The following is a 54,286-nucleotide window of genomic DNA, read 5'->3' on the forward strand; positions in this document are numbered from 1 at the left end:
CCCACGAAGACCCTGGGGGGTGAGTGTTCCTTCCCCCTCTCCGTGTGGCTCACATCACCCCCTCCCCCCCCCCCCCGATCCCGGCCCTTCCCGCCGATCGGAGGCGCGCAACCACCGTGTTCGATTTGATCTCGGATTACGACACCCAGCTGCTCGACGCATTCTGGATGACCATCAAGCTGACCGTCCTGTCCGCGGTCGGTTCGCTGGTACTGGGCACCCTCATAGCCGGTATGCGGGTCTCGCCCGTCCCGGTGGCCCGCTGGGTCGGCACGGCCTACGTCACCATTTTCCGTAACACCCCGCTCACCCTCATCCTGGTGTTCTGTTCGCTGGGCCTGTATTCCACGCTCGGGATGAACCTGGCTGCCGACGGCCCGACCTCGCTGGCCGACAACAACTTCCGCTGGGCCGTTATCGGCTTGAGCGTGTACACCGCCGCCTTCGTCTGCGAATCGCTGCGCGCCGGAATCAATACGGTGCCGCTGGGCCAATCGGAGGCCGGGCGTTCCCTCGGTCTGAGCTTTCTGCAGAACCTGCGGATCATCGTGCTGCCACAGGCCTTCCGGTCGGTGATCGCACCGCTGGGCAGTGTGTTCATCGCCCTCACCAAGAACACGACGGTTGCCTCCGCGATCAGCGTGGCCGAGGCCTCGTTCCTGATGAAGAACATGATCGAAACCGAGGCGGCGCTGATCACCATCGGCCTCATCTTCACCCTCGGTTTCGTGATCCTGACGCTGCCGGCCGGCCTGCTGTTCGGGCATCTGGCCAAACGATTCGAGGTGGCCCGATGAGTGGCAAGGCATCCGTTCTCTACGACGCACCGGGCCCCGCCGCCCGCGTCCGCAATATCCTCTACTCGCTCGTCGTCCTGGCGGCGGTACTGGTCGCGGGCTGGTACGTCTACCGCGGTTTCGCGGATCAAGGCCAGTTCACGGCCGATAAATGGGAGCCGTTCCTCGACGGGGCGGTTTGGACCACCTACATCCTGCCGGGCCTGGAGGGCACCGTGGTCGCCGCGGCGCTGTCGATTGTGTTCGCCCTGGTACTCGGCATGATCTTCGGGATCGCCCGGCTCTCCGATCACCGGTGGCTGCGCTGGACCGCGGGCACCGTCGTCGAGATCGCCCGCGCCATCCCGGTGCTGATCCTGATGATCTTCCTCTTCGCCCTGTACTCCGAGTACGACCTCTTCGATTCCGAGTACCTGGCGCTGGGCGCCGTGGTGACCGCGCTGACCGTCTACAACGGGTCGGTGATCGCCGAGATCGTGCGCGCGGGAATTCTGTCCCTGCCCAAAGGCCAGACCGAGGCCGGTGTCGCGCTGGGGCTGCGCAAGGGCCAGCTGATGCGCCTGATCCTGCTACCGCAGGCGATCACCGCCATGCTGCCCGCGCTGGTATCGCAGATGGTGGTGGCACTGAAGGATTCCGCACTGGGTTATGTGATCACCTACGAGGAAGTCGTCCGCAGCGCCCAGCAACTCGGCGCCGCGGAATCGAACACCATCCCCGCGCTGATCGTTGTCGCGATCATCATGATCCTGCTGAACGTCCTGCTCTCCACCCTCGCCACCCGGCTGGAGAAGCGACTCCGTTCCGGCCGCCGCAAACGGGGCGGCGCGGTGGTCGCCGCCGATACCGTGATCACCGATGCCGCTCCCGGAGTGGACATCACCAAGTAGGGCATATCGATACCGGGCGGCGGGTGAGCGCGAAGGCGCTTTCCCGCCGCCAGACAGGTGGGTCGCGCCCCCGCGCGAGGCCCGGCGCGGATTCAGCGCCCTAGGCGACGCCCTGTTCGCCGGGGGCGTCGTAGACGAGGGTGTATCGCCAGAACAGGCGCCGCCGAATCCGGGCCCCCGGAAGTTCCCGGCCGGCCGCAGCCCGGATCTGCGCCAGACTTTCCCGGGGCTCGGCGGTGGGTGCCCGCATATGCGCGGGCAGCGCCGTAGCGGGCGCCGGATGCTTGATCATTCCGATGATCGGATTGAGAACAGCGGCAGGTAAGGCAACGAGCAGGTCGCCGGGGCCGGCCGTGCGGTAGCAGCCGACGATCACGAGTCGCCCGCCCGGACACAGACAATCGCGTAGTTCACGCATGGCCGGGACCAAGGGCAGGTGATGCAGGACGGCGACAAGGGTGACAGCCTCCCAGCGCCGCTGCGGCTCGCGCCCGGCGAAATCGGCCTGCACGATTCGCACAGCAGAGTCGCCGGCGAAGCGCTCCTCGGCCGCACGGGCAGAGGTGGTGTCCGGTTCGAGTCCGGTGATCCGAGGAATCCGGCGGCGGAGCCGGGCGATGAGATTACCCGTCCCGCACCCGATATCGAGCACTTCCCGGGCACCGGCGGCCACGACCCGGCGCTCGACCCACCGGCTGTAATGATCGTTGTGACTCCACGGATGGCGGCGGTTGAACCGGTCGAGTCGAGTCAGCAGCATCACCGCATTCTCCGTGTTGTCGCCGGTCCCCGCCATCGCGGACACCGACCCGCACGTCCCGGCGCCGTGATTCGCCGCAGCCGCTGTGAACCGGCCGATCAGCCGAGTGGCGCATCGGGTTCGCCGAGGTCGGAATCTGCTCGGCTCGCCTCCCATTCGGCCTTGACCACCGTATAGGCCACGGAGTGGCCGTAACCGCGGCGGGCGAGCATTCCGACCAGCCGCCGGATGGCCTTCTCGCGATCCAGGTCCGCGGGCAGCGTGCGCAGTTTGCGGCGCACCAGTTCGGTGGCCCGTTCGTGTTCGTCGTCAGCGGTGATGTCGTCGAGCGCGGCCGTTGCCTCCTCGGGTGCCACGCCCTTGCGGCGTAACTCCTGGGCCAGCGCTTGCCGGCCTTTTCCGGAGAAACTGTGGCGCTGCCGCACCCACTGCCGCGCGAATTCGGCATCGTCGACCAGTCCCACCTCGGCCAGCCGGTCGAGTGACTGCTCGATCACCGCGGAGGCGAACCCCTTGGCGGACAGCCGCTGTGCGAGTTCGGCACGGCTGCGGGCCCGCACCGCGAGCAGCCGCAGGCATGCTTCTTTCGCCTGTTCCAGCGATCCACCCGGCGGGCTGCCATCAGCATCGCCGGCACCCTGTTTCCCCCGCGCGGAGCCGGAACCGGGCGAACGCGTCCGCTGCGGATCGGACTCGTCCGCCCGGTATCCCCGGCCGGAACCGGCGGGCCTACCGCCGGCCGCGAGTATCTCGTCCAACTGCCGGCGGACCTCCGCCACCGGATCGGTCAGGCCCGGGCCCTCGGATACGGAGCGCTGATTCATCGGATCAGAAATCGGCCGGGGTCTCCTCCGTAGCGGTCACATCCGCGCCGATACCCAGCTTTTCCTTGATCTTCTTCTCGACCTCGTCGCGGATATCGATATTGTCCAGCAGGAACTTGCGGGCGTTCTCTTTACCCTGCCCGAGCTGATCGCCCTCGTAGGTGTACCAGGAGCCGGATTTACGAATGAACCCGTGCTCCACTCCCATATCGATCAGCGATCCCTCTTTCGAAATCCCGTGACCGTACAGGATATCGAATTCGGCCTGTTTGAACGGCGGGCTCACCTTGTTCTTCACGACCTTCACCCGGGTCCGGTTGCCCACCGCATCGCTACCGTCCTTCAGCGTTTCGATACGCCGGACATCCAGGCGCACCGACGCGTAGAACTTCAATGCCTTACCACCGGTCGTGGTTTCGGGAGAACCGAACATGACGCCGATTTTCTCGCGCAGCTGGTTGATGAAAATCGCGGTGGTGCCGGAATTGTTCAGGGCGCTGGTCATCTTGCGCAGGGCCTGGCTCATCAGGCGGGCCTGCAGGCCGACATGGCTGTCGCCCATTTCGCCCTCGATTTCGGCGCGCGGTACCAGCGCGGCGACCGAGTCGATGACGATGATATCGATGGCGCCTGAGCGAACCAGCATATCGGCGATTTCCAGGGCCTGTTCACCGGTATCGGGCTGGGATACCAGCAGGGCATCGGTATCGACGCCGAGCTTGGCGGCGTAATCGGGATCGAGGGCGTGCTCGGCGTCGATGAAGGCGGCGACTCCACCGAGTGCCTGCGCGTTGGCGACGGCGTGCAGCGCGACGGTGGTCTTACCGGAGGATTCCGGACCGTAGACCTCCACGATCCGGCCGCGTGGCAGCCCCCCGATACCCAGCGCGACATCCAGTGCGATGGAACCGGTCGGGATGACCGAGACCGGTTGCCGGGCCTCCTCCCCGAGGCGCATCACCGCGCCCTTGCCGAAACTCTTCTCGACCTGTGCGAGTGCGAGCTCCAGCGCCTTGTCGCGGTCGTAGGCCTGTGGCGCCATCGTGACTCCCCTTTTCACCGGTTGGTTGGTAGTTGGGTGGTGTGGTTGGTGCCCACGGTAGAGGGCGGCACCGACAAGTTCCGGAGCTCAGCCTAGACGAACAGATGTTCGAGTCAAGCTCCGGTTCCGCGAGTCGCCGGCCTACGGGACAGGGGCCGGTAACGGACCCGATTCACCGGTTCACCACTTGGAGCGTGGAACGTCGAATTCGGCGCACAGCGCGCGCCACACCTCCCGGGGATCCACACCGGCTTCGATGGCGGCCGAGCCGGTCCGGCCACCCAGGGCGAGGATGACGTGATCGTTGAGCAAGGTGTCACCCCGGGTCTCGCCGAATTCGGTGTGCAAGAGTTCTTGGAATTCCGTCAACCGCACGTGCCCGAACATACCTGTCCGCACCCCCGGTGCGACCCGCGGATCAACCCGCCCGGACGCCGCCCGCCACCCGGCGACAGATATCCACCGGGTCCGCGACGTCACCGGCTCCCGCAGCAGCGGTACGGGCCGCGGCGGCGAAACCGGGGTCGTCCAGGATCCGGCGGACCGCCTCGCGCACCGAATCCGCGGCCAGGGGGCGGATCAGCAACGAACTCCCCTGCCGCACGGCGCGGTTCGCCAGTTCCCACTGGTCGCCGCCACCCGGAACCGTGACTACGGGGACCCCCGCGGACAAGGCTTTGGCCAGCAGCCCGTGACCGCCGCCGCCGATCACCACCGACGCGTGGGACAGCAGTTCGTCCTGCCGTCCCAGCCCGGCCCGCGCCCAGGACGGTAGATCGGCCCGGGGCTCGTCCAGTGTGGAGATCACCACCCGCACCCCGGCCCCGTCGAGCGCCGTCAGGACGGTATCGACCATTCCGTCCACACCGGTGTGCGCGGTGGAAGGAGCCACCATCACCAGCGGCTCGTCACCGGGCGGCGGTTCGAGGATCCGATCGGTGGGCTCCCAGAACAGCGGTCCGGCGAGATGCGCGTTCTCCGGCCAATCCGGTCGCGGCACTTCGAGCGCGGGCAGGGTGGCGATCAACCGGGCGGCCGGACCGGGGTCGGCGGCCGGTAGCCCCACTCCGGCACGTGCCAGTTCACGTTGGCGCGTACCGGTGCGCACGGCGCGATCGGTGAGTTTCCGCAGTACCGCGTCGCGGGCGCGACCACGCACCCCGGTACCGGGCGCAAGACCGCTGCCGATGGGCGGCAGCCCCTTCGACGGGAGATAGAGGGGGTGTGGGGAGAGTTCCACCCACGGGACCCGCAGCCGTTCGGCCGCCATCCCGCCACCGGCCGTCAGCACATCCGATACGACCAGTTCGGGCAGCATGGCGCTGAGCTCGGGCAGGATCTCGGTCGAGATATAGGCCGCCCGTTGATGAATCCGCGCGCCGGCATCGGCGTCGTCGTCACCCGGGCGTGGCGCCAGCCCCTTCAGCCGGCGCACCCCGATCCCGGCTTCGCGGGCGGCGTCGAACCACCGCGGACCGGTGAAGAGCACGGGTTCGTCACCCGCTTCCCGGAAACGCAGGCATAGTGCGATAGCGGGAAACGCATGGCCCGGATCGGGACCGGCGACAACAGCTACTCGCATCCGCCCAGCCTGCCATGACCCGTCAGGCGGGCGTGCGCGGGGTTCGAGGTCGCGCAACGTTGTTCGGCCGGCACGGCTCAGAAAGTGAACAGTTCGAAACCGACCGCGCGGGTGGCCGGGAAACCCGCGATAGGGCCCGTCGTCATGGTCACCACGGCCCGGGCCTGTTCGGCCACGGGCTGCTCCGGATTCAGGACTTCGAGATAGCGCCGGTGTTCGGCCAGGGAGGCCTCGGCCGCATCGACGGTGGCGGTGACGTCCACCGCGTGGGTGGCACCGCTGGGGACCGCGACGGCCGCCCAGCGCGCGTTCCACGGCGCGAGATCGGCGATTTCGGGGAAGATCCATTCGTTCCCCGCATCCGATACCGCGTCGAGGCCGGCCCGTCCCACCGCCCGGTGATCGGCACTGTTGACGACCCCCGGCGCCCAGGTCGGACCGAAATGCCCGAGGACCACGAGTTCCGGACGATGCCGCCGGATCGCGGCGGCCAGATCTCGACGTAGTGCCAGGTTCGCCTCGACGCGGCCGTCGGGATGGCCGAGGAATTCGACCTCCTGCACTCCGACCACAGCCGCCGAGGCGCGCTCCTCGGCTTCGCGGAGCGGGCCGGACTGCGCGGGCGGCAGACCGGCGATTCCGGCCTCTCCGGAGGTGACCAGCAGATATCGGACATCCTTGCCCTGGCCGGTCCAGCGGGCCACGGCCGCAGCGACCCCGTACTCGATATCGTCGGGGTGCGCGACGATCACCAGTGCACGCTGCCAGTCTTCGGGAAGCGGGGGAACGGTTGTCATACGCCCATCCTGGCCGATCCGCCTCTCGCACGCGACGGAAACCGTCCTGCTACGGACCTCCTCGCGTTACGGCCGTTCAGATCTTGGTTACGGTATTGTCGTCCGACCCCGAGATCGCCTTGTAGAGCAGATACAGACCGAACACCACGGCGCTGATCACCAGGATCGGGAACAGGCCTTTGATCAGCGCGCCGATCACTGCCAGCGCGATCCAGACGACGGCAACCACGCCGATGATCTTCCACAACATTTTGCCTCCCAGCGATTGTTCCTACGTCGAGCATGGCACCGCGGGAACGGGAAATCACCAGGTGAGAGGCAATATAGGGGGAAGATCAGGGTTGTCCCTGAGTGGAATTTCAGCGACGGCCGGTATTCCGTACGGGCTCCGCGGCGGGCGCGGGCACAGCCGGCGCGGGCGGGAGCAGCGGATCGGGGGCTCGGTCGGCGAGCTCGGTGAGCGCCTGGGCCCAGCCGTCCATCCGGTCGGCGGCCTGGCGGAGGTCGGCGACGATACCGTCGAATTCATAGCGCAGTGCGCCCGTTTCGTCCACGGCCAGGATCCGGGTGGCCGCGGCCACGACCTGCTCGTATTCGGTGACGCCGGTATCGAGCCGGGCGACGATCGAGTGCACGTTCTCGTTCAGGCGCTGAATATCGGCCGTATCAGCGAGGGCGGCCGCGCCGCCACTGAGGGTGCGGACAGCGCCCTCCATGGTGGCGATATCGGTGGCGAGCGCGGTCAGGGCCGCGGCACCGGAGGCCGCGGTGGCCACCAGATCGTCCAGTTCGTCGGCGGGGAGCCGACGGGTGCGTGCGATCTGGCCGGCCACATCGTGCAGAACGCGTTCGGCGCGGGCCAGCCGCGATATCGCGGGCCGGGCCGCGGAGCGCGCGGACGGGAGTTTGCGCGGGACGTAACCCGCGAGCGGCAGCGGTGCACGGCGCAACTGCAGGTAGCGCCGGGTACTCAGCGCCGCGCCGGTGACCAGGGCGATAGCGCCACCGCCCAGGACGAGCACGGCCCAGGCGGGAGCGGACAGGATGACGAGGCCGACCGTTCCGGCGGTGGTGAGACCGGATGCGGTGCTCAGGCCGATACTGCGGCGCCGGGCGCGCCGCCGGCGCCGGAGTTCGCGTTCGCGCGGGTCCGCCCAGCGCCGGACGGCGACGAGGGCATTTTCCCCGGCCGTCCGGAGCGACTCGGCTACGGCGACGGCCTGCTGCGGGAGGTCCGGGCGGGCAGGGTCGAACGCCGGGGCCCCGGCGGGGTACCGGGCTCGATCAGACTTCATATGCTGTCCTCGCCGAACTCTTGTCCCGCTACTGCTGAGCGGTCTGGCCTTTGTTCATCTGTGGCTGGGACTGGGCCGGCTCGGCGGCGGATTTACCCGGATCGATGGCGGCGTTGGCGTCACCGGCGGGCAGGGCGTCACCGCGCATGGATGCCCGGATCTGTTCCAGGCGGCTGTGGCCCGCCATCTGGATGCTGGCCTGCTGGACCTCGACCATCCGGCCCTGGACGGTGTTCTGGGCGAGTTCGGCGGACCCGAGGGCGTTGGCGTACCGCCGTTCGATCTTGTCGCGTACCGCGTCGAGGCTGGGCACGCTGCCGGGAGCGGACAGGGTGCTGTCCATCTGCTGCAGGGAGGCGCTGACCTGCTCCTGCATTTTCGCCTGTTCGAGCTGGCTGAGCAGTTTGGTGCGTTCGGCGACCTTCTGCTGCAGCAGCATGGCGTTCTGCTCGACCGCCTTCTTGGCCTGCGCGGCGGCCTGCAGCGACTGGTCGTGCAGCACCTTGAGGTCTTCGACCGACTGTTCCGCGGTGACCAACTGGGCGGCGAACGCCTCGGCCGCGTTGGTGTACTGGATTGCCTTCTCGGTATCCCCGGCGGCGTTGGCCTGATCGGCCAGCGAAACCGCCTGCCGGGCGTTGGCGTTGAGCTTCTCCACCTCGTCGAGCTGGCGGTTCAGCTTCATCTCGAGTTGCCGCTGGTTCCCGATCACCGAGGCGGCCTGCTGGGACAGGGCCTGGTGCTGGCGTTGTGCTTCTTCGATAGCCTGCTGAATCTGGACCTTCGGATCCGCGTGCTCCTCGATCTTGGAGTCGAAGAGGGCCATCAGATACTTCCAGGCCTTCGTGAACGGATTAGCCATCGGTTGATCCCGCCTCCATCTACTGTGCCGCCTGGGCGACTCGCCAGTGCGCGACCGTCACGCACTCATCGGTACCTATCCTCCACCATGCGGCGTCCGGTACCGGCTACCGAAAAGCCGCGTCACGCCGCGGGCGGCCCGCGGACGCCTTCTACGAATCTATCTGCTCCGGTGCGTTACGCGCATTGTCACGATCGGATATACCGGGGCTATGACCGATTCAGGCCGCTTCGACCAGTACCAGCGGACCGTTGTTGGGTGCCGGGATGACGATCCGGGTATCACCGTCGACCTGCGGCCGGGCGGATCCGGCGGACATGGACGCGGCGGCACCGGCCGGAGCGGGTTCGGACGTGGCCGGTTCGGCAGCCGGCTCGACGGTGGCCGGTTCGGCGGCCCCGCGCCCGGGCGCGGCGGCCACGGGGAGCTCTTCACCGGCGATGGTGGTGCTCACATCCCACAGCACCCGGGCCAGCGGTACGTCGAGGGCTTCGCAGATCGCCGCCAGCAGTTCGCTGGACGCCTCCTTACGCCCCCGCTCCACTTCGGACAGGTAGCCGAGGCTCACCCGCGCCGAGGTGGATACTTCACGTAGGGTCCGGCTCTGGGCGAGGCGCGCACGCCGCAGACTGTCCCCGATCGCTTCTCGCAGCAGCGTCATCGAGTTCTCCTTCTCCCGGTAGGCTCGTCGCCTCTGATGCCGCAGCCCACGGCACGCACGCGGTTCTCTCCTGGCACAACGTCGGAACCGGCCCCGGAGGTTCCCGGACCGGACGCGGAACCGCTCACCGGGTGGGTGGGGCGCCCCGCACGCACCGCAGCAGTTCCTGTACCGCGGCGCGTGTCGCTGTGAACCTGATATTCCACCGGTCGCCGGTCAGTTTCAACCGCATCACCTCGGTATGCCCGGGTCCGGCGAGACCGAGATAGACGGTGCCGACCCCGATTCCGTTCTGCGGGTCGGGTCCGGCGACCCCGGTCAACGCTATTCCCCAGTCGGCGGCGCATCTGGTCCTCGCGCCGACCGCGAGCTGTTCGGCGGTGCTCGCGGCCACCGGACCCTCACCGGCCAGTACCTGTTCGTCGACCCCGGCGAGGTGATGTTTCAGATCGGTGGCGTACACCACCAGCCCGCCGCGCAGCACGGCGCTGGCACCGGGCACTCCGGCGATCGTGGCGGCGACGAGGCCCGCGGTGAGCGATTCCGCGGTGGCGACCGTCTGGTTGCTGTCCCGCAACGCGGCGACGAGCTCCGCGGCCGGGGTCTCCCCGGCGAGCGGGTCGGCCGTGGTCATCGGCGGCTGCGGTGGGGTCCGGCCAGCCACAGGCGGACGGCCTGTCCGACGTAATCCAGTCCCGTCACCACCGTCAGCAACAACGCGATCCACATCAACGCCATTCCCGCGGTCGCGAACCCGCCGGCCAGCGGCAACAGCAGGACACCGATCGCCAGCGATTGGACCAGGGTTTTGAGTTTGCCGCCGCGGCCTGCCGGTATGACACCGCGCCGCACCACCGCCAGCCGCAGCAGCGTGATCCCGATCTCGCGGGCGCAGATCACCACGGTCATCCACCACGGCAGGTCGCCGAGGATGGACAGTCCGATCAGCGCGGAGCCGATGAGCGCTTTGTCGGCGATGGGGTCGGCCAATTTGCCGAAATCGGTGACCAGACCGTATTTGCGGGCCAGCTGGCCGTCGAAGCGGTCGGTGATCGCAGCGAGCGCGAACAGCAGGGTCGCGGTGATCCGCCACCCGGTCTGGTGCCCACCGTCGGCGAACAGGGCCAGGACGAACAACGGGACCAGCGCGATCCGCGCCATGGTGAGGATATTGGCGATGTTCAGCAGCGGAACCGCCGATTCGGCGGGCGCGGGAGCGCGCTCCCCGCGCGCCGGCGCGGGGGCGGCGAGCCGCCGGTCCATCTCTTCGGGATGCACGCTCATAGCCGTCCCTGCGTGTACGCACCCCGTCGCGCTGCTGCGCCGCCTCGTCCTGGTCCGGCTGCCCGTGATCGTCCGTGCGCTGCCGCGCGAGCCGGTCGCCGCACCGGCGCGCCGGGACAGCAGCGCAAGGTCGGGCGGGCGGGCGGGGTCTGCGGCACACACTCAGACTATCGGTACGGTCGCCGACTACTGTGCACCCCATGACCTCACGGGGACCCCTGGGCAGCGCGACCGGCGATGCGCCCGGTACGCGGACCGCCTCCGTGCGAGTGCGTCGCGCCCGCACATCCGATGTCTCGGCGATCAAATCGCTGGTCGATGTGTACGCGGGCCGGATCCTGCTGGAGAAGAACCTCGTCAACCTGTACGAATCCGTACAGGAGTTCTGGGTCGCCGATCTCGGTGACCGCGTGGTGGGCTGTGGGGCGCTCCATGTGCTGTGGGCGGATCTCGGTGAGGTGCGCACGGTGGCGGTGGCGCCCGATGTGAAGGGACACGGTGTGGGCAAACTCATCGTGGATCAGCTCGTCGAGGTAGCCCGCGAACTCGAGTTGAGCCGCTTGTTCGTGCTCACTTTCGAGGTGGAGTTCTTCGCCCGGCACGGTTTCGCCGAGATCGACGGTACCCCGGTGACGGCGGAGGTCTATGCGGAGATGTGCCGGTCCTACGACACGGGCGTCGCGGAGTTCCTGGACCTCAGCTATGTGAAACCGAACACGCTGGGCAACACCCGGATGCTGCGCACGCTCTGAGAGGGGTTCGGACCCGGCGGGGTTCCTCCGGGCCCGGCGGCCTGCGGGGCCGCGCATTAGAGTCGTGCCGTGCCGATCTTCGCCGTCCAGTACACGTATTCCGAGGCCACAGCCGCCGAACGCGATAGGCAGCGCCCCCGCCACCGGGCGTGGCTCGCCGATCATCTCGCGGCGGAAACACTGCTCAGCAGTGGGCCGTATCCGGACGGCTCGGGGGCGCTGCTGTTGTTCCGCGCCGCGGATTCGAAGGCGCTCGGGCAGCTGCTGGCGGCCGACCCGTTCGCGCAGGAGAGCTTGATCGACGAGGTGCGGGCGACCGAATGGCAGCCCGTCCTCGGCGCGTTCGCCGGCTGACGAACACCGGGACCGGCCGGTACCGCGTACCGGCCGGTGCGGTGCGGCCGGTACGCGGTATTAACTAGTCCTTCGGTTCCGCCGGCTACGGCCGCGCTTTGCCCCGCGTACGCAGCAGACTGGCCACCGTCGCGACCACCAGGATCCCGAGGATCACCGTCAGCGACAGCCCGGTGGAGATCTCCGGCACACTCACATGCTCGCCGCCGTTGATGAACGGCAGGTTGTTCTCGTGCAGGGCGTGCAGGACCAGTTTGACGCCGATGAAGGCCAGGATCGCGGCCAGTCCGTAGGACAGGTACACGAGCCGGTCGAGCAGACCGCCGATCAGGAAGTACAGCTGGCGCAGACCCATCAGCGCGAATGCGTTCGCGGTGAACACGATGTAGGGCTCTTCGGTGAGGCCGTAGATCGCCGGGATGGAGTCGAGCGCAAACAGCAGATCGGCGAACCCGATGGCCAGCAACGCCAGCAGCATCGGGGTGACCACCTTACGGCCGTCGATCCGGGTGATCAGCTTGTCGCCGTCGTACTCCTCGGTGGTCGGTACGAGCCGTTTGGTCAGGGCGACGATCCGGCTGTCGCGTTTCTGTTCCTCCTCGACCTCGTGCCCGCTCTCCCGTAGCAGTTTGACCGCGGTGTAGACCAGGAACAGGCCGAACAGGTAGAAAACCCAGCTGAACGCGCTGATCGCCGCGGCACCAACGGCGATGAAACCACCGCGCATCACCAGGGCGACCACGATGCCGATCAGCAGCACCTTCTGCTGATACATCCGCGGCACGGCGAAGGTGGACATGATGATCAGGAATACGAACAGGTTGTCCACCGAGAGTGCTTTCTCGGTGACGAAGCCGGCGTAGTACTCGCCGGAGAAGGTGCCACCCCATTGCCAGGCGATCACACCGCCGAAAGCGAGGGCCAGGCCGATGTACACGGCCGACCAGAACGCCGATTCGCGGAAGGTCGGTTCGTGCGGGGTGCGCACATGGGCGAAGAAGTCGAAAACGAACAGGCCGAGGATCACCACGATGGTGATCCCCCACACGAGAGCACTTACCTGCATGCGGTAATCCGTTCAGCAGTACGAGTCATGACCACAATCATGCCCGATATGCCCGATTCAGGCGTGTTGCGGGGTGATTGCCGGTTATCCTCCCACACCCGGCGCGGCGAAGTATCCCAGGGCACCACACGTATCCGTCATTGTTCGCCCGGTTCCGGATTCTCGTCCCCGCCGCCGCGGATCGACCAGAGCAGACCATCCAGCTCGTCCGGTTTCACCAGCACATCACGCGCCTTGGACCCCTCGCTCGGCCCCACCACACCGCGGGTCTCCATCAGATCCATCAACCGCCCCGCTTTGGCGAACCCGACCCGCAGTTTGCGCTGCAGCATCGAGGTGGACCCGAACTGGGAGGTCACCACCAGCTCCACGGCCTGCAGCAGAACATCGAGGTCGTCGCCGATATCGGGATCGACATCCTTCTTCTCCCCCGCCTTGGCGGCGGTGACGCCCTCGGTGTACTCCGGCTCGGCCTGGTTCTTGGCGAAATCGACGACACCCTGGATTTCCTCATCGCTGATGAAGGCGCCCTGCAGGCGGGTCGGTTTCCCGGCGCCCATCGGCAGGAACAGCCCGTCGCCCATACCGATGAGCTTCTCGGCGCCGGGCTGGTCGAGAATGACCCGCGAATCGGTGAGCGAGGAGGTCGCGAAGGCCAGCCGCGAAGGCACATTGGTCTTGATGAGGCCGGTCACCACGTCGACCGACGGACGCTGGGTGGCGAGAACGAGGTGGATACCCGCGGCCCGGGCCTTCTGGGTGATGCGCACGATGGCGTCCTCGACATCGCGTGGCGCGGTCATCATGAGATCGGCGAGTTCGTCGACGATGGCCAGTATGTACGGGTAGGGCCGGTACACGCGTTCGCTGCCCAGCGGTGTGGTGATGGCGCCGGATTTCACCTTCCGGTTGAAATCGTCGATATGGCGGACCTTGCTGGCCTGCATATCCTGATAGCGCTGTTCCATCTCCTCCACCAGCCAGGCCAGCGCCGCGGCGGCCTTCTTCGGCTGGGTGATGATGGGGGTGATCAGATGCGGGATGCCCTCGTACGGGGTGAGCTCCACCATCTTCGGGTCGATCAGGATCATCCGGACCTCGTCCGGGGTGGCCCGCTGCAGCAGCGATACCAGCATCGAATTGACGAAACTGGACTTACCGGAACCGGTGGAGCCGGCCACCAGCAGATGCGGCATCTTGGCCAGATTCGCCGCCAGGAACTCGCCCTCGATGTTCTTGCCCAGGCCGATCACCAGCGGGTGGTGGTCGTTGCGGGTGGACGGTGCCTTCAGCACATCGGCCAGCCGCACCAGTTCGCGGTCGGCATTGGGCACTTCGATACCGACGGCGGATTTCCCCGGGATCGGGGCGAGCAGGCGCACATTCTCGGTGGCCACGGCGTAGGCGATATTGCGGGTCAGCGCGGTGATCTTCTCGACCTTCACCCCCGGCCCGAGCTCGACTTCGTACCGGGTGACCGTCGGTCCGCGGACGAACCCGGTAACTGCCGCGTCGATCTTGAACTGCACCAGTACCTCGGTGATCGCCTCGATCATCGATTCGTTGGCGGCGCTGCGGCGGCGCGGCGGGTCTCCGTCGACCAGCAGATTCATCGGCGGCAGGGTGTAGTCGCCCTCGGCGACCCGGTCGGCGACGAATTCCGGCTCCGGCTCCGGCAGCGGGGTCTGGTCGACCGGTGCCGCCGCAGCGGGTTTGCGCTTTTTACGGCCGGCCGGTTTCTCCGCTCCGGCCGCGGCGATCGGTTTGGCATCGCGCAGCGGCGGTTCGGCGACACCGTCCGGACCGACCGGCGGCCCGGTGAACTCATCGGCCGGATAGTTGTCGGCCGGGGCACGGCTTCGGCGGCGGGACCGCCCGGCCGGTTCGGCCGGCTCGTATTCGTCGATCGGGTCGTATCCGTCGCGATAGTCGTCCTCGTAGCCGGGGGCGCCGAAGAATTCCCGCAACCGCTGCGGTGCCTCACGCACCGTAGTCCCGGTGACCAGTAGCAGGCCGAACACCATGGCCAGCAACAGAATCGGCACCGACAGCCACCCGGTGAGGCCATCGGTGAGCGGGCCGCCGATGACGAAACCGGCGAAACCGGCAGCCTCGGCGCGCCCCGCCGCGTCGGCCGGTCCGCCGTCGGCGATATGCCAGAGCCCGAGGAACGGCAACCCGATCAGCAACCCGCCCAGCACCAGGCGCGGGCGGATCTCCGGTCGTGGTTCGGTGCGCATGAGTACGACGGCGATACCGGCGGCCACGAACGGCAGGACCGAGGAGGCCGAGCCGGTCACCGCGCGGATGAGACCCTCGACCCAACGTCCGATCGGACCGCCGGCCGACAGCCAGACGGCCGCGGCGATCACGGCGCTGAGAGCGATCAGCCCCAGCGCGGCCCCGTCGCGGCGGTGCCCGTGTTCGATCTCGCCTGCGCGGCTGATAGCGCGCGTGGTGGCGCCGACCCCGCGGGCCGCCATGGTCCATCCGCCGCTCACCAACCGGGTGAATACGGCCAGCGGGGCGGTATCCGAACGCCGCGGTGGGGCGGGACGGCGTGTGGTGCGCCGGGCGCGGGTGGCCGGCGCCTTGCGCGCGCCGCCCTGCTGTGCGGTTTTACGCGCCGGGCCCTGGGCCCGTGTGGCGCCGTCCGATCGACGCGTGCCCGAACGAGAACGGGCCGCGGTGGTCCGCCCCCGAGCCGATCCCGCCCGCGCACCCGGTGTGGTTGTGCCGCGGGACTTACCTGCCATGGGCTCAGGCTAGCCGCAACCACCCCATCCGGACCATCCGCAACACTGGTACCGGGCTCCGCGACGGAAGTGATTCTCGCCGCGCACCGGTGGGATCAGATCGAACGGTCCAATTCGAGCACCTGCCGGACGGCCTCCGGTTCCCCGTCCGATTCGATCCGGACCTCTTCCCGCCCGAATGCGTGCAGCAGCAGTTCGGCGGGCGTACCGGACAGGGTCACCACCGGGCCGGGCTTGTCCACGATCCGGACGCGGTCTCCCGCCGGGGTCGAGAGTTCCACCGGCACCGGGGATTTTCGGTAGGCCATCTTGCCCATCCGTCGCAGTACCGACCACAGCCGCTGCTGATCCTGTTCGGGGAGCTCCCGCGGCTCCCAGCCGGGCTGTGCCCGCCGGACATCCTCGTGGTGGACGAACATTTCGCTGAGGTTGGCGATCGCGTCCACCGGACGCAACGGCGACCACCACGGCGGACCGGTGCGGACCTTGTCGAGCAACTCCGGGAACGGACGCTGCGCCGCCTCGTCCTGCCGCCGCTGCAGATAACCGGCGAAGGGCCGCAACATGATCCCCGGCGCGGCATCGGGGCGGCGTTCCCGGACGACCAGATGCGCCGCGAGGTCGCGCACCGTCCAGTCTCCGCATAGGGTTGGCGCGTCCGGCCCGGTCTCGTCCATCGTTTCGACCATTGCACGGCGTTCACGCTGAGCGAAGTTCACACGATGAATCTAGCCGAGACCCAGCCATCGGGGAGGGGATGAGAACCGATCCGGTTGCTACGCAGCAGAGATGCTCTGTACTTTGTCATTCGGTCCATAGGGTCGTGGACCGATACACACAGAATGGGAACACCATTGAAGAAGATTCTCACCGTTGCCGCTGTTCTGGTGGCGACCGTCGGTTCTATGTTCGCCGCTTCCGTGGCACCCGCGCACGCGCAGTACAGCAGTGACTACGGCGCCATCGCGGTGTCGCTGTCCACCGGTAACTACGGATGGTCCTACGACTACGACAGCTACTCCGAAGCGGAAGCGGCCGCGGAGGACCGGTGCGGTGCCGCCGATTGTGTCGCCAAGATCTCCTGGCGCAACGGTTGCGGCGCACTCGCCGTGTCGGACAACTGGCTGAGCTACGGATCCGGGCCGTCCCGGTCCTCGGCTCGGTCCGAGGCGCTGGCCAACAACCCGGGCAACGCCTACATCGAGCACTGGAACTGCACTTCCGGCTACGACCTGTGAGTTCGTACCGACCACCTTTTCCGGCCGGCGCCGAATTCGCCGATCACCTGCGTAGGGGAAACAGAACTGTGAAAATCCGTCCATTCCGGGTCGTGGCCGCCGTAACGATGGCCGCCGCCGCCCTCACCTTCACCGCATGCTCGTCCACCGAGGAGTCCTCGACCGACGCGGCTGCCACCAGCACCGAAGCCGCCGCCGAGTTCGAATCGGGTAAAACCCAGGACGGCCAGGGAGAGGAGGGCAAGGCGCCGACCACCACGGCGGCTCCGAACCTGCCCAAGCCCACGGTCGAGGAACTCAACGACAAGCTCACCCGGGCGCTCGACGGTGCGGTGAGTGAGGACGAGAAGCTGGCCTTCATCGAGGATGCCGAACAGGATCCGCAGCTGGTCGACAAGCTCGTCGAGGCGGCGAAGAAGAACGAAGTAACGGTGAAGATCACCAACGTCGGCGAGCCGGCCGAGGGCAAGGTGAAGGCGGATGCCGAGGTCACCATCGCCGGCAGCCCGGTCGAGAACGCTTCGGTCGATTTCGTGGCCGAGGGCGATCAGTGGAAGATCGCGCATGATTTCGCGTGCAATATCGTGAAGTCCGCGGAGCTCGATTCGGCGGCCTGCCAGCCCGAAGCCTGATCCGCACGACCGGTACCGGACACAGGAAAACCGCCGGAGGGCATTGCCCGCCGGCGGTTTTCCGCGCTGTACCCACCGGCGGTTCTGCGCGCCGGTGGGCCGGTCTCAGACGCCGAGTACGGTCGGCACGATCATCGGACGGCGACGGTAGGTATCGGCCACCCAGCGCCCCACGACGCGGCGCACACTCTGCGCGATGCGATGGGTGTCGGTGATGCCCTCACCGGCCAGGCGCAGGAGTTCGGCCTCCACCAGTTCGGCGGCTTCGGCCAGCGCGCTGGGATCGTCGGAGAAACCGCGGCCGCTCACCTCGGGCGTACTCACCGCCTTACCGGTGGTCGCGTCGACGGCGACGGTGATGGCGATGAACCCACCCTCACCGAGGACGAGCCGGTCCGACAGGGTCGATTCGCCGACATCGCCCACCGAGAGACCGTCGACATAGACGTGCCCCACCGGCACCCGGCCGACGATGGAGGCGATCCCGTCGACCAGATCCACGACCACGCCGTCCTCGGCGAGCACCACCCGGTCCTCGGGGACTCCCGTGGCGACCGCGAGTGCGGCGTTGGCGCGCAGATGCCGCCATTCCCCGTGCACCGGCATCGCATTGGTCGGGCGTACGGCGTTGTACAGGTACAGCAGTTCTCCGGCCGAAGCATGCCCGGAGACATGCACTTTCGCGTTCTGCTGGGTGATCACGGTCGCGCCGAGCCGGGCCAGCCCGTTGACCACGGTGAACACCGAGTTCTCGTTACCCGGGATCAGCGAGGACGCCAGCACCACCAGATCGTCGGCGCGGATGTGGATCTGGCGGTGATCGCCGCGCGCCATCCGCGACAGCGCCGAAAGCGGTTCCCCCTGGGAGCCGGTGGAGATGAGGACCAGTTTGCCGGGCGGCAGGGTGGCAGCCTGGTCGAGATCGACGACCAGGCCGTCGGGCACCGTGAGGTAGCCGAGGTCCTGCGCGATCTGCATATTGCGCACCATCGACCGGCCGACGAAACATATCCGGCGGCCGTATTTCTGGGCCACGTCCACGACCTGCTGGATCCGGTGCACATGACTGGCGAAGGACGCCACGATGACCCGGCTGCGCGCCTTGCCGATCACGGTGTCCAGGACGCCACCGATCTCCCGTTCGGGTGTGACGAATCCGGGGACTTCGGCATTGGTGGAGTCGACGAGGAACAGATCCACGCCCTCGTCGCCGAGGCGGGAGAATCCCGCGAGATCGGTCAGCCGGCCGTCGAGCGGAAGCTGGTCGAGTTTGATGTCGCCGGTGTGCAGGATCGTCCCGGCGGGGGTCCGGATCGCCACCGCCAGCGCATCCGGGATGGAATGGTTGACCGCGAAGTACTCGCAATCGAACGGGCCGTGTTCGGTGCGCTCCCCCTCGGTGACCTCGACGAGCCGCGGATGCAACCGGTGTTCCCGGCATTTCGCGGCTACCAGGGCGAGCGTGAACTTCGATCCCACCACCGGGATATCGGGCCGCAGGCGCAGCAGGAACGGTATGGCGCCGATATGGTCCTCGTGCCCGTGGGTGAGCACCACCGCGGCCACATCGTCCATCCGGTCCTCGATCGGCCGGAAATCGGGCAGGATGAGGTCCACGCCGGGCTGCTGATCCTCGGGGAACAGCACGCCGCAGTCGACGATGAGCAGTGTGCCGCCGTATTCGAAAACGGTCATATTGCGGCCGATTTCGCCGATACCGCCGAGCGCGAACACTCGCAGTCCATTACGTGGCAGCTTCGGGGGCAGCGGAAGCCGGTCCTGCGCGGCGGTTTCCGGGGGCACCGCGGGGACGGAACGGGCGGAATCACCGCGGCCGCGCGCGGATTGGCGTCCTTTGCCCCGGCGCGGTTTGTCCCGGGCGGAACGGGGCTCCGGTGTCGTTTCCTGGCGTGCCGCCGGGGTTTCCGGTGCCCGCGCAGCCGTCTCGGGTTCCCGTGCGGCCGGAGTCCCGGGTTCGGAGGCGGCCGGTGGTGCCGCGGGTTCCGCCGGCTGTGGAGCTCGGGCGGGTTCGGGCTGCGGGGCCGGCGCGGGCGCCGCGGGGCCGGCGCTGCGGCGGGCGGTGCGCCGGGGACGGCGCGGGGCGGGGTCGGTCATTCGAGCACCCCGGCGGCCCGCAGGTCCGCGGCCAGATCCTCGAGCTGTTCGGGGCTCGGCATGATCTGTGGCAGCCGGGGTTCGCCGACGTCGACGCCGAGCAATCGGAGCCCACCTTTCGTCATAGCCACTCCCCCGAGCCGCGCCATTGCGGCATTGAGCCAGAGCAGGCTGGTGTTGATATCCCGGGCACGCACCACATCACCGGCGGCGAACGCGTCCACCATCTCGCGCAGCCGTTCCGGAACCAGATGACCGATAACGCTGATGAAGCCGACCGCCCCCATCGCCAGCCACGGCAGATTCAACATATCGTCGCCCGAGTAGAAGGCGAGATCGGTTTCGGCGATGAGCGCGGCGCCGGCGTTCAGATCGCCCTTGGCGTCCTTGACCGCGACGATACGTGGATGTTCCGCGAGCCGGCGGATCGTATCCGAGGCGATCGGTACCACCGATCTGGGCGGAATGTCGTAGAGGGTCACCGGGAGATCGGTGGCATCGGCGACGGCGGTGAAATGTGCGAACAGACCCTCCTGGGTCGGCCGCGAATAGTAGGGGGTCACGACCAGCAGGCCGTGTGCACCCGCGCGCTGGGCATTGCGGGCGAGTTCGATCGAATGCGCGGTGTCGTAGGTTCCGGCACCGGCGATGACGGTGGCCCGGTTACCGACCGCATCCACCACCGCCCGCAGCAGGTCCGCCTTCTCCGATTCGGTGGTGGTCGGCGATTCGCCGGTGGTACCGGAGATCGCGAGCAGGTCGACACCCCGCTCGACCAGACGGTGCGCAAGGCTGACGCCGGTGTCTATGTCGAGCTTGCCCTCGGCGCTGAAGGGGGTCACCATCGCGACACCTACCGTGCCGGACGCGCTCAACACCGGAGGCATCGATTCACCGTTCGTCATGGTCAGAAAGGCTACCCGGTCACCGGGCAGCCCTCGACACCCTCGTCGGTGTTCTGGGCCGCCGGAGCAAGGGGTGACATCACCCCGGCATCCACATGGCGTCTACCAAGGGGTTGTATGGCATCACAAATGGCGTCACACTGATGTCATGGATCTGACCCGATACACCGCCCGAATTCGCGACGACCTGATCGCCGCGGCCGCCCTCGGCGACGAGAAAACGCAGGCCACGGCCGAGGCGCTCGCCAAAGCGGTGGAGAACTCCGCCCGGCTGGCCCTGCTCGCCGCGCTGACCGAACTCGCCGATACCGTCTCGACCGAGCTGGGCGACCGCACCGTCCGTGTTTCGCTGCACGACGACGAAGCCACGATCGAGGTGGGTCGCGCCCCCGCCGGGGACAACCCCAGCTTCGAGGAAATGACCGGCGATATCAGCCGGGTGACCCTGCGGCTGGTCGAACAGGTCAAATCCCGGGCCGAGGAAGCCGCCGCGCAGAGCGGGCAATCCCTGAACTCCTGGATGTCCGGCGTGGTGTCGGGGGCCTTGCGCGATCAGATGCGGGGCGGTTACGGCACCGGTAAACGCGACGACACCACCCCCTGATCAGGTCGAAACCAGGATCTCGCCGGTACTGCCGATCTCGGTACGCCGGTCGCCACCGGGTGCGCTCGCCAAGATGGTCGCCAGATTTCGCCGCCCGGCCGGGAGTACACGGATGGTGACCGACCCGGCATTGGCGGCATCCAGCTCGCGTACGGCGAGCTCGAGCACCCGCGCGCGCAGCGGCGCCGCGACGCCGGTGAACCCGCCGTCGTCGAGCAGGAGCACCTCCACCCCGCGCGACCGCGCACCACGTGCCGCGGCATTGAGCTGATCGGTGACCAGTTGCGGCGCCCGCAGGCCGTCGCGTAGTTCGGCCTCCAGCAGGCGGCACACCTCCCGATCGGCCGGTGTCAGTTCCACACCGCGGGCGATCCGCTCCAGCATCGGCCTGGCCAGCTCGTCCAAGCGGCTCAGCTGGCGGATCCGTTCGGAATGCTCGGCCGCCATGGTCGCCTCGGCCGCCGCGCGCATCGCCACGTCATCGTGCAGGAGTCGCAGCGAACGCTGGGTGGGCCGCAGGATCAGCGCACACACCGTGGCCCCGGCCAGGCAGGCCAGCGCGAGGATCGATATGAACAGGGACCCGACCGAAATATCCAGCACGATATCCACGAAGCCGACCGCCACCGCCACGGCCGCGGCCCCTACCCAGGCCGCGGCGATCCGGCCGCGCACTGCCAGTACCGCCAGCACGTAGGACGCAGCGAAGGCCGCCCATGGCTGGCGCACGGCGCCCTCGGCGAAATTCAGATGCGTCGCCAGCACCGCCACCGGCCCCGCCGCGATCACCGCGGCAGTGGCCGGCCACGGCAGCGGGTCGCCGGGTAGCAGCACCAGGATCGCCCCGGCACCCAGCATCGCGGCGATCGCGACGACGAACTGCGCGACCGGGACATCGTTCAACGCCGGGGTCATATACAGCGTGATGGTCGCGGCGAGGCCTACCCGGAACACCCAGCCGGACCGGCCGCGCATGCCCAGCAGGGAGCGTAGTTCGAAATCCACGTCTCGCTCACCGATGCCCGACCGTCCGGGAAACCCCGTGTACGGCCGGTCGTATGCGCTACTTTTCCCGGTCATAGTCGACGCTTCCTGCATTACCCCACATCAGGGTGACCGTTGTCCCCTGTCCCGGTTCCGATTCCACAAAGCCGGCGCCACCGGGCAGCTGCCGCATCCGGCCCAGAATGCTCGCCGAGATGCCGAGCCGATCGGCGGGGACCGCCGACCGGTCGAAACCCGCACCGTCATCCTGGAACACCACCAGCAGCCCACCCGCACCGACGGTCGCGGTCACCTCGCGGCGTACCCGGCGGCCGGGAACTCCGGCGTGCCGCAGACTGTTGCGCACCGCCTCGGCCAGTGCCGCGGCCAGCGGACCGGCCGCGGACAACGGCATACGCAGCTCACTGTCGTTGACACCGCGGTGCACGGTGAACTCGACACCGGCATTGACCTCGTGCACCGAGGCACGCAGGAAACCGACGGCCGAGCTCGCGTCCAGCAGCCCGGTATCGGCACCGGAGAACCGGGTGGCGTCGAGCTGGTCGAGGGTGCGGCGCGCCTGCTGCCGCAGCACCGCGGATGTGCCGCCGGCACCGGAGCGGGAGGCATCCAGCAGCGTGGACAACACCGCATCGTGGATCAGCACGGCGAAGCGTGCCCGTTCCCGCTCCCTGGCCGCTGTCCCCGCGACCGCCGCCGCGCGGTCGCCGGCGACCACCGATTCCCGGTCCACCCGCGCACCGGCCGCACGCGCATGCACCACACACCACAGGAACAGCAGGCACAACCCGGCGTTGCGCGTGACGTTCTCCACGACGGACAGCACCGTCGTGTCGTCGAACATCACATACAGCGCGACGCCCGGCGTCGCCGCGGTGACCACGAGATAGCCGACCGATAGCCACGGCCGCCAGGCCACGGCCGCCGCCAGCACGCCGATCATGACCAGCCGATGCGCCCAGATCAGTCCCGGCGCTTCCGCGATCTCGTAGTAATAGGGCATCACCAGCGCCATCCCGGCGAGATAGCCCAGCGCAGCGGCCCCGGCCACCACCCGCACCAGCCGTGCCCCCGCGATCAGCGAAACCACCGCGAGTACCGGCAGCATGCCGAAGGCGACCGCGAAGGTGATCAGGGTCCAGGCCAACGGGACCGGGCGATGCTGCACGATGATCTCGGGCAGCTCGAGGACCGCGGCGATCGTCCCGACCAGTCCGATCACCAGCCCGAACCGCCGGACCACCCGGTCGGCGGCCAGTTCGGGAGCGGCATTACGCGAACGGACCAGCGATACCGATACCGACCAGAGGTCCCGCGGCCGCTGCAGCGACAACGCCGGGCGCCGCGGCGCCTCGACGGAGGAGGTCGCGCTCATGACCGGCGATGTTCGGGAACCGGCAACCAGCCGTCCTCGACCGCCCGCTTGTAGAGGTCCGTCTTGGTGGGCGCGGGTCGGCCCGCGTCGGCATACTTCTGCCGGATCCGGCCCAGATAGTCGTTCACGGTCTGTTCGGAGAGCCCGGTCAGGCGCGCCACCCGCGACGCCTTCTCCCCCGACGCGTACAGCGTGAGTACCTCTTCCTGGCGCGGACTCAATCCGACGCTGGACAACTGCGGATCGCCGTCGATGGCGGCGGCCCAATCGGTGGTCACCACCTGCTCTCCGGACGCGGCGCGGCGCACCGCGCCGACCACGGTCGCCACATCCTCGGATTTCCGGACCACACCCAGCACCCCCGCGCGGGCGGCCGAACGCACCAGATACGGATTGTCGGCGCCGGTGAAGACCAGCACCTCGACGCCGTGCTCACGCAAGGTCGCCACATTGTCCTCGGGCGTGGAATCATCGGCGAGCCGCAGATCCAGCACCACCAGATCCAACGCCGGTACACCCTCGATCCGGCAGGCCGGTTCGGCCAGCAGTCCGGCCACCGTGCCCGCGGTCACCACCAATTCCAGGTCCGGCTCGGGTTCGAGCATCGCCACCAGGCCGATCGCCACCGATTCGTGGTCCTCGACCAGACCGATCCGGCGCGGCCCGCTCCGGTCTCCGCCGCTGTCCGTCACTACACAACTCCCATCAGGCACGCCCCCGTCCAGAGCAGTATGGCGTTGTGCGCGCGCCGAGGTCAGCCCCCGATTTCAGGGGAACCGCCGGGGCCGGGGTCGAATCGGCCTATTCCATCAGCTGTGCCGCGACGGTCGCGCCGAGTTCCCAGCATGTTTCGAGGTCGTCCTTACCCGGCTTACCCGACACCACCACGTAGTCGGCGGCCTTCGCCCATCCCAGACCGGTGGTGATGGAGGTGACACCGCGCTCGGCTCCCTCGGTGCCCTCGTTGCCGTGCAGGTAGAGGCCGAACGGCCGGCCCCGGGTCGAATCGAGGCAGGGGTAGTAGACGATATCGAAGGCGTGCTTGAGAGCGCCGCTCATGTACCCGAGGTTGGCCGGGGTGCCGAGCAGGTACCCGTCCGCCGCCAGCACATCCGCCGGCGATACGGCCAGCGCCGCCCGGCGCACCACCTCCACCCCTTGGATTTCCGGATCGGTCGCCCCCGAGACCACGGCCTCGAACATCGCCTGCATGAACGGCGACGGTGTGTGATGGATGATCAGCAACGTCGGCACACCGGCGAGCCTAGCCGGGGTGCCCGGCCCCGGCGGGTACCTCCCCCGCGGGCGAGGCGGTGGCCCGCCTTGCCGCTATCGGCTACCCGAGTCCCGTTCGTGCCGTTCCAGTTCCACCGCGCGGCGCATGGTGCTGCGCGCCCGGGCCCGATCCCCGGCGTAGTCGTAGGCGCGGGCCAGGCGGTAGGAGACCCGCCAATTGTCGGGGTCGGCCTCCCATTCCTGTTTCACCGTGAGGAACAACTCGTCCGCGGCCGGCCGTTCGATCCGCCCGGAGGGACGGCGCGGGAGATCGTCGACCTCCAATTCCAGCCCCTCGTCGTGGATGCGGCGCGCCAGCCGCTGATGATCCAGCGCGGACCGGATGGTGGACACGACCATCCACACGCCGAGCAGCGGCAGGATGAGAACCCCGATCCCCAGGCCGATGGCGGCGATATCACCGGAGGTCAGCAGTTCCACGGCGATCCGGCCCAGCCACAGGAAGTAGAAGATCAGCGCCACGACCAGGAAGGCCACCATGGCGACGACCTTCAGCACTGCGCGGTCCGGGCCGGAATCGGCGGTCCCGCCGCCGGTCTCGCTCACAGGTCGAGGAACGGATCGAGCCCGACGGTGAGGCCGGGCCGCCCGCCGATCTGCCGGACTCCCAGCAATACGCCCGGTGCGAACGACGAGCGGTCGATGGAATCGTGCCGGATGGTCAGAGTCTCCCCCTGGGTGCCGAACAGCACCTCCTGGTGGGCGACGAGCCCGGCCAGCCGCACCGAATGCACCCGCACCCCGTCGACCTCGGCGCCGCGCGCACCGTCGAGTTCGGTGGTCGTGGCATCCGGAACGGGAGCGGAACCGGCTTGTTTACGGGCTTCGGCGATGATCCCCGCGGTCCGGTAGGCAGTACCGGACGGGGCGTCGGCCTTGTTCGGGTGATGCAGTTCGATCACCTCGACCGATTCGAAGAACCGCGCCGCCTGTTCGGCGAACCGCATCGACAGCACGGCGCCGATCGCGAAGTTCGGGGCGATCAGTACGCCCACTTCGGGCCGGCCGGACAACCAGCCGCGCACCTCGTCGAGCCGGGCACTGTCGAATCCGGTGGTGCCGACGACGGCGTGGATACCGTTGTCCACCAGGAAGCGCAGATTGCCCATCACCACGTCGGGATGGGTGAAATCCACCACGACCTGGGTGCCGGTCTCGGTGAACCGCGTCAGTGGATCGTGCTTGTCCACGGTGGCGACCAGTTCGAGATCGCCGGCCGCCTCGACGGCGGCGCAGATGGCCTGACCGACCTTGCCCTGCGCCCCCAGAACACCCACCCGAATCGGTGCCGTCACCTCACCACTCCTACCTGATAGTCGGATCCACCGAGTCTATGGCGCGCCCACGGTCGCGATACCGGCCCCCTCGGCATTCTCGCCGTGCGACGCGAGACAGCGAAGTCCCCGAGCCGGATTCGCCGCCCGCCGGCGCTCCTGCGGACCCACCACGACGATAGGCGTCGCGGGCGTGGTCTGCGGCTGCCCGCCGTGCCCGGTCCTGGACCGACGGTGCCGAACCCCCGCGCGTCAGCTCGCCGGCACCACGGCGAAATCGCTGTTCCCGGGTGCGGCCGTGACCTTATCCGCCTCACTGACCAGCCATTGCCCGCACACACAACGCCAATAGCGCACCGCGCCGTGTTCGGACAGCAGGGCGGGTGCGGGCCAGTCGCAGGCGGAGCAGGTGATCGTCATACCGCCAGCCTGATGTAATGGTTCTATGCATTTCAACCCTTACGGCGGCGCGGCAGCCGAACTGGCCGCACGGCTGGTCAACGCGACCCCCGGCGGGGATCTCGCGCTACTGCTGGCCGAGGCCGGGTACAAGCCGATCGGCACCGTGACCCCGGCACAGGCCGCCACCCTGTGGCGCTGGACCCGGCGGCTCGACGAGGTCTTCCGCGCGCCCGGTGTCGATTTGCTCAACGCGTTGCTGGCCGAGACGACGAGCCGGCCCTATATCTCGACCCACGACGGTCGCGCACCACATCTGCACTACGCCGCCGAGAGCGCCCCGATCGACGAACGGGTGAAGGCATACACTGCCGCCGGACTGGCCGAACTGTTCTGCGCGGCGCCCGACCGGATCGGCCGGTGCGCGCGGCCGGAATGTCCCCTGGTGTTCGTCGACACTTCGCGAAACGGGCGGCGGCGCTTCTGTTCCGACCGGTGCGCCAACCGGGTGAACGTCGCCAGGCACCGGGCGCGCAGCACGCAGCGTCAGAAGACGATCACTTGACGCAGGGCATGCCCGGCGGCCAGTTCGTCCATCGCCCGGTTGATCTCGTGCAGCCCGATCCGGGCGGAGATCAGTTTCTCCACCGGCAACCGGCCCGCCCGCCACATGCGGACGTATTCGGGGATATCGCGGGAGGGGACCGCCGAACCCAGGTAGCTGCCGACGATCGAGCGTCCCTGCGCCACCAATCCCAGCGGCGAGATACTGGCTCGGGCGTCGGGTGACGGGAGACCGACTGTCACCGTGGTACCGCCCGGTGCCGTCGCGGCGACGGCGCTCTCGAAGGCCCGAGCCGAGCCGACCGCCTCGACCACCACTTCGGCCCGGATCTCCCGGTCGGCGACCTCGGCCGGCGTATGGGCACCGGTGGCACCCAAGTCGCGGGCCAGTGCCAGTTTCTCCGGGACGGTATCGACGGCGATCACCTCGCGGACCCCGAGCGAAACCGCCACCAGTACCGCCGCCATCCCTACACCGCCGAGGCCCACCACCATCACGCGGTCGGAGACGGCCGGTTTCGCCGAGTTCAGCAGTGCCCCACCACCGGTGAGAACTGCGCAGCCCAGAACGGCCGCGAGGTCCGGCGGCACGTCGTCGTCGACCGGGACCACCGAGCGGCGGTCCACCACCGCGTAGGTGGCGAATCCGGAGACGCCGAGGTGGTGGTGGACCTCGGTGCCGCCACGGTGCAACCGGCGGCCACCGGACAGGAGTTCACCGGCATTGTTGGCCGCACTGCCGGGAACGCACGGTGTCCGGCCGTTCGAGGCACAGCCGGCGCATTCACCGCAACGCGGCAGAAAGGTCATCACCACCCGCTGTCCGACGGGCAGCCCGGCGTCCGGACCGGCGGCCTCGATCCTTCCCGCGGCCTCGTGGCCCAGCAGCATGGGCACCGGCCGGACCCGGTTGCCGTCGACGACGGAAAGGTCCGAATGGCAGATTCCGGCCGCTTCGATCCGCACCAGCAATTCGCCGGGACCTGGTTCGGCGAGCTCGAGTTCGCCGACGGTGATCGGTACCGATTCGGCGTACGGTCCGGGTGCGCCGATACGTTCCAGGACTGCGCCACGAATTCTCATGGGACCACGGTAAGCCGCGGCGGGGGTTTGCTCATGATCCGAGCCGGACTATCCTGATTCGCCGTGACGGTGCTCCCGTTGGCCGCCTTGTACCGAGCCCGGGGTCGGGATCGTCACGATCCGAGGAGATTTTCCTTTGACCGTTCAGTTCAACCACACGATCGTCGGTTGCCGTGACAACCGCGTATCGGCCGAATTCTGGGCCGATATCCTGGGGCTGGAGCTGGGCCCCGAATGGGGCCCGTTCATTCCCTTGCCCACTGCGACCGGGGTGACGTTCGATTTCGCGAACGTTCCGCCGCATATCACCGAGATCCAGGGCCAGCACTACGCATTCCTGATCTCGGAATCCGAATTCGATGCCGCCTACGCCAAGATCCGGCGCTACGGTCTCGAGCACTGGGCCGATCCGCATCAGCATGCGCCCGGCGAGATCAACCACAACGACGGCGGACGCGGCGTGTACTTCCTCGATCCCAGCGGGCACTACATGGAGTTGATCACCGTCCCGTACGGGGGTTGGCCGGACTAGCGCACTCGGGTCCGGGTGGCCCCCGGCCACCCGGACCCGATTCAGGCCGCGACCGGCCGCCCGCGCCGCATGCCGAGTACGGCCGCGATCAGGCAGGCGAGAGCTACCGCAGCGATGAACCACGGGAACACCGTGTCCAGGCCCCAGGCGGTGGCGGCCCAACCGGCCAGTACAGTCGGCAGCGCCATGGCCGTATAGGCCAGCAGGTAGTACGCGGACATGGTTTCGCCGCGCTTGCGCTCCGGCACGACATTGGACAGGTGGCGCAGCGAGCCGCCGAAGCCGAGCCCGAACGTGGCGCCGAGCACCAGCCCGATACCGACCACAGCCGTCCACTGATGTGTCCCCAGCGCTGGAATGGTCAGCAGCAGGGTGATCGCCATTCCGATATCGCCGATGATCGCGGCCCGCCGTGCAGGCACCCGCGTTGCGAACAACTGGACCAGCGCTGCGGCCAGGGCCGTCGAGGCGACCACGACCCCGCCGAAGACCAGATTGTGGATACCGGTCCGCTCCGCGGCCAGCGAGGGGTACAGCGACAGCAGCACGCCGAGCACCGACCATGCCGCCATCACACCCAGCGCCGAGAACCAGAAATCCGCGCGGATCTCCTGCGGTACCGCTGGGCGCGCGATCCGGATCCGGCCCGCGACCCGGGCAGCGTGCGGTTCACGCAGGGCGAGGACACCCGCGGCCACGATCAAGCAGATCACGCTGATGACGACGTAAGGCGTGCGCAATGGATTGGGCGCGTATTGCGCGAGCAGTGCCGATCCCATGATCGCCACCGCCATACCGACGTTGAAGGCCACACCGCTGAGCTGGCCGGATCGGGCGCCGCGGTGCGGGCGCAGATCGAGCAGTGCGGCGGCGCCGGCCACGACCGTCGCCCCGACCGCCAGCCCGTGCAGCGCCCGGGCCAGCACGAGCATCGCCACGGTATCGGCGAGAACGAAAACCACGAGGCCCGCGATCATGGTTGCGAAGGCGCCGAGCAGCACCGGTTTACGTCCGACCACATCGGAGATGCGCCCGGAAACCAGCACCGCCACCAGAGCGGCCACCGCATATACCGCGAACACGATCGTGGTGACCAGCGGCGAGAGGTGCCATTCCTGCTCGTAGATGCTGTACAGCGGGGCGGGCACACCCGATACGCCGAGCGCGACACCCGTGGCCCCCAAAACCAGCGCGTAGGCCCAGGGCTGCACCGCCCGATCCGTTGCCGGTGCCGCGATTGTCGCCGCCATCGAAACCCCGATCAGGTAAGTTTGAAGATTATCGAACTTGATCGACAGTAACCGACGGTACGACGTTCATCAAACCCACCGAGGCGGACCCTTGACCGACACCCTCGCCGCGGCACACTCCGTGGCGCCGCTACCCACCGTGCTCGGCGCGCTACAGGATCCGGTACGCCTGGAGATGGTCCGCAGATTGAGCAACGCGGGCGCCGCCCTGCGCTGCGCAAACCTCTATGACGGGATCAACAAGTCGACCGCCACCCACCATTTCAAGATCCTGCGCGAAGCCGGGGTCACCGAACGGCTGGTGATCGACGGTCACACCTACCAGCGGCTGCGTCGCGAAGCGGTCGATGCGGCCTTACCCGGTCTTCTGGCGTCGGTCGTCGACGCCGCCAACCGCGCCCGACCGCAATAGCCTTGCACCGTCAGGGGTCCGGGACCGTAGCACTCCACGACCACGCGGAGCGAGCGAGAAGGCAACCGGCCACTCGGTACCAGTGCGCGATCAGCAGCGCGGTCACGGCAGAATCGACCCCTCGGCCCGGGCCACCCGTGGTAGCGGACCACACCCCGAGGTCCGGGGGTGTCCACGCTGTCGGCGGCAACTTCGTGTTGCTCGACCGGCAGCGGCGCCGACGCCCTCGCGATCGAATGGCCGATCCCGAGGTATCGGCCGTGCCGGGCGGCAGCCGCCGCGGGCCCGCCGCGACGGAGCGGATCCGATCGACGCGCGGGAATGCCCGCTGCCCTCGCGATCGGGCGATACCTCAGCCGGCCAACTGGGTAACAGCGGTAGGTAGATCGCGTTTGCGACGATAGGGTCCGGCGACCGCGGCGGCGAACGGGCGGGCGAGCAGCGATCGGGCGATCTCGCCGACCTCCTCGGTGGTGACAGCTTCGATCCGGGCCAGGGTTTCGGAGACGGTGCGGTGATTCCCGTAGCTGAGTTCGCTGCGCCCGATCCGGTTCATTCGTGACGCCGAATCCTCCAGCCCGAGTACCAGCCCGCCACGTAGCGACCCTTTCGCCCGGGCGCATTCGGCATCGGTGATCCCGTCGGCCGCGACCTCCTCGAGCACCCCGCGCGCCAGGGCCGCCACCTCGTTCAGGTTCTCCGGCTGACAGCCGAGATACACCGAGAAGGCGCCGGTATCGGCAAAAGTGTCCACGCTGGAGTACACCGAGTACGCCAGGCCGCGTTCCTCCCGGATCCGCTGGAACAACCGGGAACTCAAACCGCCGCCGATCACAGTGTTCAGCACCGACAGCGGCCACCGCCGTGGGCCCTCGTGCCGGCCGTAGGCCCGGACACCGAACACCAGATGCGCCTGTTCGCTGTCGCGATGGCTCCAGCTCAGTTGCGGGGCGGACCGGGTCCGGAACTGCCCCTCGCGCCGCGGCGCGGGAGCCGCCGCCGGATCGAGCCGGCCGGCCACCGCCCGGTGCACCAGTTCCACCGTGTGGTCGTGATCGATATTGCCGGCCACCGCCACCACCATCCGGTCCGGCGTATACCGGCGCTGATGGAACGATCGCAGCTGACTCGCGCGCATCCCCTCGATCGATTCGATGGACCCGATCACGGGCCGCCCGATCGGGTGATCACCGAACAGGGCGGTGAGGAACGCGTCGCCGACCAGATCTTCCGGGTCGTCGTCGCGCATGGCGATCTCTTCCAGTACGACCTGGCGTTCCAGGTCCACATCCACGGCCCGGCACAGCCCGTTGAGCACCACATCGCTGACCAGATCCACCGCCAGCGGCAGATCCTCGTCCACGACATGGGCGTAGTAGCAGGTCTGCTCCTTGGCGGTGAACGCGTTGAGCTCACCCCCGACCGCGTCCATGGCCTCGGCGATATCGAGCGCCGAACGGGTCGGGGTGGCCTTGAACAGCAGGTGTTCCAGGAAATGCGCGGCACCCGCGACGGTGGGGCCCTCGTCGCGCGAGCCGACTCCCACCCAGATCCCCACGGACGCCGAACGGACGCCGGGGACGTGCTCGGTCACCACTCGCAGGCCACCCGGCAGGACGGTACGCCGCACTCCGTTGTCGATTTCGACGGTCTCGCCGATCCGCCACGTCGATGACGAACCCCCCTGCCCACTCGGGCGCAGGGGGGCCGCTGTTTTCTGCTCCGTCACACGACCAGTACTACTCGGTCGCCGCGGTATCCGCATCGGCGGGCGCCTCGGCAGGTGCCTCGTCGGCGTTCTCGTCGACGGGGACCAGCGAGATCTTGCCGCGGTTGTCGATATCGGCGATCTCGACCCGCAGCTTGTCGCCGACGTTCACCACGTCCTCCACCTTGGCGACGCGCTTGCCGTTGCCGAGCTTGGAGATGTGCACCAGGCCGTCGCGACCGGGCAGCAGCGAGACGAACGCGCCGAAGGCGGTGGTCTTGACCACGGTGCCGAGGAACCGCTCGCCGACCTTGGGCAGCTGCGGGTTCGCGATCGCATTGATGGCGTCGATCGCGGCCTGCGCGGACGGGCCGTCGGTGGCGCCGACGAACACGGTGCCGTCGTCCTCGATGGAGATATTGGCGCCGGTGTCGTCGGTGATCTGGTTGATCATCTTGCCCTTGGGCCCGATCACCTCGCCGATCTTGTCGACCGGGATCTTGATCGCGGTGACGCGCGGCGCGTAGGGGCTCATCTCGTCCGGGGTGGCGATGGCCTCGGCCATCACGTCCAGGATGGTGGTGCGGGCGTCGTGCGCCTGGCCCAGTGCGCCGGCCAGCACCTGCGAGGGGATGCCGTCGAGCTTGGTGTCCAGCTGCAGGGCGGTGACGAAGTCACGGGTTCCGGCGACCTTGAAGTCCATATCACCGAAGGCGTCCTCGGCACCGAGGATATCGGTCAGCGCCACGTAGCGGACCTCGGCGGCACCGGCGGCGTTGGTGACGGTGTCCGACACCAGACCCATGGCGATACCCGCGACCGGCGCCTTCAGCGGCACACCGGCGTTGAGCAGCGACAAGGTCGAGGCACAGACCGAACCCATCGAGGTGGACCCGTTGGACCCCAGCGCCTCGGACACCTGCCGGATCGCGTACGGGAATTCGTCCTGGCTCGGCAGCACCGGCATCAGCGCCCGCTCGGCCAGCGCGCCGTGGCCGATCTCGCGCCGCTTGGGCGAGCCCACCCGGCCGGTTTCACCGGTGGAGTACGGCGGGAAGTTGTAGTGGTGCATATAGCGCTTGGAGGTTTCCGGGCCGAGCGAATCGACCTGCTGCGCCATCTTGACCATATCGAGGGTGGTGACACCCATGATCTGGGTTTCGCCACGCTCGAACAGCGCCGAGCCGTGCGCCCGCGGCACCACGGCGACCTCCGCGGACAGTTCCCGGATATCGGCCAGACCGCGGCCGTCGATCCGGAAACCGTCGGTGAGGATGCGCTGGCGGACCAGCTTCTTGGTCACCGAGCGGAAGGCGGCGCCCAGTTCCTTCTCGCGGCCCTCGAAGGACCCACCGAGACGGGACAGCACATCGAGCTTGATCTCGTCGATCTTCTCCTCGCGCTCCTGTTTACCGGCGATGCTCAGCGCGTCCGACAGCGGCGCCTTGGCGGCATCCTCGACGGCGGCGTAGACGTCGTCGGCGTACGGCGGGAACAGCGGGAAATCCTCGGTGGGCTTGGCCGCGAGTTCGGCCATGTCCTGCTGGGCCCGGCAGAGGCGGGCGATGAACGGCTTCGCGGCCTCCAGGCCCTCGGCCACCACGGTTTCGGTCGGCGCCTGCGCCCCGCCCTCGACCAGTTCGATCACGTTCTCGGTGGCTTCGGCCTCGACCATCATGATCGCGACATCACCGGTATCGGTGACCCGACCGGCCACGACCATATCGAAAACAGCCTTCTCCAGCTGTTCGTTGGTCGGGAAGGCGACCCACTGGCCACCGGCCGGGGTACCGGCCGCGGCATCGTTGATCAGCGCGACCCGCACGCCGCCGACCGGACCGGAGAACGGCAGGCCCGCGATCTGGGTGGACGCGGAGGCCGCGTTGATGGCGACCACATCGTAGAGATCCTTCGGATCCAGGCTCAGCACCGTCACCACGACCTGGATCTCGTTGCGCAGGCCGTCCACGAAGGAGGGGCGCAGCGGCCGGTCGATGAGGCGGCAGGTGAGGATCGCGTCGGTGGAGGGGCGGCCCTCACGGCGGAAGAACGAGCCGGGAATCCGGCCCGCCGCGTACATCCGCTCTTCGACATCGACGGTCAGCGGGAAGAAATCGAACTGGTCCTTGGGGTGCTTACCGGCGGTGGTCGCCGACAGCAGCATGGTCTCGTCGTCCAGGTAGGCGACGACCGAACCGGCGGCCTGCTTGGCCAGGCGGCCGGTTTCGAAACGTATGGTGCGGGTGCCGAAGACGCCGTTGTCGATCAGCGCAACGGATTCGAAAACACCCGGTTCGACCTCTACGGCCGAGCTCTTCGAGCGTTCGGTGGTTTCTGGCATATCTCTGTTCTCAACCTCTCGTCTCGCCGGATACAGCACCGGTGTGGCGCGATCCGGCTGTGTCAGCCGTACCAGGTTCGGACGCGGCGCGACGGCGTAACCGCGGTGACCGTCGAGGTCAGCGGCCGCCGAGAGCGGGCTGCGGCGCGTACACCCGGCCGGATCCCCTTGGATACGGCGACGCGGAGGCGGTCAACGATCGAAGCTCTCCGGCGTATCGACCCCGGGCCGAAAAGCCACTACCGAAGACCGACGCCACGAGCGCGGGTGTGACGGCTGGTTCTGTCGTCCTCGTACGCGGGAGGTCCCCCGCACACGAAAATGCCGACGAGGCGATTGTATGCGCCCCGTCGGCATACGTGACGCCCGGCTCGTGGAACCGGGCGTGTTCACGAAATCAGCGCCGCAGGCCCAGTCGTTCGATCAGGCTGCGGTACCGGTTGATGTCCTTGGCGGCCAGGTACTTCGACAGCCGCTTGCGGCGGCCGATCAGCGCCATCAGGCCGTGGCGGGTGTGGTGGTCGTGCTTGTGCACCTTGAGGTGCTCGGTGATCTCGGAGATCCGCTTGGACAGCAGCGCGATCTGCGCCTCCGGGGAACCGGTATCCGTTTCGTGCAGACCGTACTCGGCGAGAATCGCCTTCTTCTTCTCGGTGGTCAGCGCCATGGGGCATCCACTCCTGTTTCTCAGTTCCGCGCGTAAGGTGCCCGGGCCGGCCGGGAATCATCCACCCCTGCGGGTGAACGGCTCACCGGTCGTCGTATCCGGGATGGGCGCCGCCGCGGACCGCAGCAGACCCGACGAGCCACTCTACCGGAGCCGTCACGGCCCCGGCCCGGCGGGTGGGCCGGCTAGTTCCCGGCTCCGAGGATTTTCCGGGCGGTGTCGACATCGCGACCCATGGCGGCGACGAGTTCGTCGACCGACTCGAATTTGCGCATCCCGCGCAGGTGGTCCACGAAATCCACGGCCACATGCTGTCCGTAGAGATCGGCCTCGCGGTCGAGCACATAGGCCTCGACGGTGCGGGCGCGACCGGAGAAGGTGGGGTTGGTCCCCACCGAGACCGCCGCCATGGCGCGCTGCCCCGGAGTCACCGTGCCGATGGTGGGCCCGGGGCCCAGCACGGTGAACCAGCCCGCGTAGACACCGTCGGCCGGGATCGCGGCATGCATGGGCGGTGCGACATTGGCGGTGGGGAATCCCAGGCTCTTACCGCGGCCGTCGCCACGCACCACCACCCCTTCGACCCGGTGCGGCCGGCCCAGCGCATCCGCGGCGGCGGCCATATCCCCGGCGTCCACACAGGCGCGGATATAGGTGGAGGAGAAAGTGACGGCGTGTTCACCCAGCAGGGTCACCCCGTCGACGGCGAAACCGAAGCGGTCGCCGAGTTCACGCATGGTGGCGACCGTGCCCGCGGCCTTCTTGCCGAAGGTGAAATTGTCGCCGACGACGACCTCGGCGACATGCAGTCGTTCCACGAGCAGATCGTGCACGTATTCGGCGGGGGTGAGTTTCATGAAGTCGTGGGTGAACGGCATCACGCAGAACACGTCGACCCCGAGCTCCTCGGCGAGTTCGGCGCGCCGCGTCAGTGTGGTGAGTTGTGCGGGATGGGAACCCGGCCGGATCACCTCCATCGGATGCGGATCGAAGGTCATCAATACGGCTGGGACGCCGCGCGCGGCAGCCGACTTCACCGCCCGGCTGATCAACTGCGCGTGACCGCGATGAACACCGTCGAACACGCCGATTGTGAGCACGCACCGCCCCCAGTCCGCGGGTACGTCGTCGAGACTTCGCCACCTCTGCACAGACGCCAAGCCTACGCAAACAAGCGGCCGCACCGTATTCGGGTGGGGACGCCTGCCGGGCGCCGGCTACGCAGGCGCGAACGCGGGGTTTCGCGGAGGTGGCGGGATATGTGTATCGCACGGCGAATGCTTAAGCTCGTGGTTGTGCCCGGAAAACGAGATATCGCCACCCGACGGGAACTCGCCGACGCCGGGGAATCGGCCGCTCCCGGGCTGTCGTCGGTGGCGCAGGATTACCTGAAAGTCATCTGGACGACCCAGGAGTGGTCGCAGGATCGGGTGAGCACGAAACTGCTCGCAGAGCGGATCGGTGTCTCCGCGTCGACCGTCTCGGAGGCGGTGCGCAAACTGTCGGATCAGGGTTTGGTCGAACATGCCCGGTACGGATCGATCACGCTGACCGAGGAGGGCCGCCGGGCCGCGATCGCGATGGTGCGCCGGCACCGGCTGATCGAGACGTTCCTGGTGAGCGAGCTCGGTTACGGCTGGGACGAGGTGCACGACGAGGCGGAGATCCTCGAGCATGCGGTCTCGGATCTGCTGATGGCCCGTATCGACGCGAAGCTCGGCTTCCCGGACCGGGATCCGCACGGCGATCCGATTCCGTCGGTGGACGGCGCGGTGCCGACACCGCCGGCCCGCCGGTTGATCGATTTCGAGGCGGGTGACGCCGGCCGAGTGGCCCGTATCTCCGATTCCGATCCGGATATGTTGCGCTATTTCGATTCTGTCGGGATCGCGCTGGATACCGTGATCGTGGTGGTGGAACGGCGGGATTTCGCGGGGACCATCGCGGTACGGATCGGACGCGACGAGAATCTCACGGATCTGGGCAGTATCGCCGCGGAGGCGATCTGGTTGCGGGACTGACCGTGGGATAGTTCCGACACGCCCGGGGCGGGCGCGAGCGACTTCCGAGCATTGCCCGGGGTGCCCTCGCCGTGATATTCATATTGTCAACAATCCGACAATCGCGAGTTCACGATTTCGCATACCCGTCGGTCCGGACCGCCGCACCGACCGTCCCGGGAGGCGCCACCATGGCCGAACTGTCCCCGATCCTGAAGCAGGCCACCCCAGTCACTGTCGACCACGGCGAGGGCTGCTACCTCTACGACACCGACGGTCGCCGATACCTCGATTTCACCGCCGGTATCGGCGTCACCAGCACCGGCCACTGTCATCCGCACGTGGTGGCGGCGGCACAAGCCCAGGTCGCGAAACTGATCCACGGCCAGTACACGACCGTGATGCACCGGCCGCTGCTCGAGCTCACCGAACGCCTCGGCACGGTGCTGCCCGCGGGATTGGATTCGGTGTTCTACTCCAACTCGGGCAGTGAGGCGATCGAAGCGGCGCTGCGGCTGGCCCGCCAGGCCACCGGGCGGCCCAATGTGATCGTCTTCCACGGCGGATTCCACGGCCGCACCGTGGCCGCCGCGACCATGACCACCTCCGGCACCCGGTTCTCCGCCGGTTTCAGCCCGCTCATGTCCGGTGTGCACGTCGCCCCCTTCCCCACCGCCTACCGCTACGGCTGGAGTGAGGAAGAAGCCACCTCCTTCGCCCTGCGCGAACTCGACTATGTGTTCGCCACCCTCACCTCCCCCGCCGAAACCGCGGCCTTCGTCGTCGAACCCGTTCTCGGCGAGGGCGGGTACATCCCCGGGAACCGGGTGTTCTTCGAAGGCCTGCGCGAACGCGCCGACCGGCACGGCATCCTGCTGATCCTCGACGAGATCCAGACCGGTTTCGGCCGGACCGGAAAGTTCTTCGGCCACCAGCATTTCGGGGTCCGGCCGGATGTCATCACGATGGCCAAAGGGTTGGCCAGCGGCTTCCCCCTCTCCGGAATCGCCGCCTCGGCGGAACTGATGAGCGCCGCCTGGCCCGGGTCGCAAGGCGGTACCTACGGCGGTAACGCGGTGGCCTGCGCCGCCGCACTCGCCACCCTCGAGGTGATCGAATCGGAGAACCTGGTCGAGAACGCGCGGGTGCGCGGCGAACAACTGCTGGCCGGTGTACGGGCGGCCGAATCGAAGGCCATCGGTGACACCCGCGGGCTGGGGCTGCTGGTCGGCGCGGAGTTCACCACCGCCGATGGCACGCCGGACCGGGAAACGGCCACCGCCGCCCAGCAACTGGCGGCTGCGAAGGGCCTGCTGCTGCTGACCTGCGGTGCGCATATGAATGTGGTGCGGATGATCCCGCCGCTCGTCGTCGCCGAAACCCAGATCGCCGATGGGCTCGATATCTGGTCCGAGGTACTCGACGAAGTCGGGCGCTGACCCACCCCCCTCGAGAGGAGGCCGGTCCCGCGCCGGCCTCCCCCGCACGATCACCCAGGACGAATACATGGCGCGCTATCTGACGATCACCCTCACCAAAGCCGGAATCACCTGCCGCGCCCGGCTGCTCGACGAACAGGCCCCACGCACCTGCGGCGCGGTATGGGATGCCCTCCCGCAAGAAGGCGATGCCTTCCACGCCAAATACGCCCGTAACGAGGTCTATACCCTCGTCCCCCGGATCCCCGGCGCCCCGCACCGCGAGAACCCCACCGTCACACCTATTCCCGGCGACGTCTGCCTGTTCGATTTCGAACCCTGGGAGATCGGCAACCCGGCCTACGGCTACGAACCTGGCTCGGCCGCCCATCACGACCAGGGCGCCACCGATCTCGCGCTGTTCTACGGCCGCAACAACCTGCTCGTCAACGGTGACCTCGGCTGGGTTCCCGGCAATGTCTTCGCCACCATCGAGGACGGCCTGGACGAACTCGCCGCCGCCTGCAACACGCTGTGGTTACACGGCGTCGCCGGCGAAACCCTCGCCTTCGCCCGCGCCTGATACGCGACGTGGAGCCGGGCGAAATCGGTCTGCAACCCGCGAGCCAGATTGGGGTCCTCGGCTCCGCGTACCGGGGCCAGGGACGGCCCGGCGGTGTCGTGGCGCTCCCGGCACGCACCGATGATCCGCACTCGAACACCGGCGGAGACGGCGATCACGACGGAGCCCAGTTCAGCGCGCCCCTGGATTCCGACGCCCGCCTCACGCCGGAGTCGTCGCGGCTCCTGTCGGCGACCAGGGGATATTTCTGCGCCTGGCGTCGACCCGAGCGGCGTAGCGGATCTCGCGCCGGCCGGGGTTCGTCCCGTCGCCGCCGAGGCCCGGGGCGGCCACCACGCCCGGTGCGAACGCGTAGGCCGCGCCTGGTCCGGTCCGAGCGACGCAAATACCGGCGGAACGCGGGACAACCCGCCGCCCCGGGCCGGGCCGCCGAGAGTGCCGGATATCCTGCGGTCGGCGCCGTCGGGAACACTCGGTACAGAGGGCCGGATATGAGCGGCTCGACGTGACTTTCGCCGTGTGATCAGGAGCCGCTGATGTCGTCTGTAGGACAGTACGCCGCGTTCGCGGTGGTGATACTGTTCATCGCCGTCTCACCGGGACCGGATATGGCGGTGATCATCAACCGGGCCTTGACCGGCTGGGTTGCCGGGGCGGCCGCCACCGTCGGAGTGGCTGTCGGCATATTCGTCTGGGTGCTGGCCGCTGTGACCGGTATCGCCGCCCTGCTGGCCGCCTCCGCGCAGGCGTTCACTGTCGTGAAGATCGCGGGCGCGCTGTATCTGGTCTATCTCGGAGTCCGGGCACTGCTCGCCGCGCGGCGACTCGGCGGTGTACCGGGCGCCGAGACGCCGGTCCGGCCGGGCGCCACCCTCGACAACGCCGTCCGTGGATTCCTGTCGAATATCCTCAACGCCAAGGCCGCGGTGCTGTTCGTGGCCCTGATCCCGCAATTCGTACCGACCGGTGGGGTCGGCGTCGCCGATGCGATCGTGTTTCCACTGGTCGCCGCGGTGGTGGTGGCGGCCTGGTACCTCACGCTGACGACCACGGTCGCCGCCCTGCATAGGAAATTCGCCGATTCGAACGTATGGCGGCGGATCGACACGGTGGTCGGCGCAGCGCTCATAGCGGTAGGTATCGGCGTACTTTTCGGCGATCCGCCCCGGCCGTCCGCCGACTGATCGACAGGCCCGGCTGTCGAGTACCGCGCAAACGCGTATCGGGCACGGCGCAAGCACCCGGCAGCCCGCGGAATTCGGCGCAGCCACAAACGGTTCGCTCCCACCATGTGCGGCGTCGGCCAGTCGTCCAAGGACTGCCTACAGCCCCGAGCTCGCGCGGCACCGCAGGGTCAGCGTGCGGCCAGCACTGCCTCCGCGAACCGGCCGACCGCCAGGACGAGATCGTCGGAATGCCGGGGACCGACGATCTGCAGGCCTACGGGCAACCCGTCGTTCGTCCGCCCGGCCGGGATACTCAGCGCGGGCTGCTGGGTGAGGTTGAACGGATAGGTGTAGGGCGTCCACTCCGGCCAGTCCGACATCCCGCTACCCGGTGGGACATCGTGACCCGCCGCGAACGCGGTGATCGGCACCGTGGGCGTGATGAGCAGGTCGTAGACGGTGTGGAACGTCCCCATGGTGATCGCCACCTGGGCGGCCACCGCGCGGGCGTCGAGATAGTCGGTGGCGGAGAGGGTTTCGCCGTGCTCCCAGACCCGGCGCAGGCCGGGATCGGCGTTCTCGCGGGCGCCCGGCGGGAAGTTCGCCAGCATGGCCGCGGCTCCCGCCGCCCACAACACGTCGAAGGCGTCGCGTGGATCGGAGAACCCGGGGTCGGCGGCCGAGACGCGGAGACCGGCGGCCTCCAGTGCGGTGACCGCCCCGGAGACGATCGCCTCGACCTCCGGATCGGCGTGCACATACCCCAGCGTCGGCGAGTAGGCGGCGGTCACGCCGCGGACGTCACGCTGGATCTGGCCGCGGAAGGTGGTGAGCGTGGGTGCCAGCGCGGTGGGGTCGCGCGGGTCCGGTAGCGCGAGGATATCCAGCAGCAGCGCGGCGTCCTCGACCGTGCGGGTCAGCGGTCCGGCATGCGCGAGCGGGCCGAACGGGCTGGCCGGGTACAGCGGGATGCGGCCGTGGGTGGGTTTGAAACCCACGATGCCGCAGAACGCGGCGGGAATCCGGACGCTGCCGCCGCCGTCGGTACCCACCGAGACCGGACCCAACCCGGCCGCGACCGCCGCGGCGCTACCGCCGGAGGAGCCGCCGGCGGTTCGGGAGACGTCGACGGGGTTGCGGGTGACACCGGTCAGCGGGCTGTCCGTCACCCCCTTCCAGGCGATCTCGGGTGTGGTGGTCTTACCCACCATCACCATCCCGTCCTCACGCACCCGCGCGGCGACGGGGCTGTCCACCGGCCAGGGGCCTTCCGGTCCGATACTCAGCGAGCCGCGGCGGGTCGGCCAGTCCTCGGTGAGGAAGATGTCCTTGATCGAGATGGGTACGCCGTCGAGCAGGCCGCGGACGTGCCCGGATTGCCAGCGGGCCTCGGAATCCTTGGCCTGCACCAGTGCGCGGTCGGGATCGACGAGACAGTAGGCGTTGATATCGGGATCCCGCGCGGTGATGGCGGCGAGCACGGCCTCGGTCGCCTCCACCGGGGACAATGCGCCGGCGGCGTAGGCGGAGACCAGTTCGACCGCGGTCATGTCGACGGGATCGGTCGGTCGGGGTACCTCGGGCTGGTTCATCTGCGGCCTTCCCTTCAGCCGGGCACATACCCCAGCGTCTTGTCGACGACATTGTCCAGTGGCCGACCGGCCAGCCAGTGTTCGAAATTCTCGGTGAACGCGGTGACGATCTCCGAACGCCAGCCGGCGAAATCACCAGAATTGTGCGGGGTGATATGCGCATTGGGCAACTGCCACAGGGGGTGCCCGAGTGGTAGCGGTTCCGGATCCACCACATCCAGCGCGGCCCCGGCGATCGCGCCGGTCTCCAGCGCGGTGACCAGATCGTCGGTGACCACCAGTTCACCACGCCCGACATTGACGAAGCGCGCATGCGGTTTCATGGCACCGAAGGCCCGGGCGTCGAACATATGCCGGGTGTCGTCGGTCAGTGGGGCGATGGCGACGACATAGTCGGCGCCGGGAAGCTCGGCGATCAGATCGGTGCTGACGGTACCGAAATCGGGGTCATCGGTGCGAGCACGGCGGCCCACCCCGCGGATCCGCATACCAGCGGCCCGCAGCAACCCGGCGACGGCGCGACCGATCGATCCGGTGCCGACGACGAGCGCGGTGGTTCCGGCGATCCGCTCGGATTCGCGATGCTGCCAGATCTCCTGCCGCTGCAGCCGCTTCGACCCGGACAGGTCTTTGGCGAAGTCGAGGATCTGGCCGAGCACGTATTCGGCGATCGCGGTATCGAAGACGCCGCGGGTGTTGGTGACGACCACATCGCTGTCGCGCAGTTCGTCGAACATCACCGTATCGACGCCGGTGGCGCCGATATGCAGCCAGCTCAGCCGGTCCGCCGCCGGCCAGGCATCGGGCAGCGCGCGGGTCTGGAAGTCGTAGACGAACAGCACATCGGTACCGGGCAGCGCGGCGGCCAACCCGGCCGAATCCGTGTAGCGCACCCTGGCCCGCGCACTGACCGGCGCCATCAGCGCCGGATCGGGCTGCTGGTCACTGTGCACAATCGTGACGATGGGGCCCGATTTCATATTGACACAGTATGGTCACATCGTATGATTGTCAACAATCCGATCGTTCTCGGAGGTCTTCCCGGCTGAGCGCGAGAGGGGCCACAGTGGAGTTCGATTTTCCCGATATCGAGGGCCCGGTCGCGCAACGGGGCATCGGTGTCATCGCACCGTTCGACCTCGCCCTGGAGCGTGAACTCTGGCGCTGGGCACCGCTGGAGGTGAGCCTGCACCTGGCCCGCACACCCTACGAACCGGTCCCGGTATCGCTGGCCATGGCCGAACTGGTCTCCGATGCAACCCATCTGACCGCCGCGACCCGCAACGTTCTGCACGTCGAACCCGAAGTCGTGGCCTATCTGTGTACCTCCGGTAGTTTCATCAAGGGCATCGAATACGAACGTTCCCTGCGGGAAACGATCTGCCGGGCCGGCGCGGCCAACGCGGTCACGACCTCCGGCGCGCTCCTCGAGGCGATCGGCCATCTCGGCATCACGAAACTGTCGATCATGACCCCCTACGACGAGGTCCTCACCGGCAAACTGCGCGATTTCCTCGACGAAGCGGGGTGCGCGGTGGTCCGCTCCGACCATCTCGGCCTGGGCGGTGGAATCTGGAAGGTCAACTACCGCACCATTGCCGAACGAATCCTCGGCGCCGACGATCCGCGCGCCGAAGCGATCTTCGTCAGCTGCACGAACCTGCCCACCTACGACATCATCGAACCGCTGGAGAAGGTTCTGGGCAAACCGATTCTCACGGCCAACCAGCTCACCATGTGGGCCTGTCTCGGGCGGATGAAGCTGCCGATGATGGGTCCGGGCCGCTGGCTGCTGGAGGTGTTCTGAAAGATGATGTCCCCGAACGTAACCCAGCTCGGAAACGGAGGGCTCATGCCGGCACCGACCATCGGATTCATCTACCCCGACCATGCCGCCGAGGACGATTACCCACGAGCGGAGGCCCTGCTGGACGCGCGGCTGCCGGTCGCCCATATCTACGGCACCGATCTGCACGCGGTCCCCGAACTGCTGGATCTGGGCAGCCCGGCCAAACTCCGTGACGGCGCCGCCCGGCTCGCCACGCACCGGCCGGATGCCGTTGTCTGGGCATGCACCTCGGGCAGTTTCGTCTACGGCCCGGACGGCGCCCGCGAACAGGTCCGGGGGCTGGCCGAGGCCGCGGGCGTTCCGGCTTCCAGCACCAGTTTCGCGTTCGTGGCGGCCGCGCGGGCGCTGGGTATCCGGCGGGTGGCAGTCGCGGCGAGCTACCCGGCGGATGTGGCCGGGCTGTTCGCCGATTTCCTGGCCGATGCCGGGATCACCGTGGCCGCGTTCGCGAGCGCGGGTATCGAAACCGCCGCCGAAGTAGGCACCCTCACACCGGAACAGGTACTGGCGCTGGCACAGGCCAACGATCACCCGGAGGCTGAGGCACTGCTGATCCCCGATACCGCCATGCATACCCTCGAGGTGCTGCCCCGCCTGGAAGCCGCGCTGGGGAAGCCGGTACTCACCGCCAACCAGGTCACCATCTGGGAGGGGTTGCGACTCGCCGGCGCACCCCGGATCGTCCCGGCACTGGGCGCGCTGTTCGCGGAAAGGCCCGCATATGTCGGTAATTGATTTCGAACCCGTCAATCAGCGCTCCACCGCGGAGATGATCGCCGACCGCCTCCGCGAAGCGATCATGCGCGGTGCACTGGAACCGGGAGCGCAGCTGGGTGAGGCCGATCTCGCGGCGCAGTTCGGGGTCTCCCGCGGCCCGGTCCGGGAAGCGATGCAGCGACTGGTCTCGGAGGGTCTGCTGCACAGTATCCGCAACCGCGGCATTTTCGTCATCGAGCTCACCCTCGCCGATGTCGTCGATATCTACCGGTCGCGCACCGCGATCGAAGGAGGCGCGCTCGCCCTGATCCTCGACGACCGCCGCGACAGCGCCTACGAGGCACTCGCACCGAGCGTGCGGATCATGCGCGAACGGGCCGCGGCAGGCGACGCCGCGGGGGTCTCCGACGCCGACCAGCAGTTCCACGAGGCCCTCGTCGCGGCGGCGGGCAGCACGCGACTGGTTCGGGCGGCCCGCACCCTACTGATCGAAACCCGTATGTGCCTGGGCAAACTACAAACCACCTACCCCGACCTCCGCGAACAGGCGGACGAGCACGTGGCACTACGGGAGGCGATCGGCGCCGCGTCCCCGGGTCGAGCCCACCGTCTGCTCCGCGACCATATGGACGACGCCGTCCAACGCCTGCGCGGCCAATATGCCGAGGAACCCATCCCAGGCTGAACCACAGTTCGCCCGCCCCGGATCACGCCCTGTTCGCGGCGGTAGTAGTTGAGCGGGTCGGTGACCCCCTTTTGTGCGGTGTCGGAACCGCCTGCCGAAATTCCGGGACGGGAGCACCTCGAACACGGTAGTGGTCGCCACCCTGTCCAGCCGCCGCGACGTCGGCCACCCGCCGCCGGTCGAATGGTGGTGCCGGGGCATTCGGTTCCCCACGCGCCGCAGGCCCGGCGATGTCCCGGAGGCCGGCAACGTGCAGCACAGCGGCACCTCGCGGCCCGCAGCCCGGACGCGCTACCGCACCCGGCAACGCCGCGCTCACGACCCGCGCCCTCACGGTGGGCGGATCCGCCGCGTGGCCTCGGCGGGTCGAGAAGTCGGATACACCCTCGACCAGCACAGGCGTCACCACGCCGAACGTACGACTCCGCCGGCCGGTGTCGAAGTGTTTCCGCGGTCGGCACTTCGCGACGAGCGTACGACCGTTGCCGGGCCCGTACCCCCGCGCGGGTACCAACGAGCGCCAGTTGTCAGTCGACCAAACCCCTCGGGCGCACTACCAGTACGGGTGCGGCGCGCTTACCTTTCTCCTGGAGCAGCGCGATGGCCCGTCCGTCCTCGGTGAGGGCGGCATGGACACCCGAGGTACCGATCGGGTCGAGCCAGCGTCCGTCCCGCAGTTTCTCGGCATCGCCGGCACCGATCACACGGTGCGGGAACGACAACCGCACCGCGGCATCGATATCGAGGCTCGGAACGGGGTCCTCGGCCAGCTGTTCGAGGGTGCGGGCGTGTTCGAGCGTGAAGGGGCCGACCCTGGTGCGGCGTAACGCGGTCAGGTGACCGCCCACTCCCAGCGCGGCACCCAGATCGCGGGCCAGCGCGCGGATATACGTGCCCGACGAGCATTCGACGACCACATCCAGATCCACCACATCGGGCTCGGCGATATCGCGGCGGGCCAGTACGTCGAAGCGGGAGACCGTGACCGGCCGGGCGGCGAGCGTCACCTCTTCACCCGCGCGGTGCCGGGCGTAGGCGCGTTCACCGCCGACCTTGATGGCGCTCACCGTCGCCGGCACCTGCTGGATATCACCGGTGAGCACGGCGACCTGCCCGGCGATATCGGCATCGGTGATATGCCCGGCCGCCGCGGTGGTCAGTACTTCACCCTCGGCGTCATCGGTGGTGGTGGCGCAGCCCAGCCGGATCGTCGCGGTGTAGGCCTTGGTGGTGAGGGTGAGCAGGCCCAGTAGTTTCGTGGCGCGCTCCACGCCGAGTACCAGCACCCCCGTGGCCATCGGGTCGAGCGTGCCGGCGTGCCCGACCTTCTTGGTGTGCAGCAGCTTCCGGGCCCGGGCCACGATATCGTGGCTGGTCGGGCCGGTGGGTTTGTCGACGATCAGCAGACCGCCCAAAATATCGGTCATCAGCTGTGCGCAATCGCGGTCAGGATGAATCCGCCGGTGATCAGCCAGCGGCCGTCGAACGAGGTGAGGGGGACGCCGCCGTCGCCGGTCTGCCCGGGCACCAGCAGTTCCGACCGGAATGTGCCCGCCCCGACCCCGGCACCCTGCTCCTCGACCGTGAAGGTGATGTGGGCGTCCTCGAAACCCAGCCAGCGGGTGGTGAGCGGGAACCACGCCTTGTAGGTGGCCTCCTTCGCGCAGAACAGCAGCCGATCCAGATGCAGCCCGGAGTCGCTGCTCCGCAGCCACTCCCGTTCCGCGGGCAGGCTCACCGAATCCAGGACACCCTCGGGCAGGGTTTCGTGTGGTTCGGCGTCGATCCCGATCGAGCGGTACCGCAGCTTATGCGCCAGCGCCGCGCCCCGGAAACCGTCACAGTGGGTGAGGCTGCCGACGATCCCGCGCGGCCATACCGGCGCACCGCGTTCGCCTTTGCCGATCGCTGCCGGCGGCTCCCCCAGTTGGGCGAGTGCCTGGCGGGCACAGTGCCGCGCGCCGATGAAATCGCGGCGCCGCTTCTCCACCGATTTCGCGATCAGCGGTTCCTCGGCGGGGTGCGCTTTCAGGTCCTCCGGATAGTCCAGCAACTCGGCGGAGGCGATATCGGCGGGCAGGATTGTCTCGATCATCGTCGGTGAGCCTACTGGGTGTCGCCGGTCGCGGGTTCAGGCGAGCCCGCGGCGGCGCTGGGCCTTGTCCCGCATCTCGGCGGCCGCGGCGGCCATCTCCGGCGTCACCTGGAAGTGGCCGCCCCACTCGTTCAGGTCGCCGGGCCCGTACTGGGGGTCGGGCAAAATCTGGCGGAGCAGTTTTTCGGGTTTCCCGCGCTTCTGCCATTCCCGCGGATAGCCGAGCGAGACCTCTTCGAACCGGACACCGTCGTAATAGGTGGTGCGCGGAATGTGCAGGTGACCGTAGACAGCGCAAACAACGTTGTAGCGGGTGTGCCAGTCCGCGGTGTGCTCGGTACCGCACCACAGGGCGAATTCGGGATACCAGAGCATATCGGTGGGTTCGCGGACCAGCGGGAAATGGTTGATCAGCACCAGCGGTGTGCCGTCGGGCAGGTTGTCCAGTTTGCGGCGGGTAGCCCGGACCCTGGCCTCGCACCAGGCGTCGCGGGTGAGGTAGGGGTCCGGGGTGAGCAGGAATTCGTCGGTGGCCACCACATTGCGTTCCCGGGCGATGGCCAGTCCTTCGGCCTTGGTGCGCGCACCTTCGGGCCGGAAACTGTAGTCATAGAGCAGGAACAGCGGAGCCAGCGTCACCGCGCCGCCGTAGGCCTCGGCACCGGCACCGGTCCACACCGGGAACGGATCCTCGGGCGTGAGTACATCGAGGTCCCGGCACATGGCGACCAGATAGTCGTAGCGGGCGGCCCCGTGCATCTGCACCGGATCTTTGGCGGTCGTCCAGAGTTCGTGGTTACCGGGTACCCAGATCACCTTCGCGAAGCGTTCGCGCAGCAGTTTCAGGGCCCAGCGGATATCGTCGCTGCGTTCGGCGACATCACCGGCGACGATCAGCCAATCCTCGGGCGAATCGGGGCGGATCTCCTCGACGACCGGTTTGTTGCCCTGGTGACCGACATGGATATCGCTCACCGCCATCAACTTGGGTATCACCACACCTACCTTCGCATACCGCCGGAGCGTTCCGGCGCCCTGCCACGATCACGCCGTGTCCACGGGCATGAGCGAGGGCCCGGCAAGGTGGCCCTGCGCCACCGGCCCGGTTCGCTCATGCCGGGATCTCGGCCCCGACCCGGACCCAGCGGCCCGACAGCCACCGCGTACTCACCGCGGCCAGCCGTAACAGCATGAACGCGATCAGCCCGCACCAGATTCCACCGATCCCCCAGTCGAACGCCAGTGACAGCCAGATCGCCGGCAGGAAACCGAGCAGTGCCGCACCCAGCGTGGTGGTCCGCAGGTAGGCCGCGTCGCCCGCGCCGAGCAGCACTCCGTCCAGCGCGAACACCACACCGGCCACCGGAATCATCGCCACGAAGAACCACCACACCACACCGGTCCGGTCCAGGACCGCGGCATCAGCGGTGAACAGCGGCGGTATCCAGGCCGCGCCCGCGGCGAACACCGCGGCCAGGCCCAATGCGAACACCGTCGACCACGCGGTGACCCGGCGGGCCACCGACCGTGCACCCGCCGCGTTGCGCGCGCCCAGCGCCGAACCGACCAGTGTCTGCGCGGCGATGGCCAGTGAGTCGAGAGTGAGGGCGAGGAAATTCCACAGCTGCAGCACCAGCTGATGGGCCGCCACCGAGGGTGCACCGAACCGCGACGCCACCGCCGCGGCGGAAACGAAGCACGCCTGGAACGCCAGGCTGCGCGCGATGAGATCGCGGCCCATGACGAGCTGGGCCTTCATCACCGGCAGCCGCGGCGCGAGCGACACCCGGGCCCGGACCAGAGCGCTCACGAAAAGTACCGCCGTAACCAGCTGACCGATCACATTGGCCACCGCCGAACCGGGCAGGCCCAGCCGCGGCAGCCCGGCGAGTCCGTGCACCAGCAGCGGGCACAGCACCGCGGACAACGCGAGCCCCGCCACCACATAGGTGAGTGGCCGGCGCGTCTGCTGGACGCCGCGCATCCACCCGTTCCCGGCCATGGACAGCAGAATCAGCGGGACCCCGAACAGCGCGATCCGCATCCAGGCCAGCGCCTCCGCCGCGATCTCGGCATCACCCGCGATCACCTCCGCGACGGGGACGGCCACGATCTGGACCACCAGCAGAATCAGGACTCCGATCCCGCCCGCCAGCCAGCTGGCCTGCACACCCTCCGCTACCGCGCCGGGTTCGTCACCCGCACCGTGCCGTCGCGCGGAACGCGCGGTGGTGCCGTAGGCGAGGAAGGTCAGCTGGGAACTCACCTGAGTGAGAATCAGGCCACCGACAGCGAGCCCGGCCAGCGCCAACGCGCCGAGCCGGCCGACCACCGCGAGATCGAACAGCAGATAGATCGGTTCGGCCACCAGAACGCCGAGAGTCGGCAGCGCCAGCCCCAGTATCCGCCGTGGCCCGGCGGATACCTCCGTGGGCGAAGCCGTCACCTCCGCCTGCATATCACTCCCTGTCCATCCTCACCTATCCCGCAGCAGACCGGGTCCGGGACCGCCGACCGGTCGTAAGCCTCAGGCCAGGACGGTGCGCAGCCGGCCGAGGATCTCCTCCGGCTCTCCATAGGTCGTGTATCCGGCCGCATAACGATGCCCGCCGCCGCCGAGCCTCGTGGCGATGGCCGCGACATCGGCGCCGTCGTCGGTGCCGGGACCGCTGTCCTTGGAGCGCAGCGATACCGTCCACCGCCGCCGCTCGTCGACGGGCCGGGCTTCTTTGAACACCGCAGCGATACCGGCTTCGGCGGTCGCTCGCACGATATCGACGACGCTTTCGGCCTCTTCCTGCCGCACCCCATCGAGATCGGTGGCCAGTACGAACGCGGCGACCAGGCCGGTCCCACCGTGGGCCTCGGGCTCGAGCCGTGCGGAGGCGAGCACCGTGGACAGCATCTGCAACCAGGCGAACGGATGGGTGTCCATCAGGGTTCGGGTGATCGCGCCACCATCTATCCCGGTGGCCAGCAACCGTTCGGCCAAGGCATGCGTGCCGGGCGTCACCCAGCGGAACGACCCGCTGTCGGTGGCCAGACCCGCGAACAGGCAGTGGGCGATATCGGCGTCGATCGGCTCCTGCCACCGATCCAGCAACGCGGTGAGCACACTCGCCGTGGACACCGCGTCCGGGTCGATCAGGTTGACCGCACCGAACCGGGTGTTCGACCGGTGATGGTCGATCACCAGTGTGATCCCGGCGCCCGCCAGCCGGTCGGCCAGCGCGCCCAGCCGTCCCGCACTACCGCAGTCGACCGTCACCAGCACGTCCACCTCGGCCGGTACCTCGGCCGGCGGGACCAGCAACCGCGACCCCGGCAGCGTGCGCAGCGCATACGGCAGTTCGGCGGGTTCGGCGAACGACACCCGCACCGGTACACCCCGCCGGTCCAGGACCTGGGCAAGGGCCAGCCCGCTACCGAGGGTGTCGGCATCGGGCTGGATATGGCAGAGGACGGTGACCGAACGCGCGGTATCGAGCACCCGTACTGCCGCCGCGTAATCCACGGCGGCACCGGTTGTGGTCATAGCGGCTCAGTCGTCGTCGCGGGGTGTTTTGTACGGATCGGCGTCGCCGGCGGGTTTCGCCTCGGCCGCTACCCGGGCGACCTCGTCGTCGGCGGCCCGGGCCCGGGCCAGCAGATCCTCCATCTGCCGGGCCGCGTCGGGCACGGTGTCGAGAACGAACGCCAAGGTCGGGGTGAATTTCACCCCGGTGCCTGCGCCCACTTTCGACCGCAGCACACCCTTGGCCTTCTCCAGACCGGCCGCGGCGGCGGTGTAGTCGGGTTCGGCGTCGACGGTTTCACCCATGACGGTGTAGTAGATGGTCGCCTCGCGGAGATCGCCGGTGACCTTGGCGTCGGTGACGGTGACGAAACGCAGCCGCGGATCCTTGATCTCGTATTCGATCGCGGTGGCCACGATCGCTGAGATCCGTTTGGCGAGCCGGCGTGCCCTGGCTTGATCCACCATGGCCGCTCCTTTCCCTTCAGTCCTCGGGTCCGAAGACGCGGCGGCGTACTGCCAGCAACTGTAACTCCGGACGGGCCGCGACATGGCGTTCGCATTTGTCGAGCACGGCCGTCAGATGATCCATACCGGCCGCCACCATCCCCACGGCGAGCAGGGTGCGCCGGTAGCGGTCGTGTTCCCCCGCCTCGGCGGTACTGACCCCGAAACGCTGGAGTTCGGCCAGGATGGGCCGCACCACCGAACGCTTCTCCTTCAGAGAGTGCACATCACCCAGCAGGATGTCGAATTCGAGTGCACCGAGGTACACGCAACCTCCCAGTTATAGCGACGACACGGCACCGGGGCCCACCGGTGCGCGGCGAGTCCCGGAGCCTGTCGTGCCGGTATCGATGATCGGGCCCGGACAACCAGTCCGGGCCCGTATCACAGTCAGTCGCGCGGCTTCTCGCGCAACTCGTAGGCCTCGATGATGTCGCCCTCCTTGATATCGGAGTACGTCAGCGTCATACCGCATTCGAAGCCTTCGCGGACCTCCATGGCGTCGTCCTTCTCACGGCGCAACGAGCTGATCGTCGTGGATTCGGCGACCACCATGTTGTCGCGGAGCAGACGTGCCTTGGCATTGCGTTTGACGACGCCCGAGGTGACCATGCAGCCGGCGATGAGACCGATCTTGGACGACCGGAAGATCGCCCGGATCTCGGCGCGGCCCAGTTCGACCTCTTCGTAGATCGGCTTGAGCATGCCCTTGAGCGCGCTCTCGATCTCGTCGATGGCCTGGTAGATCACCGAGTAGTACCGGATGTCCACGCCTTCGCGGTTGGCCAGTTCGGTGGCCTTGCCCTCGGCCCGCACGTTGAACCCGATGATGATCGCGTTCGACGCCGACGCCAGGTTGACGTTGGTTTCGGTGACACCACCGACACCGCGGTCGATGACCCGCAGGCGCACCTCGTCGTCGATCTCGATCCCGAGCAGGGCCTCTTCCAGCGCCTCGACGGTACCGGAGTTGTCGCCCTTGAGGATCAGGTTCAGCTCGCTGGTTTCCTTCAGCGCGGCATCCAGATCCTCGAGGCTGATCCGCTTACGGCTACGCGCGGCCAGGGCATTGCGCTTACGCGCATTGCGCCGGTCGGCGATCTGCCGGGCGATCCGGTCCTCGTCGACGACGAGCAGGTTGTCTCCCGCGCCGGGTACCGAGGTGAAGCCGACGACCTGGACCGGTCGCGACGGCAGCGCCGCCTCGACATCGGCCCCGTGCTCGTCGACCATGCGCCGGACGCGACCGTAGGCGTCGCCCGCGACGATCGAATCACCGACCCGCAGCGTGCCGCGCTGGATGAGCACCGTGGCGACCGGGCCGCGACCGCGGTCCAGATGCGCTTCGATGGCCACACCCTGGGCGTCCTGCTCCGGATTGGCCCGCAGGTCCAGGGCAGCATCGGCGGTGAGCAGCACGGCTTCGAGCAGCGCGTCGATATTGATGTTCTCCCGGGCGGAGATATCGACGAACATGGTTTCGCCGCCGTATTCCTCGGCCACCAGGTTGTACTCGGTCAGCTGCTGCCGGATCTTCTCCGGGTTCGCGCCTTCCTTGTCGATCTTGTTGACCGCCACGACGATCGGCACATCGGCCGCCTGCGCGTGGTTGATCGCCTCCACCGTCTGCGGCATCACACCGTCGTCGGCGGCGACAACCAGGATCGCGATATCGGTGGCCTTCGCACCGCGGGCACGCATGGCGGTGAACGCCTCGTGACCCGGGGTGTCGATGAAGGTGATCGGCCGGTCTTCCTCGCCGAGATGGGTCATCACCTGGTAGGCGCCGATGTGCTGGGTGATACCGCCGGCCTCGCCCTCGCGGACGTTGGCCTTACGGATGGTGTCCAGCAACCGGGTCTTACCGTGATCGACGTGGCCCATGACGGTGACCACCGGCGGCCGCTGTTCGAGGTCTTCCTCGCCGCCTTCGTCCTCGCCGTAGGTGAGGTCGAAGGATTCCAGCAGCTCGCGGTCCTCGTCCTCGGGGCTGACCACGTGCACGACGTAGTTCATCTCGCCGCCGAGCAGTTCCAGGGTCTCGTCGTTCACCGACTGGGTCGCGGTGACCATTTCGCCGAGATTGAACAGCGCCTGCACCAAGGCGGCCGGGTTGGCGTCGATCTTCTCCGCGAAATCGGACAGCGACGCGCCGCGGGCGAGGCGGATGACCTCACCGTTACCGCGTGGCAGCCGCACACCGCCGACCGACGGTGCCTGCATCGAATCGTATTCCTGGCGCTTCTGCCGCTTCGACTTACGACCACGCCGGGGCGCGCCACCGGGACGACCGAAGGCACCGGCCGCGCCACCGCGACCACCGGGTCCACCCGGACGGCCGCCACCGGGACGACCGCGGAAGCCGCCACCGCCGGCGGGGGCACCGGTACCGGCGGGTGCGCCGCCGCCACCGCGGTAACCGCCGCCACCACCGGGACGACCGCCGCCACCGGCGCCGGGACGGCCGGGACGGCCGCCCGCTGCGGGGCCGGGACGCGCCGAACGCTGAGGCATGGCGCCGGGGGTCGGACGGGGCGGCATGGAGGCCGGGCTCGGCCGCGGACCACCGGGACGGGGACCGCCCTGAGCAGCCGCGGGACGCTGGCCGCCGGGGCCGGGACGCGGAGCGTTCTGACCGGGACGGGGACCGCCCTGACCCGGACGGGGACCGCCCTGCGCCGGACCCGGACGCGGGCCACCCTGCCCCGGAGTCGGGCGGGGGCCCGGCTGCGGACGCGGTGTCGGACGCTCACGCTCGGGCGCCGAAGAGTACGGGTTGTTGCCGACCCGAGGCGGTTTCGGACCGGGTTTCGGGCCGGGCCGGGCCGGGCTCTGGCCGGGCGCGGCCGGACGCTGCTGGGCACCCGGGCGGGCGGCGGGGGTGGCCGGTTTGGCTGCCGGAGCCTGCGCCGCTTCCCGGCTGGGGGCCGGCGCCGGACCCGGTTTCACCGCCGGGCCGGGCCGCGGCCCCACTGGCGGCTTCTGTACGTCGTTGGTGGCCAGGGGCGGCGCGCTCTCGGGCAACCGGCTGGATTTGG

57 protein-coding genes are annotated in these 54,286 nt (G+C 68.4%); 17 read left to right on the forward strand and 40 right to left on the reverse strand.

Translation table 11 applies throughout. From position 1 onward, the window contains the following. The first annotated feature begins 167 nt into the window (after positions 1–167). A complete protein-coding gene (locus tag ACFWPH_RS03765) occupies positions 168–797 on the forward strand; it encodes an amino acid ABC transporter permease (protein WP_280463648.1) in 630 nt (209 codons plus the stop codon). Further along, positions 794–1,687, forward strand: coding sequence for an amino acid ABC transporter permease (locus ACFWPH_RS03770; RefSeq protein WP_378747921.1), 894 nt, complete (start codon positions 794–796; stop codon positions 1,685–1,687). Before ACFWPH_RS03765 ends, ACFWPH_RS03770 begins: the two co-directional genes overlap by 4 nt. A 100-nt stretch (positions 1,688–1,787) precedes the next feature. Here the strand turns inward: ACFWPH_RS03770 and ACFWPH_RS03775 are convergent, their stop codons facing one another. The 12 genes from ACFWPH_RS03775 to pgsA form a co-directional block, all read right to left on the reverse strand. Further along, the gene (locus ACFWPH_RS03775) at positions 1,788–2,447 is read right to left on the reverse strand and encodes a class I SAM-dependent methyltransferase (RefSeq protein WP_378747922.1); all 660 of its coding nucleotides are present in this window, start codon (positions 2,445–2,447) and stop codon (positions 1,788–1,790) included. A 98-nt stretch (positions 2,448–2,545) separates the two neighbouring features. Beyond that, positions 2,546–3,196: a recombination regulator RecX gene (gene recX / locus ACFWPH_RS03780; RefSeq protein WP_378748237.1), complete on the reverse strand. Its 651-nt coding sequence runs from the start codon at positions 3,194–3,196 to the stop codon at positions 2,546–2,548. 79 nt (positions 3,197–3,275) lie between these two features. Then, positions 3,276–4,313, reverse strand: coding sequence for a recombinase RecA (gene recA / locus ACFWPH_RS03785; RefSeq protein ID WP_378748238.1), 1,038 nt, complete (start codon positions 4,311–4,313; stop codon positions 3,276–3,278). Between the two features lie 180 nt (positions 4,314–4,493). Beyond that, complete coding sequence (locus ACFWPH_RS03790) at positions 4,494–4,688, reverse strand: DUF3046 domain-containing protein (protein WP_062974632.1); 195 nt, start codon at positions 4,686–4,688, stop codon at positions 4,494–4,496. A gap of 43 nt (positions 4,689–4,731) precedes the next feature. Next, positions 4,732–5,895: a glycosyltransferase gene (locus ACFWPH_RS03795; protein ID WP_378747923.1), complete on the reverse strand. Its 1,164-nt coding sequence runs from the start codon at positions 5,893–5,895 to the stop codon at positions 4,732–4,734. Positions 5,896–5,972: 77 nt separating this feature from the next. After that, positions 5,973–6,692 carry a PIG-L deacetylase family protein gene (locus tag ACFWPH_RS03800; RefSeq protein WP_378747925.1) on the reverse strand — a complete coding sequence of 240 codons (720 nt, stop codon included), beginning with the start codon at positions 6,690–6,692 and terminating at the stop codon, positions 5,973–5,975. Between the two features lie 76 nt (positions 6,693–6,768). Beyond that, on the reverse strand, positions 6,769–6,942 hold the full coding sequence (locus ACFWPH_RS03805; RefSeq protein ID WP_280463641.1) for a hypothetical protein: 174 nt from the start codon (positions 6,940–6,942) through the stop codon (positions 6,769–6,771). Positions 6,943–7,051: 109 nt separating this feature from the next. Continuing rightward, positions 7,052–7,987, reverse strand: a complete 936-nt coding sequence (locus ACFWPH_RS03810) for a hypothetical protein (protein ID WP_378747926.1) — start codon at positions 7,985–7,987, stop codon at positions 7,052–7,054. A gap of 28 nt (positions 7,988–8,015) precedes the next feature. Then, positions 8,016–8,849: a phage shock protein PspA gene (gene pspA / locus ACFWPH_RS03815; protein WP_378747927.1), complete on the reverse strand. Its 834-nt coding sequence runs from the start codon at positions 8,847–8,849 to the stop codon at positions 8,016–8,018. A 220-nt stretch (positions 8,850–9,069) separates the two neighbouring features. After that, positions 9,070–9,510, reverse strand: coding sequence for a helix-turn-helix domain-containing protein (locus ACFWPH_RS03820; RefSeq protein WP_378747929.1), 441 nt, complete (start codon positions 9,508–9,510; stop codon positions 9,070–9,072). Positions 9,511–9,634: 124 nt separating this feature from the next. After that, the gene (locus tag ACFWPH_RS03825) at positions 9,635–10,144 is read right to left on the reverse strand and encodes a CinA family protein (RefSeq protein ID WP_378747930.1); all 510 of its coding nucleotides are present in this window, start codon (positions 10,142–10,144) and stop codon (positions 9,635–9,637) included. Then, entirely contained in the window at positions 10,141–10,794 is a 654-nt protein-coding gene (gene pgsA, locus ACFWPH_RS03830; RefSeq protein ID WP_378747932.1) for a CDP-diacylglycerol--glycerol-3-phosphate 3-phosphatidyltransferase, read from the reverse strand. Before pgsA ends, ACFWPH_RS03825 begins: the two co-directional genes overlap by 4 nt. A gap of 200 nt (positions 10,795–10,994) precedes the next feature. On the opposite strand from pgsA, the gene ACFWPH_RS03835 reads away from it, so the two are divergent. After that, positions 10,995–11,546 carry an amino-acid N-acetyltransferase gene (locus ACFWPH_RS03835; protein WP_378747933.1) on the forward strand — a complete coding sequence of 184 codons (552 nt, stop codon included), beginning with the start codon at positions 10,995–10,997 and terminating at the stop codon, positions 11,544–11,546. A 69-nt stretch (positions 11,547–11,615) separates the two neighbouring features. Next, the gene (locus tag ACFWPH_RS03840) at positions 11,616–11,900 is read left to right on the forward strand and encodes a YciI family protein (protein WP_378747934.1); all 285 of its coding nucleotides are present in this window, start codon (positions 11,616–11,618) and stop codon (positions 11,898–11,900) included. A gap of 85 nt (positions 11,901–11,985) precedes the next feature. Here ACFWPH_RS03840 and ACFWPH_RS03845 read toward each other — a convergent pair whose 3' ends face one another. The 3 genes from ACFWPH_RS03845 to ACFWPH_RS03855 all read right to left on the reverse strand — a co-directional run bounded on the left by ACFWPH_RS03845 (position 11,986) and on the right by ACFWPH_RS03855 (position 16,441). Continuing rightward, positions 11,986–12,966 (reverse strand): TerC family protein, encoded by a 981-nt coding sequence (locus ACFWPH_RS03845; protein WP_378747935.1) that lies wholly within the window; start codon positions 12,964–12,966, stop codon positions 11,986–11,988. A gap of 137 nt (positions 12,967–13,103) precedes the next feature. After that, positions 13,104–15,722 (reverse strand): DNA translocase FtsK, encoded by a 2,619-nt coding sequence (locus tag ACFWPH_RS03850; protein WP_378747936.1) that lies wholly within the window; start codon positions 15,720–15,722, stop codon positions 13,104–13,106. Between the two features lie 95 nt (positions 15,723–15,817). Further along, complete coding sequence (locus ACFWPH_RS03855) at positions 15,818–16,441, reverse strand: TIGR03085 family metal-binding protein (RefSeq protein ID WP_378747937.1); 624 nt, start codon at positions 16,439–16,441, stop codon at positions 15,818–15,820. A gap of 123 nt (positions 16,442–16,564) precedes the next feature. Here ACFWPH_RS03855 and ACFWPH_RS03860 point away from each other — a divergent pair, with 123 nt between their 5' ends. Together ACFWPH_RS03860 and ACFWPH_RS03865 are read left to right on the forward strand one after the other, a co-directional pair. After that, the gene (locus tag ACFWPH_RS03860) at positions 16,565–16,960 is read left to right on the forward strand and encodes a DUF4189 domain-containing protein (RefSeq protein WP_378747939.1); all 396 of its coding nucleotides are present in this window, start codon (positions 16,565–16,567) and stop codon (positions 16,958–16,960) included. A 68-nt stretch (positions 16,961–17,028) separates the two neighbouring features. Next, positions 17,029–17,592 (forward strand): hypothetical protein, encoded by a 564-nt coding sequence (locus ACFWPH_RS03865; protein WP_378747940.1) that lies wholly within the window; start codon positions 17,029–17,031, stop codon positions 17,590–17,592. Between the two features lie 105 nt (positions 17,593–17,697). Here ACFWPH_RS03865 and ACFWPH_RS03870 read toward each other — a convergent pair whose 3' ends face one another. Then, positions 17,698–19,707 (reverse strand): ribonuclease J, encoded by a 2,010-nt coding sequence (locus ACFWPH_RS03870; protein ID WP_378747941.1) that lies wholly within the window; start codon positions 19,705–19,707, stop codon positions 17,698–17,700. After that, entirely contained in the window at positions 19,704–20,612 is a 909-nt protein-coding gene (dapA, locus tag ACFWPH_RS03875) for a 4-hydroxy-tetrahydrodipicolinate synthase (protein ID WP_378747942.1), read from the reverse strand. The genes ACFWPH_RS03870 and dapA overlap by 4 nt, the downstream gene beginning before the upstream one ends. A gap of 148 nt (positions 20,613–20,760) precedes the next feature. Between dapA and ACFWPH_RS03880 the strand changes: the two genes are divergently transcribed. Continuing rightward, positions 20,761–21,216 (forward strand): hypothetical protein, encoded by a 456-nt coding sequence (locus ACFWPH_RS03880; protein ID WP_378747943.1) that lies wholly within the window; start codon positions 20,761–20,763, stop codon positions 21,214–21,216. Here the strand turns inward: ACFWPH_RS03880 and ACFWPH_RS03885 are convergent, their stop codons facing one another. From ACFWPH_RS03885 to ACFWPH_RS03915, 7 genes are all read right to left on the reverse strand, one after another. Beyond that, positions 21,217–22,296, reverse strand: a complete 1,080-nt coding sequence (locus ACFWPH_RS03885) for a hypothetical protein (protein ID WP_378747944.1) — start codon at positions 22,294–22,296, stop codon at positions 21,217–21,219. After that, on the reverse strand, positions 22,280–23,596 hold the full coding sequence (locus ACFWPH_RS03890) for an ATP-binding protein (protein WP_378747945.1): 1,317 nt from the start codon (positions 23,594–23,596) through the stop codon (positions 22,280–22,282). Before ACFWPH_RS03890 ends, ACFWPH_RS03885 begins: the two co-directional genes overlap by 17 nt. Next, positions 23,593–24,288 carry a LuxR C-terminal-related transcriptional regulator gene (locus tag ACFWPH_RS03895; protein ID WP_378747947.1) on the reverse strand — a complete coding sequence of 232 codons (696 nt, stop codon included), beginning with the start codon at positions 24,286–24,288 and terminating at the stop codon, positions 23,593–23,595. Before ACFWPH_RS03895 ends, ACFWPH_RS03890 begins: the two co-directional genes overlap by 4 nt. A gap of 109 nt (positions 24,289–24,397) precedes the next feature. Then, entirely contained in the window at positions 24,398–24,850 is a 453-nt protein-coding gene (locus ACFWPH_RS03900) for a flavodoxin family protein (RefSeq protein WP_378747948.1), read from the reverse strand. 75 nt (positions 24,851–24,925) lie between these two features. Then, positions 24,926–25,372, reverse strand: a complete 447-nt coding sequence (locus tag ACFWPH_RS03905) for a hypothetical protein (protein ID WP_378748239.1) — start codon at positions 25,370–25,372, stop codon at positions 24,926–24,928. A 62-nt stretch (positions 25,373–25,434) separates the two neighbouring features. Next, a complete protein-coding gene (gene dapB, locus ACFWPH_RS03910) occupies positions 25,435–26,187 on the reverse strand; it encodes a 4-hydroxy-tetrahydrodipicolinate reductase (protein ID WP_378747949.1) in 753 nt (250 codons plus the stop codon). A gap of 231 nt (positions 26,188–26,418) precedes the next feature. Next, positions 26,419–26,586 (reverse strand): hypothetical protein, encoded by a 168-nt coding sequence (locus ACFWPH_RS03915; protein ID WP_378747951.1) that lies wholly within the window; start codon positions 26,584–26,586, stop codon positions 26,419–26,421. Positions 26,587–26,611: 25 nt separating this feature from the next. Here ACFWPH_RS03915 and ACFWPH_RS03920 point away from each other — a divergent pair, with 25 nt between their 5' ends. Then, positions 26,612–27,130, forward strand: a complete 519-nt coding sequence (locus ACFWPH_RS03920) for a CGNR zinc finger domain-containing protein (protein ID WP_378747952.1) — start codon at positions 26,612–26,614, stop codon at positions 27,128–27,130. Here ACFWPH_RS03920 and ACFWPH_RS03925 read toward each other — a convergent pair. Next, the gene (locus ACFWPH_RS03925) at positions 27,112–28,212 is read right to left on the reverse strand and encodes an alcohol dehydrogenase catalytic domain-containing protein (RefSeq protein ID WP_378747953.1); all 1,101 of its coding nucleotides are present in this window, start codon (positions 28,210–28,212) and stop codon (positions 27,112–27,114) included. The genes ACFWPH_RS03920 and ACFWPH_RS03925 overlap by 19 nt on opposite strands. Before the next feature lie 136 nt (positions 28,213–28,348). On the opposite strand from ACFWPH_RS03925, the gene ACFWPH_RS03930 reads away from it, so the two are divergent. Further along, a complete protein-coding gene (locus ACFWPH_RS03930; protein WP_378747954.1) occupies positions 28,349–28,744 on the forward strand; it encodes a VOC family protein in 396 nt (131 codons plus the stop codon). Positions 28,745–28,785: 41 nt separating this feature from the next. Here the strand turns inward: ACFWPH_RS03930 and ACFWPH_RS03935 are convergent, their stop codons facing one another. Next, positions 28,786–29,994: an MFS transporter gene (locus ACFWPH_RS03935; RefSeq protein ID WP_378747956.1), complete on the reverse strand. Its 1,209-nt coding sequence runs from the start codon at positions 29,992–29,994 to the stop codon at positions 28,786–28,788. Between the two features lie 91 nt (positions 29,995–30,085). On the opposite strand from ACFWPH_RS03935, the gene ACFWPH_RS03940 reads away from it, so the two are divergent. Further along, positions 30,086–30,406, forward strand: a complete 321-nt coding sequence (locus tag ACFWPH_RS03940; RefSeq protein WP_378747957.1) for an ArsR/SmtB family transcription factor — start codon at positions 30,086–30,088, stop codon at positions 30,404–30,406. Between the two features lie 352 nt (positions 30,407–30,758). Here ACFWPH_RS03940 and ACFWPH_RS03945 read toward each other — a convergent pair whose 3' ends face one another. The 4 genes from ACFWPH_RS03945 to ACFWPH_RS03960 form a co-directional block, all read right to left on the reverse strand. Continuing rightward, a complete protein-coding gene (locus tag ACFWPH_RS03945) occupies positions 30,759–32,171 on the reverse strand; it encodes a M16 family metallopeptidase (RefSeq protein ID WP_378747958.1) in 1,413 nt (470 codons plus the stop codon). After that, positions 32,146–34,455 (reverse strand): polyribonucleotide nucleotidyltransferase, encoded by a 2,310-nt coding sequence (locus ACFWPH_RS03950; protein ID WP_378747959.1) that lies wholly within the window; start codon positions 34,453–34,455, stop codon positions 32,146–32,148. The genes ACFWPH_RS03945 and ACFWPH_RS03950 overlap by 26 nt, the downstream gene beginning before the upstream one ends. 397 nt (positions 34,456–34,852) lie before the next feature. Next, entirely contained in the window at positions 34,853–35,122 is a 270-nt protein-coding gene (gene rpsO / locus ACFWPH_RS03955) for a 30S ribosomal protein S15 (protein ID WP_062974430.1), read from the reverse strand. Positions 35,123–35,307: 185 nt separating this feature from the next. Next, a complete protein-coding gene (locus ACFWPH_RS03960) occupies positions 35,308–36,273 on the reverse strand; it encodes a bifunctional riboflavin kinase/FAD synthetase (protein WP_378747961.1) in 966 nt (321 codons plus the stop codon). A gap of 126 nt (positions 36,274–36,399) precedes the next feature. Here ACFWPH_RS03960 and ACFWPH_RS03965 point away from each other — a divergent pair, with 126 nt between their 5' ends. The 4 genes from ACFWPH_RS03965 to ACFWPH_RS03980 all read left to right on the forward strand — a co-directional run bounded on the left by ACFWPH_RS03965 (position 36,400) and on the right by ACFWPH_RS03980 (position 40,307). After that, a complete protein-coding gene (locus ACFWPH_RS03965) occupies positions 36,400–37,143 on the forward strand; it encodes a metal-dependent transcriptional regulator (RefSeq protein WP_280413902.1) in 744 nt (247 codons plus the stop codon). A gap of 170 nt (positions 37,144–37,313) precedes the next feature. Beyond that, a complete protein-coding gene (locus ACFWPH_RS03970; protein ID WP_378747962.1) occupies positions 37,314–38,561 on the forward strand; it encodes an aspartate aminotransferase family protein in 1,248 nt (415 codons plus the stop codon). 67 nt (positions 38,562–38,628) lie between these two features. Beyond that, positions 38,629–39,123: a DUF3830 family protein gene (locus tag ACFWPH_RS03975; protein WP_378747964.1), complete on the forward strand. Its 495-nt coding sequence runs from the start codon at positions 38,629–38,631 to the stop codon at positions 39,121–39,123. Positions 39,124–39,659: 536 nt separating this feature from the next. Beyond that, positions 39,660–40,307, forward strand: coding sequence for a LysE family translocator (locus ACFWPH_RS03980; protein ID WP_378747965.1), 648 nt, complete (start codon positions 39,660–39,662; stop codon positions 40,305–40,307). Positions 40,308–40,477: 170 nt separating this feature from the next. Here ACFWPH_RS03980 and ACFWPH_RS03985 read toward each other — a convergent pair whose 3' ends face one another. Both ACFWPH_RS03985 and ACFWPH_RS03990 read right to left on the reverse strand, forming a co-directional pair. Continuing rightward, positions 40,478–41,881: an amidase gene (locus tag ACFWPH_RS03985; RefSeq protein ID WP_378747966.1), complete on the reverse strand. Its 1,404-nt coding sequence runs from the start codon at positions 41,879–41,881 to the stop codon at positions 40,478–40,480. 14 nt (positions 41,882–41,895) lie between these two features. Continuing rightward, positions 41,896–42,861: a D-2-hydroxyacid dehydrogenase gene (locus ACFWPH_RS03990; protein WP_378747968.1), complete on the reverse strand. Its 966-nt coding sequence runs from the start codon at positions 42,859–42,861 to the stop codon at positions 41,896–41,898. 86 nt (positions 42,862–42,947) lie between these two features. Here ACFWPH_RS03990 and ACFWPH_RS03995 point away from each other — a divergent pair, with 86 nt between their 5' ends. The 3 genes from ACFWPH_RS03995 to ACFWPH_RS04005 are packed head-to-tail and all read left to right on the forward strand — an operon-like array spanning position 42,948 to position 45,132. Continuing rightward, positions 42,948–43,688, forward strand: coding sequence for an Asp/Glu/hydantoin racemase (locus ACFWPH_RS03995; RefSeq protein ID WP_280413908.1), 741 nt, complete (start codon positions 42,948–42,950; stop codon positions 43,686–43,688). 45 nt (positions 43,689–43,733) lie between these two features. Beyond that, positions 43,734–44,465 (forward strand): maleate cis-trans isomerase, encoded by a 732-nt coding sequence (locus tag ACFWPH_RS04000; protein WP_378747969.1) that lies wholly within the window; start codon positions 43,734–43,736, stop codon positions 44,463–44,465. Then, complete coding sequence (locus ACFWPH_RS04005) at positions 44,452–45,132, forward strand: GntR family transcriptional regulator (protein WP_378747970.1); 681 nt, start codon at positions 44,452–44,454, stop codon at positions 45,130–45,132. Before ACFWPH_RS04000 ends, ACFWPH_RS04005 begins: the two co-directional genes overlap by 14 nt. Positions 45,133–45,659: 527 nt before the next feature. Here ACFWPH_RS04005 and truB read toward each other — a convergent pair. From truB to infB, 8 genes are all read right to left on the reverse strand, one after another. After that, entirely contained in the window at positions 45,660–46,559 is a 900-nt protein-coding gene (gene truB, locus ACFWPH_RS04010; RefSeq protein WP_378747971.1) for a tRNA pseudouridine(55) synthase TruB, read from the reverse strand. Continuing rightward, positions 46,559–47,227: a 4'-phosphopantetheinyl transferase Npt gene (gene npt, locus ACFWPH_RS04015; RefSeq protein WP_378747972.1), complete on the reverse strand. Its 669-nt coding sequence runs from the start codon at positions 47,225–47,227 to the stop codon at positions 46,559–46,561. The genes truB and npt overlap by 1 nt, the downstream gene beginning before the upstream one ends. Before the next feature lie 36 nt (positions 47,228–47,263). Continuing rightward, the gene (locus ACFWPH_RS04020) at positions 47,264–48,223 is read right to left on the reverse strand and encodes a metallophosphoesterase family protein (protein WP_378748240.1); all 960 of its coding nucleotides are present in this window, start codon (positions 48,221–48,223) and stop codon (positions 47,264–47,266) included. Positions 48,224–48,338: 115 nt separating this feature from the next. Beyond that, positions 48,339–49,685, reverse strand: a complete 1,347-nt coding sequence (locus tag ACFWPH_RS04025; protein ID WP_378747974.1) for an MATE family efflux transporter — start codon at positions 49,683–49,685, stop codon at positions 48,339–48,341. A 69-nt stretch (positions 49,686–49,754) separates the two neighbouring features. Beyond that, entirely contained in the window at positions 49,755–50,762 is a 1,008-nt protein-coding gene (locus ACFWPH_RS04030; protein ID WP_378747975.1) for a bifunctional oligoribonuclease/PAP phosphatase NrnA, read from the reverse strand. A 6-nt stretch (positions 50,763–50,768) separates the two neighbouring features. After that, positions 50,769–51,209, reverse strand: a complete 441-nt coding sequence (rbfA, locus tag ACFWPH_RS04035; RefSeq protein ID WP_280413916.1) for a 30S ribosome-binding factor RbfA — start codon at positions 51,207–51,209, stop codon at positions 50,769–50,771. 16 nt (positions 51,210–51,225) lie between these two features. Beyond that, positions 51,226–51,516 (reverse strand): DUF503 domain-containing protein, encoded by a 291-nt coding sequence (locus ACFWPH_RS04040; protein WP_378747976.1) that lies wholly within the window; start codon positions 51,514–51,516, stop codon positions 51,226–51,228. 122 nt (positions 51,517–51,638) lie between these two features. Further along, on the reverse strand, positions 51,639–54,286 hold a 2,648-nt coding region (gene infB, locus ACFWPH_RS04045), incomplete at its 5' end, for a translation initiation factor IF-2 (protein ID WP_378747977.1).

The organism is Nocardia sp. NPDC058499, assembly GCF_042719915.1.
Classification (GTDB): Bacteria; Actinomycetota; Actinomycetes; order Mycobacteriales; family Mycobacteriaceae; genus Nocardia.

Excerpts from the sequence above, each read along its gene's own strand:
- ACFWPH_RS03765 (WP_280463648.1), top strand. The coding sequence starts at position 168 with ATGACCATCAAGCTGACCGTCCTGTCCGCGGTCGGTTCGCTGGTACTG.
- ACFWPH_RS03770 (WP_378747921.1), top strand. The coding sequence starts at position 794 with ATGAGTGGCAAGGCATCCGTTCTCTACGACGCACCGGGCCCCGCCGCC.
- ACFWPH_RS03775 (WP_378747922.1), bottom strand. The coding sequence starts at position 2,447 with ATGCTGCTGACTCGACTCGACCGGTTCAACCGCCGCCATCCGTGGAGT.
- recA (WP_378748238.1), bottom strand. The coding sequence starts at position 4,313 with ATGGCGCCACAGGCCTACGACCGCGACAAGGCGCTGGAGCTCGCACTC.
- ACFWPH_RS03795 (WP_378747923.1), bottom strand. The coding sequence starts at position 5,895 with ATGCGAGTAGCTGTTGTCGCCGGTCCCGATCCGGGCCATGCGTTTCCC.
- ACFWPH_RS03800 (WP_378747925.1), bottom strand. The coding sequence starts at position 6,692 with ATGACAACCGTTCCCCCGCTTCCCGAAGACTGGCAGCGTGCACTGGTG.
- ACFWPH_RS03805 (WP_280463641.1), bottom strand. The coding sequence starts at position 6,942 with ATGTTGTGGAAGATCATCGGCGTGGTTGCCGTCGTCTGGATCGCGCTG.
- ACFWPH_RS03810 (WP_378747926.1), bottom strand. The coding sequence starts at position 7,987 with ATGAAGTCTGATCGAGCCCGGTACCCCGCCGGGGCCCCGGCGTTCGAC.
- pspA (WP_378747927.1), bottom strand. The coding sequence starts at position 8,849 with ATGGCTAATCCGTTCACGAAGGCCTGGAAGTATCTGATGGCCCTCTTC.
- ACFWPH_RS03820 (WP_378747929.1), bottom strand. The coding sequence starts at position 9,510 with ATGACGCTGCTGCGAGAAGCGATCGGGGACAGTCTGCGGCGTGCGCGC.
- ACFWPH_RS03825 (WP_378747930.1), bottom strand. The coding sequence starts at position 10,144 with ATGACCACGGCCGACCCGCTCGCCGGGGAGACCCCGGCCGCGGAGCTC.
- pgsA (WP_378747932.1), bottom strand. The coding sequence starts at position 10,794 with ATGAGCGTGCATCCCGAAGAGATGGACCGGCGGCTCGCCGCCCCCGCG.
- ACFWPH_RS03835 (WP_378747933.1), top strand. The coding sequence starts at position 10,995 with ATGACCTCACGGGGACCCCTGGGCAGCGCGACCGGCGATGCGCCCGGT.
- ACFWPH_RS03845 (WP_378747935.1), bottom strand. The coding sequence starts at position 12,966 with ATGCAGGTAAGTGCTCTCGTGTGGGGGATCACCATCGTGGTGATCCTC.
- ACFWPH_RS03850 (WP_378747936.1), bottom strand. The coding sequence starts at position 15,722 with ATGGCAGGTAAGTCCCGCGGCACAACCACACCGGGTGCGCGGGCGGGA.
- ACFWPH_RS03860 (WP_378747939.1), top strand. The coding sequence starts at position 16,565 with ATGGGAACACCATTGAAGAAGATTCTCACCGTTGCCGCTGTTCTGGTG.
- ACFWPH_RS03870 (WP_378747941.1), bottom strand. The coding sequence starts at position 19,707 with ATGACCGACCCCGCCCCGCGCCGTCCCCGGCGCACCGCCCGCCGCAGC.
- dapA (WP_378747942.1), bottom strand. The coding sequence starts at position 20,612 with ATGACGAACGGTGAATCGATGCCTCCGGTGTTGAGCGCGTCCGGCACG.
- ACFWPH_RS03880 (WP_378747943.1), top strand. The coding sequence starts at position 20,761 with ATGGATCTGACCCGATACACCGCCCGAATTCGCGACGACCTGATCGCC.
- ACFWPH_RS03885 (WP_378747944.1), bottom strand. The coding sequence starts at position 22,296 with ATGACCGGGAAAAGTAGCGCATACGACCGGCCGTACACGGGGTTTCCC.
- ACFWPH_RS03890 (WP_378747945.1), bottom strand. The coding sequence starts at position 23,596 with ATGAGCGCGACCTCCTCCGTCGAGGCGCCGCGGCGCCCGGCGTTGTCG.
- ACFWPH_RS03905 (WP_378748239.1), bottom strand. The coding sequence starts at position 25,372 with ATGGTGGCCTTCCTGGTCGTGGCGCTGATCTTCTACTTCCTGTGGCTG.
- ACFWPH_RS03915 (WP_378747951.1), bottom strand. The coding sequence starts at position 26,586 with ATGACGATCACCTGCTCCGCCTGCGACTGGCCCGCACCCGCCCTGCTG.
- ACFWPH_RS03920 (WP_378747952.1), top strand. The coding sequence starts at position 26,612 with ATGCATTTCAACCCTTACGGCGGCGCGGCAGCCGAACTGGCCGCACGG.
- ACFWPH_RS03925 (WP_378747953.1), bottom strand. The coding sequence starts at position 28,212 with ATGAGAATTCGTGGCGCAGTCCTGGAACGTATCGGCGCACCCGGACCG.
- ACFWPH_RS03935 (WP_378747956.1), bottom strand. The coding sequence starts at position 29,994 with ATGGCGGCGACAATCGCGGCACCGGCAACGGATCGGGCGGTGCAGCCC.
- ACFWPH_RS03945 (WP_378747958.1), bottom strand. The coding sequence starts at position 32,171 with ATGCGGATACCGCGGCGACCGAGTAGTACTGGTCGTGTGACGGAGCAG.
- ACFWPH_RS03950 (WP_378747959.1), bottom strand. The coding sequence starts at position 34,455 with ATGCCAGAAACCACCGAACGCTCGAAGAGCTCGGCCGTAGAGGTCGAA.
- rpsO (WP_062974430.1), bottom strand. The coding sequence starts at position 35,122 with ATGGCGCTGACCACCGAGAAGAAGAAGGCGATTCTCGCCGAGTACGGT.
- ACFWPH_RS03965 (WP_280413902.1), top strand. The coding sequence starts at position 36,400 with ATGCTTAAGCTCGTGGTTGTGCCCGGAAAACGAGATATCGCCACCCGA.
- ACFWPH_RS03970 (WP_378747962.1), top strand. The coding sequence starts at position 37,314 with ATGGCCGAACTGTCCCCGATCCTGAAGCAGGCCACCCCAGTCACTGTC.
- ACFWPH_RS03975 (WP_378747964.1), top strand. The coding sequence starts at position 38,629 with ATGGCGCGCTATCTGACGATCACCCTCACCAAAGCCGGAATCACCTGC.
- ACFWPH_RS03980 (WP_378747965.1), top strand. The coding sequence starts at position 39,660 with ATGTCGTCTGTAGGACAGTACGCCGCGTTCGCGGTGGTGATACTGTTC.
- ACFWPH_RS03985 (WP_378747966.1), bottom strand. The coding sequence starts at position 41,881 with ATGAACCAGCCCGAGGTACCCCGACCGACCGATCCCGTCGACATGACC.
- ACFWPH_RS03990 (WP_378747968.1), bottom strand. The coding sequence starts at position 42,861 with ATGAAATCGGGCCCCATCGTCACGATTGTGCACAGTGACCAGCAGCCC.
- ACFWPH_RS04000 (WP_378747969.1), top strand. The coding sequence starts at position 43,734 with ATGCCGGCACCGACCATCGGATTCATCTACCCCGACCATGCCGCCGAG.
- ACFWPH_RS04005 (WP_378747970.1), top strand. The coding sequence starts at position 44,452 with ATGTCGGTAATTGATTTCGAACCCGTCAATCAGCGCTCCACCGCGGAG.
- truB (WP_378747971.1), bottom strand. The coding sequence starts at position 46,559 with ATGACCGATATTTTGGGCGGTCTGCTGATCGTCGACAAACCCACCGGC.
- npt (WP_378747972.1), bottom strand. The coding sequence starts at position 47,227 with ATGATCGAGACAATCCTGCCCGCCGATATCGCCTCCGCCGAGTTGCTG.
- ACFWPH_RS04025 (WP_378747974.1), bottom strand. The coding sequence starts at position 49,685 with ATGCAGGCGGAGGTGACGGCTTCGCCCACGGAGGTATCCGCCGGGCCA.
- ACFWPH_RS04030 (WP_378747975.1), bottom strand. The coding sequence starts at position 50,762 with ATGACCACAACCGGTGCCGCCGTGGATTACGCGGCGGCAGTACGGGTG.
- rbfA (WP_280413916.1), bottom strand. The coding sequence starts at position 51,209 with ATGGTGGATCAAGCCAGGGCACGCCGGCTCGCCAAACGGATCTCAGCG.